At 62.2% G+C, this 57,671-nt stretch carries 49 protein-coding genes, 2 tRNA genes, 1 pseudogene and 1 riboswitch (1 of these 53 running past the window's edge); of the genes and pseudogenes, 25 read left to right on the forward strand and 27 right to left on the reverse strand.

Annotated features, from left to right (window positions below; genetic code table 11):
- Positions 1–134: 134 nt before the first annotated feature.
- From V5B39_RS03825 to V5B39_RS03835, 3 genes are read right to left on the reverse strand one after another with little or no spacing between them, the layout of a single operon-like run.
- Positions 135–581 (reverse strand): hypothetical protein, encoded by a 447-nt coding sequence (locus tag V5B39_RS03825; RefSeq protein ID WP_332341604.1) that lies wholly within the window; start codon positions 579–581, stop codon positions 135–137.
- A gap of 6 nt (positions 582–587) precedes the next feature.
- A complete protein-coding gene (locus V5B39_RS03830; protein WP_332341605.1) occupies positions 588–2,564 on the reverse strand; it encodes an Ig-like domain-containing protein in 1,977 nt (658 codons plus the stop codon).
- Positions 2,565–2,582: 18 nt separating this feature from the next.
- Positions 2,583–3,116, reverse strand: coding sequence for a hypothetical protein (locus V5B39_RS03835; RefSeq protein WP_332341606.1), 534 nt, complete (start codon positions 3,114–3,116; stop codon positions 2,583–2,585).
- A gap of 25 nt (positions 3,117–3,141) precedes the next feature.
- Between V5B39_RS03835 and V5B39_RS03840 the strand changes: the two genes are divergently transcribed.
- Positions 3,142–4,113, forward strand: a complete 972-nt coding sequence (locus tag V5B39_RS03840; RefSeq protein ID WP_332341607.1) for a hypothetical protein — start codon at positions 3,142–3,144, stop codon at positions 4,111–4,113.
- Between the two features lie 204 nt (positions 4,114–4,317).
- On the opposite strand, the gene V5B39_RS03845 is transcribed toward V5B39_RS03840, so the two are convergent.
- Positions 4,318–6,213, reverse strand: coding sequence for a DUF6531 domain-containing protein (locus tag V5B39_RS03845; protein WP_332341608.1), 1,896 nt, complete (start codon positions 6,211–6,213; stop codon positions 4,318–4,320).
- Positions 6,214–6,536: 323 nt separating this feature from the next.
- Between V5B39_RS03845 and V5B39_RS03850 the strand changes: the two genes are divergently transcribed.
- The 3 genes from V5B39_RS03850 to xerD are packed head-to-tail and all read left to right on the forward strand — an operon-like array spanning position 6,537 to position 8,520.
- Positions 6,537–7,109 carry a chalcone isomerase family protein gene (locus V5B39_RS03850; RefSeq protein ID WP_332341609.1) on the forward strand — a complete coding sequence of 191 codons (573 nt, stop codon included), beginning with the start codon at positions 6,537–6,539 and terminating at the stop codon, positions 7,107–7,109.
- 21 nt (positions 7,110–7,130) lie between these two features.
- On the forward strand, positions 7,131–7,619 hold the full coding sequence (locus tag V5B39_RS03855) for a methylated-DNA--[protein]-cysteine S-methyltransferase (RefSeq protein ID WP_332341610.1): 489 nt from the start codon (positions 7,131–7,133) through the stop codon (positions 7,617–7,619).
- Entirely contained in the window at positions 7,606–8,520 is a 915-nt protein-coding gene (xerD, locus tag V5B39_RS03860; RefSeq protein ID WP_332341611.1) for a site-specific tyrosine recombinase XerD, read from the forward strand. Before V5B39_RS03855 ends, xerD begins: the two co-directional genes overlap by 14 nt.
- Before the next feature lie 98 nt (positions 8,521–8,618).
- On the opposite strand, the gene V5B39_RS03865 is transcribed toward xerD, so the two are convergent.
- Both V5B39_RS03865 and rmuC read right to left on the reverse strand, forming a co-directional pair.
- On the reverse strand, positions 8,619–9,425 hold the full coding sequence (locus tag V5B39_RS03865) for a SapC family protein (RefSeq protein ID WP_332341612.1): 807 nt from the start codon (positions 9,423–9,425) through the stop codon (positions 8,619–8,621).
- A 71-nt stretch (positions 9,426–9,496) separates the two neighbouring features.
- Positions 9,497–11,119, reverse strand: coding sequence for a DNA recombination protein RmuC (gene rmuC, locus V5B39_RS03870; protein ID WP_332341613.1), 1,623 nt, complete (start codon positions 11,117–11,119; stop codon positions 9,497–9,499).
- A gap of 192 nt (positions 11,120–11,311) precedes the next feature.
- Between rmuC and V5B39_RS03875 the strand changes: the two genes are divergently transcribed.
- Positions 11,312–11,524 carry a hypothetical protein gene (locus V5B39_RS03875; protein ID WP_332341614.1) on the forward strand — a complete coding sequence of 71 codons (213 nt, stop codon included), beginning with the start codon at positions 11,312–11,314 and terminating at the stop codon, positions 11,522–11,524.
- Positions 11,525–11,743: 219 nt separating this feature from the next.
- Here V5B39_RS03875 and V5B39_RS03880 read toward each other — a convergent pair whose 3' ends face one another.
- Positions 11,744–12,295: a cache domain-containing protein gene (locus tag V5B39_RS03880; RefSeq protein ID WP_332341615.1), complete on the reverse strand. Its 552-nt coding sequence runs from the start codon at positions 12,293–12,295 to the stop codon at positions 11,744–11,746.
- A 292-nt stretch (positions 12,296–12,587) separates the two neighbouring features.
- Complete coding sequence (locus tag V5B39_RS03885; RefSeq protein ID WP_332341616.1) at positions 12,588–13,151, reverse strand: acetate uptake transporter; 564 nt, start codon at positions 13,149–13,151, stop codon at positions 12,588–12,590.
- A gap of 219 nt (positions 13,152–13,370) precedes the next feature.
- Between V5B39_RS03885 and V5B39_RS03890 the strand changes: the two genes are divergently transcribed.
- Positions 13,371–15,365 (forward strand): UvrD-helicase domain-containing protein, encoded by a 1,995-nt coding sequence (locus tag V5B39_RS03890; protein ID WP_332341617.1) that lies wholly within the window; start codon positions 13,371–13,373, stop codon positions 15,363–15,365.
- 43 nt (positions 15,366–15,408) lie between these two features.
- On the opposite strand, the gene V5B39_RS03895 is transcribed toward V5B39_RS03890, so the two are convergent.
- The 4 genes from V5B39_RS03895 to V5B39_RS03910 all read right to left on the reverse strand — a co-directional run bounded on the left by V5B39_RS03895 (position 15,409) and on the right by V5B39_RS03910 (position 17,192).
- The gene (locus V5B39_RS03895) at positions 15,409–15,855 is read right to left on the reverse strand and encodes a c-type cytochrome (protein ID WP_332341618.1); all 447 of its coding nucleotides are present in this window, start codon (positions 15,853–15,855) and stop codon (positions 15,409–15,411) included.
- Between the two features lie 99 nt (positions 15,856–15,954).
- On the reverse strand, positions 15,955–16,788 hold the full coding sequence (locus tag V5B39_RS03900; RefSeq protein WP_332341619.1) for an FkbM family methyltransferase: 834 nt from the start codon (positions 16,786–16,788) through the stop codon (positions 15,955–15,957).
- A 170-nt stretch (positions 16,789–16,958) separates the two neighbouring features.
- Positions 16,959–17,032 (reverse strand) — tRNA-Cys (locus V5B39_RS03905).
- A gap of 84 nt (positions 17,033–17,116) precedes the next feature.
- Positions 17,117–17,192: transfer RNA gene (locus V5B39_RS03910), tRNA-Gly, on the reverse strand.
- 569 nt (positions 17,193–17,761) lie between these two features.
- On the opposite strand from V5B39_RS03910, the gene V5B39_RS03915 reads away from it, so the two are divergent.
- From V5B39_RS03915 to cphA (V5B39_RS03930), 4 genes and pseudogenes are all read left to right on the forward strand, one after another.
- On the forward strand, positions 17,762–20,086 hold the full coding sequence (locus V5B39_RS03915; protein ID WP_332341620.1) for an ABC transporter ATP-binding protein: 2,325 nt from the start codon (positions 17,762–17,764) through the stop codon (positions 20,084–20,086).
- Positions 20,083–20,556, forward strand: a complete 474-nt coding sequence (locus V5B39_RS03920; RefSeq protein WP_332341621.1) for a DUF1854 domain-containing protein — start codon at positions 20,083–20,085, stop codon at positions 20,554–20,556. The genes V5B39_RS03915 and V5B39_RS03920 overlap by 4 nt, the downstream gene beginning before the upstream one ends.
- A 147-nt stretch (positions 20,557–20,703) precedes the next feature.
- Positions 20,704–22,863 (forward strand): annotated as a pseudogene (cphA, locus tag V5B39_RS03925) (cyanophycin synthetase); the annotation flags it as partial.
- Positions 22,864–22,948: 85 nt separating this feature from the next.
- Positions 22,949–25,531, forward strand: coding sequence for a cyanophycin synthetase (cphA, locus tag V5B39_RS03930; protein ID WP_332341623.1), 2,583 nt, complete (start codon positions 22,949–22,951; stop codon positions 25,529–25,531).
- 44 nt (positions 25,532–25,575) lie between these two features.
- On the opposite strand, the gene V5B39_RS03935 is transcribed toward cphA (V5B39_RS03930), so the two are convergent.
- Positions 25,576–27,513 carry a flagellar assembly protein A gene (locus V5B39_RS03935; RefSeq protein ID WP_332341624.1) on the reverse strand — a complete coding sequence of 646 codons (1,938 nt, stop codon included), beginning with the start codon at positions 27,511–27,513 and terminating at the stop codon, positions 25,576–25,578.
- A gap of 257 nt (positions 27,514–27,770) precedes the next feature.
- Positions 27,771–27,857, forward strand: a riboswitch (cyclic di-GMP riboswitch).
- A 153-nt stretch (positions 27,858–28,010) separates the two neighbouring features.
- Here V5B39_RS03935 and V5B39_RS03940 point away from each other — a divergent pair.
- From V5B39_RS03940 to V5B39_RS04005, 14 genes are all read left to right on the forward strand, one after another.
- On the forward strand, positions 28,011–29,192 hold the full coding sequence (locus V5B39_RS03940; RefSeq protein WP_332341625.1) for a methyl-accepting chemotaxis protein: 1,182 nt from the start codon (positions 28,011–28,013) through the stop codon (positions 29,190–29,192).
- A gap of 180 nt (positions 29,193–29,372) precedes the next feature.
- Positions 29,373–29,741: a response regulator gene (locus V5B39_RS03945; RefSeq protein WP_034951132.1), complete on the forward strand. Its 369-nt coding sequence runs from the start codon at positions 29,373–29,375 to the stop codon at positions 29,739–29,741.
- 7 nt (positions 29,742–29,748) lie between these two features.
- On the forward strand, positions 29,749–30,078 hold the full coding sequence (locus tag V5B39_RS03950; RefSeq protein ID WP_332341626.1) for an STAS domain-containing protein: 330 nt from the start codon (positions 29,749–29,751) through the stop codon (positions 30,076–30,078).
- Entirely contained in the window at positions 30,075–32,243 is a 2,169-nt protein-coding gene (locus V5B39_RS03955; protein WP_332341627.1) for a chemotaxis protein CheA, read from the forward strand. The genes V5B39_RS03950 and V5B39_RS03955 overlap by 4 nt, the downstream gene beginning before the upstream one ends.
- Before the next feature lie 90 nt (positions 32,244–32,333).
- Complete coding sequence (locus tag V5B39_RS03960) at positions 32,334–34,214, forward strand: methyl-accepting chemotaxis protein (protein ID WP_332341628.1); 1,881 nt, start codon at positions 32,334–32,336, stop codon at positions 34,212–34,214.
- Between the two features lie 9 nt (positions 34,215–34,223).
- Positions 34,224–34,781 carry a chemotaxis protein CheW gene (locus V5B39_RS03965; protein ID WP_332341629.1) on the forward strand — a complete coding sequence of 186 codons (558 nt, stop codon included), beginning with the start codon at positions 34,224–34,226 and terminating at the stop codon, positions 34,779–34,781.
- Between the two features lie 14 nt (positions 34,782–34,795).
- Entirely contained in the window at positions 34,796–35,863 is a 1,068-nt protein-coding gene (locus tag V5B39_RS03970) for a protein-glutamate methylesterase/protein-glutamine glutaminase (RefSeq protein WP_332341630.1), read from the forward strand.
- Positions 35,864–36,003: 140 nt separating this feature from the next.
- Positions 36,004–36,354: a helix-turn-helix domain-containing protein gene (locus V5B39_RS03975; protein ID WP_332341631.1), complete on the forward strand. Its 351-nt coding sequence runs from the start codon at positions 36,004–36,006 to the stop codon at positions 36,352–36,354.
- A 175-nt stretch (positions 36,355–36,529) separates the two neighbouring features.
- Positions 36,530–37,006 carry a transposase gene (locus V5B39_RS03980; protein WP_332341632.1) on the forward strand — a complete coding sequence of 159 codons (477 nt, stop codon included), beginning with the start codon at positions 36,530–36,532 and terminating at the stop codon, positions 37,004–37,006.
- A 190-nt stretch (positions 37,007–37,196) separates the two neighbouring features.
- Entirely contained in the window at positions 37,197–37,820 is a 624-nt protein-coding gene (locus V5B39_RS03985; protein WP_332341633.1) for a restriction endonuclease, read from the forward strand.
- Entirely contained in the window at positions 37,771–39,024 is a 1,254-nt protein-coding gene (locus V5B39_RS03990; protein WP_434735649.1) for an Eco57I restriction-modification methylase domain-containing protein, read from the forward strand. Before V5B39_RS03985 ends, V5B39_RS03990 begins: the two co-directional genes overlap by 50 nt.
- Positions 39,025–39,204: 180 nt before the next feature.
- On the forward strand, positions 39,205–40,500 hold the full coding sequence (locus tag V5B39_RS03995; RefSeq protein ID WP_332341634.1) for a pseudouridine synthase: 1,296 nt from the start codon (positions 39,205–39,207) through the stop codon (positions 40,498–40,500).
- Positions 40,501–40,514: 14 nt separating this feature from the next.
- Complete coding sequence (locus V5B39_RS04000; RefSeq protein ID WP_332341635.1) at positions 40,515–41,408, forward strand: HDOD domain-containing protein; 894 nt, start codon at positions 40,515–40,517, stop codon at positions 41,406–41,408.
- A 197-nt stretch (positions 41,409–41,605) separates the two neighbouring features.
- Entirely contained in the window at positions 41,606–42,943 is a 1,338-nt protein-coding gene (locus tag V5B39_RS04005) for a fused MFS/spermidine synthase (RefSeq protein ID WP_332341636.1), read from the forward strand.
- Between the two features lie 26 nt (positions 42,944–42,969).
- Here the strand turns inward: V5B39_RS04005 and V5B39_RS04010 are convergent, their stop codons facing one another.
- From V5B39_RS04010 to V5B39_RS04075, 14 genes are all read right to left on the reverse strand, one after another.
- Positions 42,970–44,061 (reverse strand): adenylate/guanylate cyclase domain-containing protein, encoded by a 1,092-nt coding sequence (locus V5B39_RS04010; RefSeq protein WP_332341637.1) that lies wholly within the window; start codon positions 44,059–44,061, stop codon positions 42,970–42,972.
- A 278-nt stretch (positions 44,062–44,339) separates the two neighbouring features.
- Positions 44,340–45,230, reverse strand: coding sequence for a hypothetical protein (locus tag V5B39_RS04015; RefSeq protein WP_332341638.1), 891 nt, complete (start codon positions 45,228–45,230; stop codon positions 44,340–44,342).
- Positions 45,231–45,232: 2 nt separating this feature from the next.
- The gene (locus V5B39_RS04020; protein WP_332341639.1) at positions 45,233–45,874 is read right to left on the reverse strand and encodes a class I SAM-dependent methyltransferase; all 642 of its coding nucleotides are present in this window, start codon (positions 45,872–45,874) and stop codon (positions 45,233–45,235) included.
- A gap of 130 nt (positions 45,875–46,004) precedes the next feature.
- Positions 46,005–47,729 (reverse strand): ABC transporter transmembrane domain-containing protein, encoded by a 1,725-nt coding sequence (locus V5B39_RS04025; protein WP_434735648.1) that lies wholly within the window; start codon positions 47,727–47,729, stop codon positions 46,005–46,007.
- A gap of 95 nt (positions 47,730–47,824) precedes the next feature.
- On the reverse strand, positions 47,825–48,220 hold the full coding sequence (locus V5B39_RS04030; protein ID WP_332341640.1) for an MAPEG family protein: 396 nt from the start codon (positions 48,218–48,220) through the stop codon (positions 47,825–47,827).
- Positions 48,221–48,272: 52 nt separating this feature from the next.
- Positions 48,273–49,001 (reverse strand): RDD family protein, encoded by a 729-nt coding sequence (locus V5B39_RS04035; protein ID WP_332341641.1) that lies wholly within the window; start codon positions 48,999–49,001, stop codon positions 48,273–48,275.
- Entirely contained in the window at positions 49,001–49,786 is a 786-nt protein-coding gene (locus V5B39_RS04040) for a BPSS1780 family membrane protein (protein ID WP_332341642.1), read from the reverse strand. Before V5B39_RS04040 ends, V5B39_RS04035 begins: the two co-directional genes overlap by 1 nt.
- A 102-nt stretch (positions 49,787–49,888) precedes the next feature.
- Positions 49,889–51,199 (reverse strand): DUF58 domain-containing protein, encoded by a 1,311-nt coding sequence (locus V5B39_RS04045; protein WP_332341643.1) that lies wholly within the window; start codon positions 51,197–51,199, stop codon positions 49,889–49,891.
- Between the two features lie 7 nt (positions 51,200–51,206).
- On the reverse strand, positions 51,207–52,196 hold the full coding sequence (locus V5B39_RS04050; RefSeq protein ID WP_332341644.1) for an AAA family ATPase: 990 nt from the start codon (positions 52,194–52,196) through the stop codon (positions 51,207–51,209).
- A 10-nt stretch (positions 52,197–52,206) separates the two neighbouring features.
- Entirely contained in the window at positions 52,207–53,343 is a 1,137-nt protein-coding gene (locus V5B39_RS04055; protein ID WP_332341645.1) for a DUF4350 domain-containing protein, read from the reverse strand.
- Positions 53,340–54,815, reverse strand: coding sequence for a hypothetical protein (locus tag V5B39_RS04060; protein WP_332341646.1), 1,476 nt, complete (start codon positions 54,813–54,815; stop codon positions 53,340–53,342). Before V5B39_RS04060 ends, V5B39_RS04055 begins: the two co-directional genes overlap by 4 nt.
- Positions 54,805–55,791 carry a stage II sporulation protein M gene (locus tag V5B39_RS04065; protein WP_332341647.1) on the reverse strand — a complete coding sequence of 329 codons (987 nt, stop codon included), beginning with the start codon at positions 55,789–55,791 and terminating at the stop codon, positions 54,805–54,807. Before V5B39_RS04065 ends, V5B39_RS04060 begins: the two co-directional genes overlap by 11 nt.
- 14 nt (positions 55,792–55,805) lie before the next feature.
- Complete coding sequence (locus V5B39_RS04070; RefSeq protein WP_332341648.1) at positions 55,806–56,537, reverse strand: S1 family peptidase; 732 nt, start codon at positions 56,535–56,537, stop codon at positions 55,806–55,808.
- A gap of 155 nt (positions 56,538–56,692) precedes the next feature.
- Positions 56,693–56,833 (reverse strand): hypothetical protein, encoded by a 141-nt coding sequence (locus V5B39_RS04075; protein ID WP_332341649.1) that lies wholly within the window; start codon positions 56,831–56,833, stop codon positions 56,693–56,695.
- Between the two features lie 359 nt (positions 56,834–57,192).
- Here V5B39_RS04075 and V5B39_RS04080 point away from each other — a divergent pair, with 359 nt between their 5' ends.
- Positions 57,193–57,671: the start of a hypothetical protein gene (locus V5B39_RS04080; RefSeq protein WP_332341650.1), read on the forward strand. 1,693 nt of this gene lie beyond the right edge of the window; only the first 479 of its 2,172 coding nucleotides appear in the window; it begins with the start codon at positions 57,193–57,195; the stop codon falls past the right edge of the window.

Below are 57,671 nucleotides of genomic sequence, written 5' to 3' on the forward strand. Positions count from 1 at the left end.
AAAGCACATATAGCATTGTTTGTCAAACACAATTATTATAGTTACATGCCTACATCTTTGGCGATTTTCTGATGTTTTACATCAAATCAATGGCTTACTGGAAGGCCTCCGGGAAGGTCCGCCCGAGATCATGTTCACTGCGTCTTGTTGATAGGCAGTATCTGGTGGCCCAATACCTCATTATCACTAACCACGTACAGTGTCTGCCCGGCTCTGATGCGGCCATCAATTCTTGCCTTGATTGTCCGCAGGCAATCGCAGCTTGAATCGAATCCGATACCCCGTCTCTTCGTATTAAGAACCAAGGTGACATGCCCGTACTTTTCCTGCGTAAGCCAAGGTCGTTCAAACTCTGAATCACACGGCAAATAGGTTGTTGCCACAATGAGGTAACGACCAGGACTGCTACTCTCGACCGCTATCGATTCGTTCGCTGAATCTGGATTGCACTTAGCCACTTCTTCGATCGATACTCCCGAATGCAAGGTAAATGTCGTGGATGAATCGTCATTCGCTTTGTCGCAAGCTGACAGAAGAACTGATGACAAAAGACAGGCGAGAAGCTTGATATATAGCTGCATCTCAATCTAATTCCTCACGCGTCCTTCGTGTGTGAAAGTGTGCCATCCACCAGGGGCAGTGACATTAGGAAAGCGATTTAACGGAAAGCCTTCTCCCAAGGGCGGATAGGGGTGCTGAAGGTCGGTTCCCCAAGGAGTGGTCCACGTGCGTTCATCTGGCGCTACTACAATGCCATCCCTTTGCTTGGCTAGCTGCTCAGCAATTGAGTTATCACCCTGGCCGGTTCTGCAAGCATCGAGAACTACCGGCTCCTTGGGAGTGCACCCTAGATCCTGTAGCAGTCTGTTCAACTGTGCTGCATTGTTCCCGCTTACCGCTTGGCTATTTCCATGAGCAATTACCAAGCAGATTCCTGGGATGTCGGGTGCATTAACAGCGGCCCTGTAGTTCGAGTCGTTTGGCTTAAGAAGAATAATTTTCCTCAACCCATTCGGGTCCGAAAAGCTGATCGGGTTGCCATCGACATAGGCATAGGGGTTCAACCCCCCCGCCAACCCAATCGAATCACTCTGCACATACCTCCCGACGCCGGGGTCATAATCCCTGAAGTAGTTGTAGTGCAGCCCGGTTTCCCGATCGAAGTACTGCCCCGGGAAGCGCAGGTTGATCACCGTCGCCCGTCCGTCGCCATCCGGGTCCTCTTCCGGCAATGCCATCCCGAACGGCTCACCGGTCGGCAGGTTGCGCCAGACGACGACGTTGGCTTCGTTGGTCGCCACCCGCGGCGTGCCGAGGTGATCGCCGTGCAGGTAGAGGATGGTCGGCCCGCTACCAGTGACTGTGATCGCTACGGCCGGGCTGCTGCGCGTCGCGCCGAGGTAGTCGGTCGCCTTGGCCGTGAGGCTATAACTCCCGGCCGGCACGGCGTTCCAGACGACACTGTAGGGCGCCTCCGTCGCGCTGCCAATCCGCGTCGTTCCCTGGAAGAACTCGACCTGGGCGATACTGCCGTCGGGGTCGCTGGCCGTCGCGCTGAGCGTGACGGTTGCCGGTGCCGTGAAGCTCTGGTTGGCGAGCGGGCTGGTCAGGCTGACGTTCGGTGCCTGGTTGGCTGCCTGTACTGTCACCGTGCGGGCCGGGCTGGTCGTCACGCCGCCAGCGCTGTCGGTCGCTTGGGCGGTCAGGGGGTAACTGCCGGCCGTCGTCGGCGTCCAGAAGAGGGTGTAGGGACGGGCCGTGCTGCCACCGATCAGGGTCGTTCCCTGATAGAAATCGACCCGTGTGATCGGCGTGTTGACCTCGACGCCGTCAGCGGTTGCACTCACGGAGATGGTCACCGGCAGGGAATAGACGGCGCCATCGGCCGGTGCGGTCAGGCTGACCGTCGGCGGCGTATTGCTGGCGGTGATGGTGAAATTTCCCAGCGAGCGAGTGATCACGCCGCCGGCGCTGTCGGTGACCGTGACGCTGAGGGTGTAGTTGCCGGCCGCCGTCGGCGTCCAGGTGAGCGTGTTGAAAGAGGCATGGTTGCTGCCAATCATCGTGTCGCCATCATACAGGTCGACCCGGGTGATCGGCGTATTGACTTCCCCCCCATTCGCCGCGAGTTTCCACGCCAGGCGAATCGGCAGCGCATAAACGCCGCCGGTCGGACCATACCCCGTCACGCTCGGCGGCGTGTTGCCGCTGTTCACGGTGATCGTCCGCGCGGCGCTGGTGGTGACGCCGCCGCCGCGGTCGGTGGCCCGGGCGGTGAGGCGGTGACTGCCGGCTGGAACGTTGTTCCAGGTGAAGGTGTAGGGACTGGCGGTGAGCGTGGCGAGGACGCTGGCGCCGTCGAGGAACTCGACCTGGGTCAGCGTCGTGCCGGCACGGGCGGTGGCGGTGGCGCTGACGGTGAGGCTCACCGGGGCGAGGTAGCTACCGGCGGTCGGCGCGCTGAGACTCACCGTCGGGGCGGCCTGGGCCAGGCTGATCAGGCCGCTCAGGACGAGCAGCAGGAAGGTGGCGAGGTGCCGCCGGGGTTGGCGAAGGCTGGGCATGATCGTTCTCCCCCTGCCCTATTGAATGATCGCCAGCGGCTGCTCGCCGAGCCAGACGTAGTTTTGGCGGGGGGTGCCGTCGGGCGCGGTTTCGCTGATCAGCCGGCCTGCCTGGTCGTAGTGGTAGAGGGTGTCTTCGGCGCCGGTCTTGCGGAGGCGCTGGCCGAGCGGGTCGAGGCGGTAGATGGTGGTGACGCCGGTCAGGCGGCCGCGCGCGTCGTAGGTGAAGGTCTGGCCGGCACCGTCGGCGGTGGGGCTGCCGTTGGCGTCGTAGGTGTAGGCTTTGGCGTGGCTGCCGGTGATCGCCGTCAGGCGGTGGCTGGTCGGGCTGATGGTGGTGCTGCGGCTGGCGGCGCCACTGGTCTGGCTCAGGCGGTTGCCGGTGGGGTCGTAGTCGTAGCCGTGGGTGACGCTGGGCAGGACGGCCTGGGTCAGCCGGTCGAGGGGGTCGTAGCCGTAGGCTGAGGTTGGTCTGGCTGGCGAGGCGCGAGGCGCTGTCGTAGGCGATCTGCCAGGTCTCTTTGCCGAGGGTGTAGCGGGCCGGCCGGCCATCGGCGTCCTGGCCCCAGGCGAGGAGTTGTCCGGCGCCGTTGGTGAGCTGTTTGAGCCCGCCGGCGGGGTGGTAGGTGATGGCGCTGGCCAGCGTCTTGACGTCGCCGGCGACGGTGAGCTGGACGTCGCGGATTCGTCCCTGGGCGTCGAGGGTGTAGTCGATCTGTTTGCCGCTCGGCGTGGTGAGGCCGACGAGGCGTCCTTGGCGGTAGCGGTATTGGGTGACGAAGGAAACGCCGGCGATCTGGCGGGTTTCCTGTGTCAGGCGTCCGTGCCCGTCGTATTGGCGGTCGATGGCGGTGAGCAGGGCGTCGGCGGCGTCGCGTTGTTCGAGGCGGGTGAGGCGTCCCTGGCCCGTGGCGCCCTGGTCCCAGATGAAGAGGTCGCGGCGATCATCGGCGTAGGTGACGCGGGTGAGGCGGTTGAGCGCGTCGTATTGCCGGTGGGTGGTCTGGCCTTTGGCGTCGGTGTGCGTCCGTTCGTTGCCGGCGGCGTCGAAGGTCTGGCTGCTGGCGCCGCTGTCGGGGGAGTCGAGGCCGCTGGTGTTGCCCAGGCCGTCGATGGTGTAGCGCGTGGCGAGGTTTCTCGGGTCGGTGACGCGGAGGAGGCGGTGCTGTCCGTCGTAGGCGTACTGGGTGAGGCCGCTGGCGGGGTCGGTGACGCGGATCAGGCGGTTGAGGGCGTCGAAGGCCTGCGTGGTGCTGCGGGTGCCGGCACCGTGCGGGGTGGTGAGGGTGGTGAGGTTGCCTTGCGGGTCGTAGGCGTAGTCGGCCTGGAGCTGGTCGAGCGCGCCAAGTTCGCGGGTGAGGCGGCTCAAGGCGTCATGGACGCGCTGGCGGGTCTGGCTGAGGACGTGGGCGGGGTCGCGCCAGTCTTCCTGGACGCGGTTGCCGGCGGCGTCGAGGGTAAAGGTGAGGGTGTTGCCGAGGGCGTCGGCGATCTGCGTGAGGCGGTGGGCGGGGTCGTAGGTGTAGGCGAGGAAGCTGCCGTCGGGTAGCGTGAGGCGGGTGAGCTGGCCAGCCGGGTCGGTGGTGTAAGCGGTGTGTTCGTCGCCGACGGTCTGGCCGGTGAGGCGGCCGCGCGGGTCGTAGGTGAAGGTGGTGACGAGGCCGTTCGGGTCGATCAGGGTGAGCAGCCGGCCGTTCAGGTCGTAGGCGGTGAAGTCGCTACGGTGGCCGAGGGCGTTGGTGACGCTGGCGAGCTAGCCGCGTTTGCCGGGATCGAGGTCGGCGGCGTCGTGGTAGGTGAAAGTGGTCAGGTCGGCGACGTCGGTGCGCGGGCCGTCGGCGGTGAGGACCTGGCCGACGCTGTTGTAGGTCCAGGTCCAGGTGCGCGGGGTGCCGACCAGGGGGGCGGCGAAGCCCTGGCTGCCGTTGGCGTCGGGGGTGGCTTGTTCGCTGCGCGTGAGGAGGTTGCCGGCGGGGTCGTAGGTGAAGGTGGTGCGCTTGAGGGGTTCGGCGAGGCGCAGCGGCAGGCGGTAGCTGGCGTGCCAGTCGGTGCGGACGGTGCGGGCGTCGGGGGTGCCGGAGGCTTCGATGCGTTGAACTTCGAGGTTGCGGCTGTCGTGGGTGTAGGTGCTGAGGTGGCCGTTGAAGTCGGTCTGGCTCGCCAAGTTGCCGTTGGGGTCGTAGGTGAAGCGGCGGGTGAGCCCGGGAACCAGGGGCTGGCTGATCGTCGAGACGCGGTTGGTGCCGAGGAGGTTCTGGAAGGTGTACTGGGTGACGGCGCCGAGGGGGTTCGTGACGGTGCTGCCGGTGATCTTGCCGGCGGCGTCTTTCTGATAGACGACCGTGTGGCGGTCGACGCCGCCGGCGTGTTCGCTGCTCGCGGCGAGCGCGCTGGAGTCGTAGGTCCAGCTGGCGTAGGGGGTGGCGTTTTCGTCGGTGAGGCCGGTGAGCAGCGCGGGCTCGACGTGCCCGCCGACGGTGAGGTGGGTGTAGCGGTAATGGCGCGTGTGGGTGTCGGGATAGGTGACGCTGGCGAGGTTGCCGTCGGCGTAGGTGTAGGTGATTTTTTCAGCGCTGGGGAGGGTGACTTCGGTCAGGAGATTCTGGGCGTTGTAGGTGAAGCTGAGGCGGCGGCCGAAGGGGTCCTGGATCTCGGCGAGCCGGTCGCTGCCGGGAACGTAGCGGTAGGTGAGCGAGAGGCCGCCGCGTTCGACGCGGCTGAGGCGCCGGCCGGCGAGGTCGAAGGTTTCGACGGCGTCGTCGCTGTCGCGGTAGGTCCAGCCGCTGGCGGTCTTTTGCAGTTGGCCGACGATGTCGGCGTCGCTGACCCAGTCGGTGGTGCTGCCGGGCTGGGGATGGAAGTGCAGGATCTGGCCGTCGCCACGCAGCAGGAGGACGAGGTTGGTGCCGGCGGCGGGGTTGAGCAGGACGTCGTGGTTGTGCCGCCAACGGCTGCCCAGGCTGCGTTGGGCAGCACTCTGGGCATGGTAGGGGCTCTGGCTGTGGTAGTCGCGCTCGAAGGTCAAGAGCGAGGCGCCGCCGAAGCGGTAGTCGGTTTCGCGCTGGACTTTGCAGCCCTGGCCGGGGAGGATCGGGTTGGCGAGGCACAGGTCGGGCGTCTTGACCGGCGGTGGTGGTGTGCAGATCGCGGAACCGGGTAGCTTGGCCAGCCCACCGGTGCAGCCGCAAGGGATGGGGAAGTCTTCGCCGGGAGCGATCCCTTTCACGAATTCGTCGGTATAGGTGGCGCTCAGCGGGTGCGCTGCCAGCGAGAAATCGACGGTGGCCACCCCATCGTTGATCGTGCCCCTGAAGCGGTCATCGGCGACCAGGCCCAGGGATCCACAACGGTTGCGAAAGAGACGCGTGGCATTCGTGCCCCGCACCAACACCGTGTCGGGCGTCCCGTAAAAAGGCGTGTCAATCAGCGAAACCGGCACTCCCCCTGAGCAACGAAGGCTCGACCCCCGGTACTCGTACGAGCCATCCGTCAACGCCGCAATGGCGAAATATTCGTTGCCAATGATGCTGACGCCGCTACCGACCGTGCAGGTCGCAGCACCGACCGTCAGTGGCAAGATGGCTGCGCTGAGGAAAACCAAACGAAGCGTGGCACCCCGCGGTCGCCGCAGGCCTGTGCGGTCGTTCATGATTTGTTCTCCCCCTGGCGGGTTCAAGGTGCGACGCCGGTGAAGAAGGTGTCGGCGATCCCTTTCCGGAACTGCGCGCTCCCGTTTTCGGCGGGTGGCGTCCGTGAACAGGAGGCTCATGGCACCGACCGAAGGGAAGGCCGATGAAACCCTGATGATCCGAGGGTTACGCTCAAAGTATGAGTTTTTGCCTTGGGTGTTGTCAACCCTTCATTCCTATCAATTTTAGATAAACTATCCCCTTACTGCACTGCGGCAGCGGGCGGACACCGCGGTGGGCTTGGCCAGACCCGTCAGAGCATGTCACCCAAAGGAGATACGTCATGAAACATTTGCTGGTGGCGGCAGTGACCGCCCTGTTTTTCAACCTTGCCACTGCTGTTGAAGTTGCCGGGGTCAAATTCGATGACAAGACGCGCCTCGGTCCCGGTGAACTGGTGGTCAATGGCGCCGGCCTGCGCAAGAAGGCCGTTTTCAAGGTCTATGCGATGGCCCTCTATCTGCCGGAGAAAAGCGGCGACGCAGCGGCGGTGCTGGCCGCCAAGGGTGGCAAGCGGATTTCGATCAGTCTGCTGCGCGACCTCTCGGCACAGCAGTTCGTCGAAGCACTGCAGGAAGGCGTCGCCAACAACCATTCGGAAGTTGAAATGGCAAACCTCAAGGATCGCCTGAAGCAGTTTTCTGATACCCTGCTGGCCGCGGGAGAACCCAAGACCGGTACCAGCGTGTTCATCGACTGGCTGCCGGAGACGGGCACACGACTCACCGTCAATGGTCAGGTCAAAGGCAAAGACCTCGCCGGCGACGATTTCTATAAGGCGCTGCTGAAAATCTGGCTTGGCAACAAGCCGGTCCAGGATGACCTGAAGCAGGCGCTGCTCGGCAAGGCCTCCTGAGGTCCGATCCAGGACACTGCGATGCGCCCTCGGGTCGATCCGGCCGAACCGGCCTTCCAGGCGGTCATCCGCGCGGCGGTGTTCAGCCTCGGGGTGTGTGGCGACGAGCTAGAAATTCATCGCATCGCCTTTCTTCCGCCAACTGACGAAATGGCCCCTCGGAATCCACTCGCTGAGGAAGTGGCGCGCCAGTTGTACGCCTACCTGGCGGACGCCGAATCCCCTTTCGTCTTGCCCTTGCGCGCCGCGGGTACGCCTTTTCAGCGCCGCGTCTGGCAGCAGATCGCAGCCATTCCGACACACCAGACGCGCAGCTATGGCGAGATCGCCCGGACGCTGCACAGCGCGCCGCGGGCGGTCGGTCAGGCCTGCGCCGCCAACCCCTACCCGGTGGTCGTTCCCTGCCACCGGGTACTGGCGACGGGCGGCAGATTGGGCGGCTTTGCTCATCAGAACGACGGTTTTCTGCTCGATGTGAAGCGCTGGCTGCTGGCACATGAAGGCTGCTGAGGCCGATCCTGGCGACCTTGCCGAGATCGATCGCTTCTGCGACACGCTCTGGCTGGAAGACGGTCTGGCCAGAGCCTCGCTCGACAGCTATCGCAGCGACCTGCTGCAACTGACGATCTGGCTGGCGGAGCAGCAACTCGGCAGCCTGTGCGACGTTGACGAAGCGATCCTGATGCGTTTCATCGCGATGCTGTCGCAAACCCTGCGCGCTTCCTCGCAGGCACGTTACCTGTCGACGCTGCGCCGCTTCTACCGGTACCAGGTGGCGCAGGGCCAGCGCAGCCATGATCCGACGCGGAAGATCGCCATGCCGGTGCAATCCTCGCGGCTGCCGAAAGTGCTCTCCGAAGTCCAGGTCGAGCGCCTGCTCGCTGCCCCCCGGCTCGACACGACGCTCGGGCAGCGTGATCGGGCGATGCTCGAAACGCTCTACGCCACCGGCCTGCGCGTCAGCGAACTGGTCGGCCTCAAGGTGCACGAACTCCATCTCGACATGGGCGTGCTGCGTGTTTTCGGCAAGGGCGGCAAGGAGCGCCTGGTACCGCTGGGTGAACAGGCGTGCGACTGGCTGCGCTGCTATCTGGGCGACGGCCGACCGGCGCTGCTCGCAGGACGCCAGAGCGACGAGGTGTTCGTAACCGGGCGCGGCTCGGCGATGACCCGGCAGGCTTTCTGGCAGTTGATCAAGCGCTACGCCCTGCAAGCCGGAATGGACCCTGCCCGCCTGTCACCGCACGTACTGCGGCACGCCTTTGCCACGCATCTGCTCAATCATGGGGCCGACCTGCGCGTCGTGCAACTGCTGCTGGGCCATGCGGACATCTCGACGACGCAGATCTACACCCATGTCGCTCGCGAACGGCTTAAGATCCTGCACGCCCAACACCATCCGCGCGGCTGATCGGCCTCGGCGGCGCGGCGCAATGCACCACGAAAGCCCGCTTCGCCCCGACGCGTGGGAAGAGGAAATTCGTGCGTCGCTGCGACGCACCTTGCACATTAACGAAGCCCGCTAAAACTGAGCGTCTCGTTTTTGTTCAAGTAGTCCAGAGTCAGTTCCTGGCTGGCAGCAGCAGCCGGCGTATGCGCTGCAGCATGAGAGGCCGCGCTGGCATGGGCTTCAGCCAACTCGCCGAGAACAGGCAACTGCTGCATCGACAGCAATTGGCAATACGCAATGACCAAGGCACCGGCTTGGGCGACTTCCCGAAGGGCTTCAGCCGACAACTGGTTAAGGACGGCTTCGTCAATCTGAAAGAGTCCGCCAACCGGCTGGTCGCCAGCCCTGGTCTTGACAGTAATCGGCCAGGCTTTGATCAGGGCGTGTCTTTTCAGTACCGCACAGGCGTTGACGGTGACCTGCCGACTGTTCTCGATCTGGGTCAGAAAATTGAGGACATCCCGAATCACCGACGAGGGTCTGCCTGCCTCATCGAAAAAGGGTTCTCCCTCGCTGCCATCGACAATGAGTCCTGAATCTTCGTCGATGCACAGCACCTGCTGACCTTCACTCCTGTTGGCAAGGCAAAAAGGATAGCTACGAATGGCAGCGGGAATATACTTTCCCACCCAACTACCGTCGGGTGCGACAAACAGATTCCTGCCTGTTGCCACACCCAGAACAGCCACAGGAATGAAGGCCTCCTTCTGTTCGACAAAGGCAATGGGCAGACTCAACAGCGCACGCGGAAATTCACCTGCCGTCAGTGGAATGATCGCCTCATGGGCAGCGAAAGAATAACCCGTAACACGTCGCCAGCGCTTGTTGGCGTAGCGGTCGGTGGAAATGGGGTGGAAGTTGGGCATTTGCATCCTTGGTGTGAACCGTTTGGGTGGTTTGTAAGGACCATACCCTTGTACTGAAGTTTACCTGAAGTTTAGGCTTTCGGGATGGCCACCGCTACCGCTTCCCCGGTCCCCTCCCCGGCGATTTCGACCAGCGCCGTCGGCAACGCCTTGCTCGGCTTGACACCCAACTGTTTGAGCATTTCCGCCTGGCGGATCAGGTTGCCACGTCCACCGGTGAGTTTGCCGTGCGCCTCGTCATAATCTCTTTGCGCCTGCTTCAGACGGTTGCCAAGCGACTCCAGATCAACCACGAAACCAACCAGCTTGTCGTAAAGCTCCGCGCCGCGCTTGGCGATCTCCTGAGCATTGCGGCTTTGCGCTTCCTGCCGCCAGAGGTGTGCAACGGTGCGCACGACGAACAACAGCGTCGAAGGGCTGACCAGCAGCACGTTTCTCCGCCAGGCATCCATGAACAGCTCGCGATCATGCGTGACGGCCAGCATGAAAGCGGGTTCGATGGGGATGAACATCAATACGAAGTCGAGCGATTTCAGGCCGTAAAGCAGTTGGTAATTCCTGTCCGAGAGGCCTTTGATGTGCGTGCGAACGGAATCGAGGTGGCGTTTGATGGCGGCCTGACGATCGCCCTCGTCCTCGGCTGAAGCGTAGTCTTCATAGGCCGTCAGCGACGCCTTGGCATCCACCACGAGATGGCGGTCCTCGGGCAGATGCAGGACGACGTCGGGCTGTGCGCGCGTGCCGTCTGCGCGGTGATGGCTCTCCTGGACTTCATATTCCTCCCCCTTGCGCAGGCCGGAAGCTTCGAGGACGCGCTCGAGCACCAGTTCTCCCCAGTTGCCCTGTGCCTTGCCCGAGCCCTTGAGCGCCCGCGTCAGGTTCCTGGCGTCCTGACTCAGCGAGTGATTGAGGGCCATCAGATGCCGAACCTGCTCGGCAAGTGCGGTGCGGTCCTTGCCTTCCTGGACATAAACCTCTTCGACTTTGCCCTGGAACTCCTGCAATTTTGTTTTCAGCGGCTCCAGCAACTGGCCGATGTTGGCCTGGTTCTGCTCGGTAAAGCGTTTGGCCTTTTCTTCAAGGATGTCGTTGGCCAGACTCTTGAACTGGTTGGCAAGAACTTCCCTGGCCTGCAGGAGCAGGTTGAGCTTTTCTTCGCCCTGACTGCGCTCGACGTCGAGGCGAGTCGTCAGCTCGGCAAGTTCGCTGTCAAGGCGATTGGCGCGCAGCTCGGCTGCCGCCCGCTGCGCCTTTTCGCTCTGCAATTCGCTGCGGAGCGAACCGACGGTCGCACGTTCGGCCCTGAGTTCTGCATTGACACGGCCGGAGTCCTCGCGCAGGTCGGCCGCCTGCCGGTGCGTTTCCGCGAGGACCCGTTCGACTTCGGCGAGCTTGTGTTCAAGCATCGGCACGCGCAAGGCACGCTCACTGAGCTGGGCACGCTCATTGCACGCGTCATCGAGGGTATCCCGCAACTCGACGGTCTGTGCCTTCAACTCTTGGTGCGCCCTGATGAGCTGCAGGCGCTCGGCATCGAGGGCACGTAGCCGTTCTTTGGCAGTGGCGAGTTCGACTGCACGCTCTGCCTGGCCTTGATCGTCGGCTCCGGATGTTCGCTTGCGGGTGGCCAGCCAGACCATCAGCACGCCGACGAGCAGGCCGATCATCGCCGCAAGTAGGGCAAAACTGTCCATGCAACACTCCTTTCGATGTCGTGGCATAGTCTGCGTTCCCGGCATTTGGCGATCGCGGTGCCAAGGACTGTGCCGATAGTGTCATCGGCTTCCACCGCCCAGACTTTGCTGGAAAAACTCAAGAATCTTCGAATTTTGCCGTTATCATCAATGGTGCATTCCGCACCAGTTTTGCCTCACCGGAGATAGCCTATGTCTGTCAGTTCGATTGGTTCCAGTAACAGCAATTTGTCGTATAGTCCGGCAGTCAAGGCGCAGGCCGAAGCTGCCGAGGCCCAACAGGCAGGGCGCGATGTCAGGAACGATGGGGATGCGGACGATGGCGGCGGCGCCATCAAAGAACCGGCTCCAACGGTCAATCTGAATGGCCAAACCGTCGGGACTCACATCAACACCTCTGCTTGAGTAGTCGTCAACCTGCGGCCCGGATGTTCGAATGGACACCTGGGCCGCATTTTTTGGCGGCAATTCCCATGCTGCGCTGTGCCACTCGAGGTGAACTGTCAGAGCACACAGGGTTCTCCCTGGCATACAGCAGACACGAGGCCCTATCGGCAACGAAGCTGAACGGAAGAGTGGCGACAGCAGAGACCTCGTTCGCCTGGGGCTCTGCTGCTGAAACGCTTACATGGCCGGATACTTTGAGGGGTCGGACATTCTTTCAAGGACCTTGGCAAGTTCCGGAAGGGGGATTCCCTCATCGTAGATGCCGGCACTGACCTGAATTCCAGTGGCGAACGAGACATCTGCGGTCGTGGCATAGGAGATCTTGCGAGACAGGCGTCCGGCGCCGGGTTTCGGCCAACTGTACTCTACCCAGCCACCACGCGATTCGTTGCCGGCCTTGCAGAGTTCCTTGAAGATGTACTTGCCGGCGTTGTCGGTAATCTGGAGGATCGGTTTGCCGACCAGGTCGGGGCGCATGGGATGTGCGATCATCCTGTCCTTGCGGCAATCGTAGACGAACACGTAGCTGTCCTTCCACACCCATTTGCCGTCTTTCTGGTTGAAATCGGCATAGGCTGACGAACCCTTGTCATGCAGGAAGCGGGCGGCTGCGCGCACCTTGCTGACCGTCTCTTCGGCATTGGCCACATCGGCTTCGGTCGGTGCCGCGGCATGGGCAACACCACAGGCCAGCAACGCCATCAATCCAACTGTTTTTGCAAATTTCATCATACGCTTCTCCTTCTGTTCAGAATATGAAACGTTCCTCTTGGTGGAACGTTCCCCTTAATGTGGAAGTCGCATCAGCGACTCACCAATCTCCCCTCCCCTTTGCGAGGGGCGAAGGCGAGGTTTTGCGGAGCACCGCTCCGCGCTGCCGTAGCCGACCCGCGATGCAGCGCGGGCCGTGGGCGGGGTCGGGGAGAGGGAAACGGTCATGACTTTCATGATCGGAAGTGCCTGGAAAAGTCATGACCGTTAGTGGTCAACCGATCGGACCCGGATACCGGGTCCACAAGCCTCAATTGATCCAGGGCTTGCCGACCGGGAGGACGTCACGGCCAAACAGATCGGCATAAATGATATGCGCCATGATGTACCACGCCATCGCTGCGGTCACCATCAGTTCATAGCCGGCTACAACGGTCAGGTCGGGATAACCGAAGTGCGCCAGGTCAAGCAGAATGAAACCGACCAGCAACAGGGTGAAGGTCAGTGCCAGCGCGCTGCTGACACGCATTGAACCGATCCACAGGATCACCGTGAATAGTGTCCAGGCGACCAGGAACCAACCGACGTCGGTCTTGCTGGAGGTGTAGATGTTGTAATGGTTGCCGATCAGGAGCAGCACCAGCGCGATCCAGAAACAACCATAACCGGTAAAGGCGCAATAGCCGAAGTTGTTGCCGGTCTTCATCTCCTGCAGTCCGGCGATCATCTGCGCCAGTCCCCCAAAAATCAGCCCCAGCCAGACGACCGGACCCAAACCCATCCATCCCACGTTATGAAACTGCAACACCATTGTTGTCAGGCCAAAACCAGCCAGACCTACCACAGCCGGATTACCCAGCTTTTGCTCAGCCATGCACTACCCCCTTGATATTCATTTCGAATGCAGCCTGGGAAAGCCCTGACTGCCCATTTAACTGGCTTTCCAGACCCTATCGGATGCTGCCGGCGGTAGTTCGGAAGCCGGCGCGATTCTACAGGCATGCCCCTTGGAATGGCAAATCGGCAGGACGGCAAACGAGTCGCCGCAACCGGCGTGTGCTAGAATCGCCCCCCGCTCCAGCTCCCTTCCGCGATGTCCGCAACCCTTGTCCTCAACCTCCCGCAACGCGAGGCCATCCGCTACCTCGACGGTCCGCTGCTGGTTCTGGCCGGGGCCGGATCGGGAAAGACGCGCGTGATCACCGAAAAGATCGTCTACCTGATCGAGTCCTGCGGCTTCAACCCGGGCAACATCGCCGCGATCACTTTCACCAACAAGGCAGCGCGGGAGATGCAGGAACGGGTTAGCAAACTGCTCGTCGGCAAGCCATCGCGGGGGCTGACGATATCGACCTTCCATGCTCTCGGGGTGCGCATCCTGCGCGAAGAGGCGGGCGTTCTCGGCTACAAACCGAGCTTTTCGATCCTCGATGCGGCCGACTGCTTCGGCATCGTTTCGGATCTCGCCGGCAGCACCGACAAGGTGGCCATTCGCAAGCTGCAGTCGCTGATCTCGAACTGGAAAAACACGCTGGTCTCACCCGATCAGGCGCGCAGGAAAGCCCGGGACGAGAGCGAAATTCTCGCCGCGAACGCTTTCGCGAGCTATTCGGCAACCCTGCGGGCGTACCAGGCCGTCGATTTCGACGACCTGATCGCGCTCCCCGTGGCGCTCTTCGAGAGTCATCCGGCCGTGCGCGACAAGTGGCAAAACCGCCTGCGTTATCTGCTGATCGATGAATACCAGGATACCAACGCCAGCCAATACCAATTGCTCAGGCTGCTGGCCGGGGCACGCGCTGCATTTACAGCGGTCGGCGACGACGATCAGGCGATCTACGGCTGGCGTGGCGCCGACGTCGCCAATCTGCGGGGGCTCCCGCGCGACTACCCGAATCTCAAGCTGATCAAGCTCGAACAGAACTACCGCTCGACGGTACGCATCCTCAAGGTGGCCAACGCTCTGATCTCGCACAATGAAAAACTGTTCGACAAGAAGCTGTGGTCGGAACTGGGTCACGGCGATCCGATCACTGTCAACGTCTGCCAGGACAAGGAAAAGGAGGCCGAGTCGGTGGTCATGAAGCTGCAGGCGCACCGCTTTCAGCATCAGGGCGCATTCCGCGATTATGCGATCCTCTACCGTGGCAACTTCCAGGCCCGTGCCGTCGAGAAATTCCTGCGCCAGCAGCGCATTCCCTACCTCTTGTCGGGTGGTCAGTCCTTTTTCGACAAAGCCGAGATCAAGGACATCACTTCCTATCTGCGCCTGCTTGCCAACCAGGACGACGATCCGGCCTTCCTCCGCGCCGTCAGCACCCCCCGGCGTGGTGTCGGCAGCAGCACCCTGCAGGCGCTCGGCGGCTACGCCGGCGAACGCCGGATTTCACTCTTTGCCGCCGCTTTCGAACAAGGTTTCGTGCCGCGCGTTCAGGCACGCCAGATGGCGCCCCTGCTCGAATTCTGCGAATTCATCAAGCGCCTGCAAGCACGTTCCGGATGCCAGCCGGCGGGACAGGTGATCACCGCTCTGCTCAGCGCGATTGATTACGAAGCCTGGTTGTACGATCAGGATGATGCGCGCACGGCTCAGATCAAATGGGGCAACGTCCAGGAGTTTTCCGACTGGTTGAGTAGAAAGGGCGATGAAGACCAGAAAACGCTGCTGGATCTCGCCCAAACCATCGCACTGATCAACAGGCTCGACGAACAGGACGCCGACGTCGATGCCGTGCGGCTGTCGACCCTGCACGCTGCCAAGGGGCTGGAGTTCAAACACGTTTTCCTGATCGGTATCGAGGAAGGCGTCCTGCCGCACCGCGATGCCGAGGCCGAAAACCGCACCGAAGAAGAGCGCCGCCTGATGTACGTAGGGATCACACGCGCCCAGCGATCACTGCACTTGAGCTATGCCGAGAAGCGCCAGCAGGGCCAGGAAGTGATTCCCTGTCAGGCATCGCGATTCATCGCTGAAATGGGCAGCGATGACCTGCGCTTCTCGGGTGGCAAGAGCGAAACTGCGCCGGACAAGACGGCCAGCGCCGAACGCTTTTCAGCGCTCAAGGCGATGCTGAACAAGGGAAAATAGATTGGCTGTCGTACGCCGGCTTGCTGTGGCGGACAGCCTGACTCTACTTGGCGAGACCGAGCAGGTGCTCGACTGCCGCCTTGACCTCGGCGTCGCTCAAGTCGGGATTGCCGCCCCTGGCCGGCATTGCATTCTTGCCGTTGATGGCACTCGTGACCATCGCTGCCGTACCAGCGCCAATCCGTGCTGCCCAGGCCGCCTTGTCGCCCGCTTTCGGCGCGCCGGCTGCGCCGCTGGCGTGGCAGGCCATGCACACCGAGTGATAGACAGTGGCACCGTCACGCGGCTTGCCGTCGCTCTTCGGCGTAGTGGCTTTCGCCAACTCCAGCTTCGCCACCGGCTGAATACGGCCTTCCGGCTCATCACCAGCGCCCGCCGTGACGCGACCTTTGCCGATCATGGAAAGCGGCCAGATGATGACGATCAGAACGACGGCAACGATGATGGTAATGATCAGAATCGCCCGTGAAGAGTCTTGCTGCTGAGCCATGCCAAATCCTTAATGATCCGAGGGTTGAATGGCAATTGTACCGCTGTTTGACACCCCCAAAAAGATGAAAGATACCGAAGCAGGAACCAGCGTCGTGCCCTAATTGGCAAGCAAGCGTTCGAGATAGGCCGATGCGACGCTGCCACCCGTTTGCTTGTCCAGAGCGCTCAGGATCAGATGCGCCAGATCGTAAGATCCCAGTAGATCATGGGCGAGCATTGCGTATTTTTGCAACTTCAACGCCGGTAACGCGTCCAGCCTCATCCAGTCGCGGACATAGATGGCATCGGACCAGAGAAACTGGCGAAATCCCTGATTGAGGTCATCATTGGCGATCAGCGGCTTGAAGGCGCGCATGCCGAACCCATTAAAGGTGTGGAACTGGAAGCCGTTCTGACGCAGGAAACGATCGACATCGGCGAAAAGCGGCTGGTTTTCATAGAGTTCAAGGAACTCCACTTCCGTCTGTATGACCAACGCCCCGGCAAGAAGACGTTCGGCATTCTGGAATACGGCCAACTCTCCGCCCTGGACGTCGATCTTGAAGAAGTCGACGTCGTCCACCTCCGCAATGTCGTCCAGTCGATGTGTATCCACGACATGTCTCGCTATCGGGGTGACCACTTCAGACAGATTCTGAAATCGCTCAAGCAATGGTGAGTTTGGTGAAAAGAGAGAACCCGTCAGAGTCCAATTGGTTTCATGAAAAACCGACTGTTTACCATCACCAATGAAATAGGGGAAAAATCGGTGAGGGTGGCCAAAGTTTTTGTTGAGCCGCTCACACTCCGCGACATTCGGCTCAAAGCCCATGATCCGCGCCCACCCCGCATCGACAAGTTGCTGATAAGGAGGCGTTTCATTGAGCGCCGCCCCGACGTCAACGATGTTGATCAGAAATGGGTCAGCAAGAAAATCCTTCAGACTCCACATCAGAGTTATCCTTCCAGGAGAACATGCTGCTGCCAGCGATCGGCGACGAAACGCTGCTGGCCGGACCTCCTGCAGACGCAGGCGAAAACCCTGCAAATCTCGCCAAGTTCAGCCCAGTCTCACTTCACCTGGGCCGAAGTGTTTCAGCGAGTTGCCAGACGCGTGATTTATGGAGGCGCGAGCGGGAGTCGAACCCACCTACACGGATTTGCAATCCGGTGCATAACCGCTTTGCTATCGCGCCGCACCTATCTCACGATAGGGTCTTCGGCTGTTATTCGTTTTGCCGGTGAATCCGCAAAGCTCCCATCGGGCTTTGCAGAAGATGTGGAGCGGGAGAAGAGTCTCGAACTCTCGACCTATACCTTGGCAAGGTATCGCTCTACCAACTGAGCTACTCCCGCGTGAAGCGATTGCGCATTATAGAGGCCTATCCCTGGCTGTCAACGCCTTCTGTAGAGAGTTCACACCTATCAGTTTCAGATAAACTATCCCCTGACATCACGTTGAATTCAAGACGACCTTGGGATCTGTCAAACAACGGGCTGAAGAGGTGAAGCGTGGGCTTGCCAGAGCGCTATCGGGGCTGCACAAGCCAAAAAAACTCTTGGAGCAGGTGCGGGCCTGACTGCCGCCGGAGGCCAAGAGGTGCTGTCGGTGGATCGGTTCTATCCCTCGGCCGCCCTGTTACGACACCTTGAATCGCCCGACCCCGTTCGAAAAAACACGCGTGCAAAGCGACCCGGCGCATTGCGCTTCAGGAAACTCCAACGCCGCTGGGTGTCTTGGCTCACACGGGGGTTGCGCCGCCTGAAGCGCTGCCTGCAAAACAACCTCCCTTTGCCCGCCTTTTGTGAAACAGAGTCAGGTGATGGGTGATGAGCCATTCGCCCATTCGCGGCCATGACAGGAATATCACGGGTATACTCCCAGATTCGCTTCGCGCAATCCTCGTCTGGAAACCGGCCAACCCATGAGTTCTGTCGCTTCGCCATCGCTCCTTGAGGCCCCCGCTCTGACTGCCAGCTCGCCAACGACGTTGCCCACCGCCTGGGCAACACCGCTCGATACACAGCTTGCCGACGGTGAGCGCATCCTAGCCTGGCTTGAAATCGACCTCGACACCTGCCTGCGTTTCGCGCGCGGGCTGGTGGTGGTGACCAGCGAGCGCCTGCTGGTGATGCCGCCCGGAGATTCGCGGTGGCAAAGCTGGGCCTACCGGGCGGGACTGTCGCTGTCTCGCCGCGATCATTCCGGGGTGGGAACCCTCGAACTCTGCGACGAAGATTCGCTGTTGGCGCACTGGCGCTACACACTCGGCGCCGACATCGCCGCCGGTCGGCTGGTCGAACACTTCACTCGTCAGCACAGCTTCCGGATTACCGGAATCATGCCGCCTCCCTCGTCCGTGGCGCTCTGCCCGAAGTGCGAAACCCCGCTGCTCGAAGGGCAGGAAGAGTGCCCGGCGTGCAGCAAGGAAATCCATGAACCGCCTTCGACCTGGACACTGTTGCGCCTGGCGCGCTTCGCCAGGCCCTACCGAGGGCAACTGCTGACCGCCTTCGTGCTGTCCCTGCTGACCACTGCGGCAACGCTGGTCGCACCGTACCTGACCATGCCTCTGATGGACAAGGTGCTGATCCCTTACCAGAACGGCCAGCCGATCGACTCCGCCCTGGTCGCATTCTATCTCTCGGGTCTGCTCGGGTCGTCACTGCTCGCCTGGGTGCTCGGCTGGGGACGCACCTATATCCTGGCGCTGGTTTCGGAACGGATCGGCGCCGACCTGCGCACCACCACCTACGAGCATCTGCTGAAGCTTTCTCAGGAGTACTTCGGCGGCAAGCGCACCGGCGACCTGATGGCGCGCATCGGTTCGGAAACCGACCGCATCAACATCTTCATTTCGCTGCACCTGCTGGACTTCGCCACCGATGTGCTGATGATCGCCATGACCACGGTCATTCTGGTGTCGATCGATCCCTGGCTGGCGGCGGTGACGCTGTTGCCGCTGCCGATCATCGGCTGGCTGATCCACGTCGTCCGCGAAAAGCTGCGCACCGGCTTTGAGCGCGTCGACCGCATCTGGGCGGAAGTCACCAACGTGCTCGCCGACACCATTCCCGGCATCCGGGTGGTCAAGGCCTTTGCCCAGGAAAGCCGTGAAGCGGCGCGTTTCCGGTCGGCCAATGCGCACAACCTGGAAGTCAATGACCGAGTCAACAAGGTGTGGTCGCTGTTTTCGCCAACGGTCACCCTGCTCACCGAAATCGGCCTGTTGATCGTCTGGGCTTTCGGCATCTGGCAGATTGCCAAGGATCAGATCACCGTCGGGGTGCTAACCGCCTTCCTCGCCTACATCAGCCGCTTCTACCTGCGCCTCGATTCGATGAGCCGCATCGTTTCGGTGACTCAGAAGGCAGCGGCCGGCGCCAAGCGCATTTTCGACATTCTCGACCATGTCTCCAGCGTTCCCGAACCGGCACATCCGGTGCACCTGCCGCAAATCTCGGGACGTATCGAACTGCGCAGCGTCGGCTTCCGCTACGGGACACGCAGCGTCACCCGCGACATCAATATCGTCATCGAGCCCGGCGAGATGGTCGGCCTGGTCGGACACAGCGGTTCCGGCAAGAGCACACTGGTCAACCTGATCTGCCGTTTTTACGATGTCAGCGAAGGCGCCATTCTGATCGACGGCGTGGACATCCGTTCTGTACCGGTCGCCGAATACCGCAGACACATCGGCCTGGTGCTGCAGGAACCTTTCCTGTTCTTCGGCACGATCGCCGAGAACATCGCCTACGGCAAGCCCGAGGCGACGCGCGCCGAGATCGTCGCGGCCGCTCGCGCCGCACACGCGCATGAATTCATCCTTCGCCTGCCGCACGGTTACGACTCGCTGGTCGGCGAACGCGGGCAGGCGCTCTCCGGCGGCGAAAGGCAGCGCATCTCGATCGCGCGCGCGCTGCTGATCGACCCGCGCATCCTGATCCTCGACGAAGCCACTTCATCGGTGGATACCACCACCGAGAAAGAGATTCAGAAAGCGCTCGACAACCTCGTGCGCGGACGTACGACGATTGCCATCGCACACCGCCTGTCCACCCTGCGCGACGCCAATCGCCTGGTCGTTCTCGACCGTGGCAGCGTCGTCGAGGTCGGCAGCCATGACGAGCTGATGGCTTGCGAGGGCCACTATTACCGCCTCTATCAGGCACAGGCGCGCAATGTCGACACCGAGGACGAACTGCGCCGGATGGAGATCAACGCCAGGGACGAGGAAGAACGCGAATGACCGGAACACAGGCCTATCGGTTGCGCCGTAACGGCTTCGGCAAGCTTGAATTGATTGCTCCGGACGGCGAAATCCATGTCGGGGTCGTGCCGGTGCGTGCCTTTCCGATCAGCGCCCCTGCTGACGGCATCGCCCTGGTCGACCCTTACGGCCATGAACTGGCCTGGATCGACGAGCTCGGCGACCTGCCCGAAGAGCCGCGCAAGCTGGTGGAAACCGAGCTTGCCCAGCGCGAATTCATGCCCGTGATCACGCGCATCGTCAGCGTCGCGAGTTTCGCAACGCCGAGCACCTGGCAGGTCGAAACCGATCGTGGTGCGGCGACGCTGATCCTCAAGGGCGAGGAAGACATTCGCCGCCTCACCCCGCCGGCACTGCTGATCGCCGACAGCCATGGCATTCATTTCCTGATTCCTGACCGTTCTGCGCTCGATTCGCATAGCCGGCGCATTCTCGACCGCTTCCTGTGAAGCAGGCCGCGACGATCGTTTTGCTGCACCGTCAGCCGATTGACGCGAGCCACGTTATTCCGACGATAATCCCGGCCAGGCTGTCCGTTTGCCTTGCGCCTTTTTCGCGCCGACGCGCACCAATTTTCCTGTGCCTGGACTGACGACATGAAAACGAAGGACATCAAGTTTCTCGAGATCCGCTACCTGCGCGGCCCGAACATCTGGACCTACCGTCCGGTCATCGAGGCGCTCGTTGACATCGGCGAACTTGAAGACTTTCCGTCGAATACGATCCCGGGTTTCTACGACCGCCTGACAGCCCTCCTGCCCTCACTGATCGAGCATCGCTGCAGCTACGGCGAGCGCGGCGGCTTTCTGCGGCGTGTCCGGGAAGGCACCTGGCCAGCGCACATCCTCGAACACGTCACCCTCGAACTGCAGAACCTGGCCGGCATGCCCGGCGGTTTCGGCAAGGCGCGCGAGACTTCGGCGCGTGGCGTGTACAAGGTGGTGGTGCGCGCCTGGCACGAGGATGTCACCCGCTCCTGCCTCTATGCAGGACGCGATCTGCTACTGGCGGCGATCAAGGACACGCCTTTCGACGTCGCCGGCACGATCGCACACCTCGCCGACCTGGCCGAGCGCAAGCTGCTCGGGCCGAGCACCGGTTGCATCGTCGAAGCGGCCACCGCCAAGGACCGCCGCATTCCGGCGATCCGTCTGCTGGCCACCGGCAATCTCGTGCAACTCGGCTACGGCGCCCGCAGCCGACGCATCTGGACCGCCGAAACCGACCGCACCAGCGCAATTGCCGAAGGCATCTCGCGCGACAAGGATCTCACCAAGACCCTGATCAAATCCTGCGGCGTGCCGGTCCCCGAAGGGCGCCTGGTCGATAGTCCCGAGGACGCCTGCGAAGCCGCCGCAGAGATTGGTTTTCCGGTGGTCGTCAAGCCGTCGGACGGCAACCACGCGCGCGGCGTGTTCACCAATCTGATGGCCCCGGAAGAAGTCGAGGCTGCCTATGCCGCCGCGGTCGTGGAAGGCAGCGGCGTCATTGTCGAACGCTACGTGCGCGGCTCGGAGCATCGCCTGCTGATCGTCGGCGGCAAGCTTGCCGCCGCCGCCCGCGGTGAGGCCGCCAGGGTCATCGGTGATGGCCGATCAACGATCAACGAACTGATCGACAGCCAGATCAACTCCGACCCGCGCCGCGGCGCCGCCGAGGAATTCGTTCTCGACATCATCGATCTCGCCGACAATCCGGTGGCCCGGCTCGAAGTGTCGCGCCAGGGATTTACCCCTGACGCCATCCCGCCAGCCGGTCGCGAGGTTCTGATCGTGCGTAGCGGCAACCATACCGACGACGTCACCGACCTCGTTCACCCGGAAACCGCGGCCACGGCCTCGCTCGCTGCCCGCATCGTCGGACTCGACATCGCCGGCGTCGACCTGGTCTGCGAAGACATTGCGCGACCGCTCGATGAACAGCGGGGAGCGATTGTCGAGGTCAACGCCGGCCCCGGCCTGCTGATGCATCTCAAACCGGCCATCGGCCAGCCGCGCCCGGTCGGTCGCGCCATCGTCGATGAACTGTTCCCCAACGGCGAAGACGGCCGCATCCCGGTGGTCGGCATCACCGGCAGCTTCGGCAAGACGACCGTCGCCCAGCTGATTGCACGCATGCTCTGCCTGTCCGGAAAACATACCGGTCTGGCCTGCAGTGACGGACTGTTCGTCGATCGGCGCTGTATCGACCAGGGCGACAGCGCAAACTGGGGATCCGCACACCGCATCCTGATGAATCGCTCGGTCGAAGCGGCCGTCTTCGAGAACGGCAGCGACAGCATCCTCAGTGAAGGGCTCGCCTACGACCGCTGTCAGGTCGGCGTGATCACCAATGTCGAAGTCGCCGAACATTGTGGCCGTGACTACATCGAGACCCCCGAGCAGGTATTCACCGTCCTGCGCACGCAGGTCGATCTGGTGCTGCCGGCGGGCGCCGCGGTCCTCAATGCCAGGCAGCCGATGCTGGTCGAGATGGCGCCGCTCTGTGACGGTGACGTGATCTTCTTTGCCATCGACCCCGACCTGCCCGGTCTCATCGAACATCGGGCGCAAGGCAAGAAAGCGGCGTTCGTTCGCAACCGCCAGGTCATTCTGGCCAACGGCCAGAATGAAACCGCAATCGTCAGCCTGCAGAACATTCCGCTGACCGACGGCGGACGTGTCGATTTCCAGATCGAGAACATCCTGGCCGCCAGCGGCGCCGCCTGGGCACTGGGCATCGGATCGGAAATCATTCGTACCGGGCTGGAAACCTTCACCCTGGCCTGAGCCGGCAACCACCCGCAACCGACCGGGCATGGCCTGCCGGCCCGCGGACTGAACCAGAAAGAGGACACTGTTCATGGAAGTATCGCGTATCCGCGCGCTGCGCGGTCCCAACCTCTGGAGCCGGCACACGGCGATTGAAGCGATTGTCTACTGTGCGGAAGAGGAGCGCAGCATCGACCAGATGCCGGGTTTCGAGACCCGTCTGCGCGAACGTTTCCCCGAGCTGGCGATGCTCCGGCCGGCCGGCCATGATGAAGCGATATCGATGGCGCAGGCCCTGGAGTTCGCTGCGCTTGGCCTGCAGGCACACGCCGGTTGTCCGGTGACCTTCAGCCGTAGCACGCAGACCCTGGAAACGGGCATCTATCAGGTCGTCGTCGAATACAGCGAGGAAGCCGTTGGCCGACTGGCGTTCGAACTCGCGCAGGATCTCTGCAAGGCGGCGGTTACGGCCACCCCTTTCGAACTCACTGAAGCGCTCGATCGCTTGCGCGAACTCGACGAGGACGTCCGCCTGGGTCCCAGCACCGGAGCGATCGTTTATGCCGCAATGGCACGCAACATCCCCTACCGTCGCCTGACCGAAGGCAGCATGGTGCAATTTGGCTGGGGTAGCCGGCAGCGACGCATTCAGGCGGCAGAAACCGACCGCACCAGCGCCGTTGCCGAATCAATCGCCCAGGACAAGGAACTCAGCAAGGAGCTGCTGCACGCGGCCGGCGTCCCGGTTCCCGTCGGCCGACCGGTGCTGAGCGCCGAGGACGCCTGGGCGGCCGCCTGCGAGATTGGCGCCCCGGTCGTCGTCAAGCCGCAGGACGGCAACCAGGGCAAGGGCGTCGCGGTCAATCTCAACACCCGCGAACAGATTGAAGCTGCCTACGCGATCGCTTTCGAAGTCAGCGACGAAGTACTCGTTGAACGTTACCTTCCAGGCCACGATTACCGCCTGCTGGTGATTGGAGACAAGTTGATCGCCGCTGCCCGACGCGACCCCCCGCTGGTCATCGGTGACGGTGTACACAACATTCGCCAGTTGGTCGAACGAGTGAACAGTGACCCGCGCCGTGGCGAAGGGCACGCCACCTCACTGACCAAAATCCGCCTCGATGAGGTGGCTCTGGCCCGCCTGGCCGATGCGCGACTGACTCCGGAATCGGTCCCCGCCAGGGGCCAGCGCATCATCCTGCGCAACAACGCGAATCTCTCCACCGGTGGTACGGCAACCGACGTTACCGCCGATGTTCATCCCGAGTTTGCTGCGCAGGCGGTTGCCGCCGCGCAGACCATCGGCCTCGATATTGCCGGCGTCGACGTCGTCTGTGACAGCGTCCTGCGTCCACTCGAAGCCCAGGGCGGCGGCATCGTCGAAATCAACGCCGCACCGGGATTGCGCATGCATCTGCAGCCTTCGTTCGGCAAAGGCCGGCCGGTCGGCGAAGCGATCATCGCCAACATGTTTGCCCCCGGCGACGATGCACGCATTCCTCTGGTTGCCGTCGCGGGGACAAACGGCAAGACCACCACCGTCCGTTTGATCGCCCACATCCTGGGCCAGCCAGGTCTGCGCGTCGGCATGACCACCACCGACGGCGTCTATGTCCAGGGCCGGCGTATCGACACCGGCGACTGCAGCGGCCCCAAGAGCGCCAGGAATGTCCTGCTCCACCCCGACGTCGACGCGGCCGTCCTCGAAACGGCACGTGGCGGAGTGCTGCGCGAGGGACTCGGTTTCGACCGTTGCGATGTCGCAGTGGTCACCAACATCGGCCTTGGCGACCACCTTGGGCTGTCGTATATCAGTACCGTCGAGGATCTGTCGGTCGTCAAGCGGGTGATCGTCCAGAACGTCAGACCGGGGACCGGCGTTGCGGTGCTCAATGCGGCCGATCCCATGGTCGCCCGGATGGCCGATTCGTGCCCGGGCAGCGTCACTTTTTTCGCCTGTGACCGAAATCACCCGCTGATGGCCATGCACCGCGCGCAACGCAAGCGCGTCGTCTATCGTGATGGCAACTCGATCGTCGCTTCCGGTGGCGGTAGCGAACACCGCATCGCCCTGGCCGAGATCCCGCTCACGCAAAACGGCGCCATCGGTTTCCAGGTCGAGAACGCCATGGCAGCGACTGCCGCCGCCTGGGCTCTGGGGCTCGATTGGCCGACGATTCAGCGTGGCCTCGGCAGCTTCATCAACGACGCAAGAACGGCACCGGGGCGCTTCAATCTTTTCAGCTATCGCGGGGCGACGCTGATTGCCGACTACGGCCACAATCCGGACGCCATTCAGGCACTGGTCGAGGCTATCGACAACCTGCCATCACCGCCGGGCAGCAAGCGTTCGGTCGTCATCAGCGGCGCTGGCGACCGGCGCGACGAAGACATTCGCCAGCAGACCGAGATTCTTGGGGATGCTTTCGATCGGGTTCTGCTTTATCAGGACCAGTGCCAACGGGGTCGGGCAGACGGAGAAGTGCTGGCGCTCCTGCGGGACGGTCTGAGAAATGCTCGGCGAACCTCCGAGGTCAGGGAAATCCGCGGCGAGTTCCTGGCCATCGACAGTGCGCTGGCCGAAGTACGGGCAGGCGATCTTTGCCTGATCCTGATCGATCAGATCGAGGAGGCCCTTGAACACCTCAGCAGGCGAATCGCCGAGGGCTAGACTTTCCAATGCGGCAGGCAGGTCACCTGATCATCAGTCGATGATCAACGGTAGACCCAGGAAAAGTCTCCGGTCGAGCCGCTGAAAAGCCGTTTGGTGGCCGCATCGGTTCTCCGTAGGCGCGCTTTCAAGTCCTTGTGTGGCAGATCACTGAGTGGCGGATCGGCCAATCGAACCAACATGGCATTGATTCTCGTCTCCCCTTCAATACGATCGACGGTGCACGCCAGGCCGTGACAGGACTGCTCTCTGGCAGCGACGGTCTCGTTGATTTGTGTTTCCAGGGCATGCCACTCCACGTCCTGTGCCTTGACCAGGTCGGACAGTTGCGAGAGCGTCCGCAAAGTCGGTGCGACCCGTTCCGAGAGCCGGCGCCAACTCAGTTGCTGTTCCGCGTTCAGGGTCAGTTCATGGCGGCGCAGCTTGCCGCCGACCAACAGGTACCGGGTCAGATCCTTCTCGCCACGCAAGGCATCGATTCTGGCTCGGGAATCGGCCATCGCTTTCTCCAGCAGGGCACGCTTCTGTTGCAGGGTGGCGATCCGTGCCTCATAGGACGACAGGTCGGGCAACAGCACCAACAATACGTTTTCGAGTTCCCGGTGCGAACGGGCAAGACCGAGGTGGAGGCTCCTGCCAGCCAGAGCACAGGCCTCCGAGACCTCGACAGTCAATTCGTCGGCAACGATATCGCAGTTTCTCGCCTGCCCGACGACCACCTGACGACCCAGGATCACACAGTTGTCCACGTGCTGCACCCTGATGCAGCCATGCTGCGCAATCAGCGTCGATCCGGAAGCTCGTCCTTCGACGACGATGTCCCCATGATCATTGCTGGCGCGCCCACCGATCAGATTCCGTTTCAGGCAGACGAGACCACCGCTGGAAATGATGTTCCCGAACACATCGGCGTAAGCGGTGATGCTGCGGCACCGGACGATGCGCTTCTCCTGAATCTCGCCATGTTGTTCATACTCCTCGCCGGTCAGCAAGAGGTCGCCGGTCGTGCGTAAACTCACGCCTTCATGGCTGATGATCTTGTCGGTCACAGAGAACTGATTGCTGCGCAGATCGATATTGAGGAAGCCGCAGACCGACGCCAGCAGGTATTCGCCGTCCTTTTCCCGGATGACATGGGTGCCGGGACCAGCCAGCGTCTGCAGATCGAAATCCTTGGGCTGTGATGCCGGCAGCGCAATGCCAGCAATGTCACGCCCATCCACACCCGCCTGGCGCGGGATTTTTTTCACCAGGCGCAGGCCGGCAGCGACCTGTGGGTAACGCGTCTCGAACTGTCGCAGATCGACCCGATCACCAAACAGCCGCCGCGGTGCGTTATTGCGGTGCAACCCAGGGGCCAACTCGACGATTTCGGCATCCTTGCCGGGGACGTATGGCCGGTTGAGAGCGACCACCCGCTGTTCCGGCTTGTCGAGTTCGATGCCTGCACGCACGGCTGCAACGTCGATGCCGAAACGTACGCCCTTCGCCCACGCTGCGGCGATGAATTCATCGATGTCGAGGTAGATGCGTGTTTCGGACGACTGCTGCCCCTTGGCAGAATGCGCAGGGTGATCGCCCTGATCGGCCAGGGCTGGAGCACTCTCGGTATCGCAATACAGCGGTTCGAACAGATAGGACGCTTCGCCAGGGGTTATCTTGCAGGGCTTGTAGAGCGACTGGCGCTCCACCCGGAAAGCCGTGATGTCGGCAGCCAGGAAAACTTCCTCGCTGGCATCGTCGTGACGACCGCTGGGACCGTCGTAAAGCAGGGCCAGGAACTGTGGGTAATCCAGTCCCCGAAAGTAAAGGCCTGATGCAACCACGCGGTTGACGAAGTCGGCAAAAGCCGTCGCCGATTCGAGTCGCGCGCGCCGGACGTACAAGCCATTATCATGCTGAACGACAAATCCCGAGAGTGCGATCTGTCCTTCCTCAAGGTCGGCCAGGTTGCCGATGGCACTTTGCGGTAATGATGGCATGACGGCACTCGCATCCAGGTTGGTGATTGAGACCCTCAGTTCTTGCGCCAGAAGCGTAACAGAAACTGTCGGCCGCGACACCTTGTCTGATGGGTTTGTTGCCCCGCAGTTCCCGGACATTCGTTGCCCATCAGCGTTTGGACGAACCATGCGTTGATCCGGGAGTGGCGTCAGCGACTCATCCCATTTTTTAATGATCCATGGGTACCAGGGCCATATGCCACACACTTTGCCTGTCGGTTGATGTATGATGCCCACGAGTTGAATGGCAAACGGGACGAAAGCCCCGGACGCAAAGCTGCAGGCCCTAACCTGAAGTCCGGGAGGGTGGCTGGGTTGCCCTATGCCGGGACGCCTGTTCCGGCATCCGAGATCTGCCCTGTTCGCGTTTCGCATTCAAAAGTGGTAGCCGAAGACCGGCCCACTCGATTCGAGGCAGGGTGTTCCTGCCTCGATCCGCCGTTACCTGGTGCTCAAGTCGCTCGCAGGAGGATCTCATGCAAGACCGATCATCAAAGATGCTTCCCGTCGGCCCTGCCCCGCTGTTGATTGCCACCGTTGCCGGCGGTCTGCTGATCTGGAAGAGCGAGACACCGCTGGCCGTCGGCCTTTTGTGGACACTGGCTCTGCTGGTGCTTGCCGCAGGCGCCTCGTATTGGGAGCGTCGTGCGATCCGGTTCGCTGTCGACCCGCTTGCCACCGAACCCGCCGGAACCGACGCAGTACCACCGGCCATCGCCCCCTATACGAGGAGCCTGCATCAGGTGGCTGCTGCTTCACTGGTACGCTGGGCCGAACATATTGCCATCGCACGCCGACAAACCGAGAACGCGGGCAACGCATTGACCAGTGACTTCGCGGCCATTCTGAACCAGTTGGGCGTCATGCTCGATACCCGTGACCGTGAAGCAGCAAAAGGCGTGGTCGCGGTGATCGAACGGTCACGCAGCGAATTGGCCGCGATGCTTGACCACCTCAAGGACGCTTTCGACGCCCAGAAGCCGATGCTCCGTGAATTCGAGAGCCTGGCGGAAGTGAGCGCCGATCTCAAGCGCATGGCCGGCGGGGTTGCCGAGATCGCCAAACAGACCAATCTGCTGGCGCTCAACGCGGCGATCGAAGCAGCGCGGGCCGGCGAGACCGGGCGTGGTTTTGCCGTCGTTGCCGATGAGGTGCGCAAGCTATCGGACCAGTCAGGATCACTGGCCCAGCAGATCGGGGACAAGGTCGAGACGGTCAACACGGCAACCGGCGCGGCGCTGCGCTCTGCCGGTCAAATGTCACGCCAGAACGAGTCACTGATGGCCAGTTCGGACGCGACCATGGCCGCTGTACTGGAACGATTCCGCAGCGTCGTGCAAGGACTCAGCGATTCGTCGCAGCACATGGCCGAGGGCAGCCAGAGCGTCCGCGCAAAGGTCGAAGCGGTACTCGTGCATCTGCAATTCCAGGATCGCATGAGCCAGATTCTGAGCGCGGTCTGCCAGGATATCGAGCGTCTTCTGGCGCGCACCCGTGCAGAAGAGGCGCGCATCGCCGGCGGCGAGACGCCGGAACCTTTCGACGTGCAGAAGTGGGTTGCTGAACTCGAACAAACCTACACCACGCTCGAACAGCACGACACGCGGCACCCGGCTGCACAGGGACAGGTGGCGGCAAGTGAAATCACCTTTTTCTAACGGTCATCACCGTTTCCCTCTCCCCCGACCCCTCCCACGGCCCGCGCTGCATCACGGGCCGGCTTCGGCAGCGCGGAGCAGTGCTCCGCGAAACCCTGCCTTCGCCCCCCGCGAGGGGGAGGGGAGATTCGTGAGCCGCTGACGCGACTTTCACATTAACCTGGACAATGGGAGATTGACATGGGCAAGACCATCCTGGTCGTCGACGATTCCGCTTCGATGCGGCAGGTCGTCAGCATGGCGCTCAAGGGCGGCGGCTTTGAGGTGATCGAGGCCTGCGACGGCAAGGACGCGCTGGCCAAACTGATGGGGCAGAAAGTGCATCTGGTGATCAGCGATGTCAATATGCCCAACATGGATGGCATCACCTTTGTCCGGGAAATGAAAAAGAACGCCGCCTACCGCTTCGTTCCGGTGATCATGTTGACCACCGAAGGCAATGAGGAGAAGAAGAAGGCCGGTCAGGAGGCCGGCGCCAAGGCCTGGGTGGTCAAGCCCTTCCAACCCCAGCAGATGCTGGCGGCGGTTTCCAGATTGTTGATGATGTGAGGCGACGATGAGCCTCGTCATCGAGCGCAGCGGAAAAACGGCGCGGCTGACCCTGGACGGAGAACTGACCATCTATGAAGTCGCCGCAATCAAGGCCGAACTGACGGAGGTCATGCACGGTATCGACGAAATCGAGATCGACCTGGGCGGCATTGCCGAGATCGATACGGCCGGTCTGCAACTGATGCTGATCGCCAAACGCAATCCGGGCAAGTGCGTGCGCTTCGTCAATCATCCGCCGTGCGTTCTGCGCCTGATCGATCTGGCCAATCTCGGCGGCATGCTGGGTGATCCCCTGTTCATTTCGGCGACGGAATCGGCGAGGAACATGCCATGAGCGACGCCGCCAAAGACCTCGCGCAGGCACTCGGAACCTTCATGGAAGAGGCCCGGGAACTCCTCGCCGAGATGGAGGCAATCCTGCTGCGTGCAGAGGACGGCAGCAGCCTGGAAGACGACCTGAATGCCCTTTTTCGCTGCGCGCATACCATCAAGGGCTCCGGCGGCCTGTTCGGTCTTGACGAGGTGGTGCGTTTCGCACACGTCGTCGAGAATGTCCTCGATCGCCTGCGCAACGGCAAACTGCAATTCGACAGCGATCTGATCAGTCTGCTGCTCGCCTGCCAGGACCATATCGCCCACCTGATTGCCGCAATCGCCGAAAACACCGAGGTTCCGGTCGCCCGTAGCGACCAATTGCTGTCCCGCCTGCAGGCCGTTCTCGGAACTGGCAACGGTGCTGTCGTGGCGACGCCCGCAGCCGAGGCGCATTCATCCGGAACTGCAACCAGTGCTGGCGGCGGTGGCGCGATGGGCTCGGATCACTGGCATATCTCGCTGCGCCCAGGCAGGCAGGTGTTGCAGGATGGCATGGACCCGCTGGCCTTCATCAATTACCTCTCCCAGTATGGCAAACTGCTGCATGTTGAAACGGTTGTCGACGCCGTACCGGAGTTTGCCGCCGCAGACCCCGAGATCTGCTATCTGGGCTTTGAAGTGGCCCTGGCGAGCGGTGCCAGCAAGGCAGAGATCGAAGGCGTCTTCGATTTCATCCGGGAGGGCTCGCAGATCGTCATCGTGCCGCCACAGAGCCAGATTTCGGCCTACCTCGCGCTGATCGAATCCCACCATCAGGATGCCGAGCGCATCGGCGAGATGCTCGTGGCCTGCGGTTCGGTGACCGCCAACGAACTGGCAGTAGCGCTGGCGATGCAGAAACATCAGGAACCCCATGCCCGTATCGGCGAGATCCTGGTCGAACAGGGAGCAGTGCCGCCACAGGTCGTCGAAGCCGCCGCCGACCAGCAGAAGCGCTTCGAGGAAAAGCGCAGCAGCGAAGCCCGGATCGTCAAGGTTCCTTCCGATCGACTGGATGCCCTGATCGACCGGGTCGGCGAATTGGTCATCGCCGGCGTCGGGACCCATCTGCAGATCAGTCGCATCCAGCGGCCCGACATTCAGGAATCGGCGGAAGTGCTGCTGTCGCTCGTCCAGGACATCCGCGACATGACCCTGCGCTTGCGCATGGTCGCCATCGGCGAGGTTTTCTCCCGCTTTCCGCGCGTCGTTCGCGACGTTTCCAGGGAACTTGGCAAGGATATCGAGTTGCGTGTCCGGGGCGCCGAATCCGAACTCGACAAGTCGATGGTCGACAAGATCGGCGACCCGTTGATGCACCTGGTGCGCAACTCGATCGACCATGGCATCGAGCCGGCCGAAACGCGCATGGCACATGGCAAGCCGGCACGCGGTACGGTCGAACTGCGTGCCTATCACGAGTCCGGCAGCATCAATATCGAGGTCAGTGACGATGGCGGCGGCCTCGATCGTGATCGCATCCTGAAGAAAGCGATCGAGAATGGCATGGTCGCTCCGGATGCCCATCTTTCCGATCAGGAGGTCTATCGGCTGATTCTCGCACCGGGGTTTTCGACGGCAGCAACCGTGACCAAGCTCTCTGGCCGCGGCGTCGGGATGGATGTCGTGCGCAGCAATATCGAAGCCTTGCGCGGCACGCTCGACATCGAGTCGGTTCCAGGACAGGGCACGACCATGCGCCTTTGTCTGCCGCTGACGCTGGCGATCATCGACGGCTTTCACGTCGGTGTCGGCAGTTCGCACTTCATCATCCCGCTCGACTTGGTCGTCGAGTGCATCGAACTACCGCCGGATGTCGGCGATCGGGGCTACCTCGAACTGCGCGAACAGGCACTGCCCTTCGTTCGCCTGCGCGAACTCTTCGATGAACAGGGGCCACGGCACCCTCGGCCGCGCGTCATTGTCGTCCGTTACGGCAACCGGCAGGCGGGTCTGGTCGTCGATCGCATCCATGGCAAGTGCCAGACGGTGATCAAGCCGCTCGGTCCCTTGTTTGCCGAAGCACCAGCGGTGTCGGGCTGCACGATCATCGGCAACGGCGAGGTCGGCATGATCCTCGACGTGCAGGCACTGGTACGGCATTGCGCAGGCGCTGCTGGCCACGGCAAGCATGCAAAGAATTGATCGACGGCACCAGCACGGCGCGTTGCAGGCGGCAGCAAATGCCTGCGGGCATCCTTTTTTGTTCAATCATTCAGAATGTCGAGGTGGAAGATGAACTGGTTACGGTCGATGAAGGTCAGCACACGCAACCTGCTCTGGGGAGGTCTGACGGCGATTGGCCTGTTGCTCTTCTGCACGGTGTCGCTGGTCTCGATCCACGACAACATGCTCGAAGACCGCAAGCAACGGATCAAGAGCCTGGTCGAGGCGGGGATCGGGGTTCTTGGTCATTATCATCAACTGTCGACCACCGGCAAACTCACCGACAAGGACGCCAAGACCGCCGCCCTCGATGCCCTGCGCTACATGCGCTACGAAGGGGGCAACTACCTGTTCGGCTTCGACCCTGAAGGAAACTATTACCTGAGCCCGGCCAGTCCCGACTTCGAGGGCACCAACAAGATCGACCTCAAGGATGCTAATGGCAAATACCTGATCCGGGAACTGATCAGCGTCGCCAAGGCTGGAGGCGGTTATGTCGCATACGACTTCCCCAAACCGGGCACACAGACCGCTTCGCCCAAGATCGGTCATGCGGTGCTGTTTGCACCATGGAATCTGGTGATCGGCACCGGCATCTACATCGACGACGTCGATGTCGTCTTCCGCCGCGTCCTGATCCAGTTGGTATCGATCTCGCTGGCCTTGCTGGCGGTATTGACGGCCATGGGTTGGGCAATCTCGCGTTCGATTTCGGGTCCGCTCAATACGGTCGTCGACGTGTCCGGCCGCATGGCGGCAGGCGACTTCGACTTCAAGCTCGACACCACCGGGCGGGATGAAGCCGGGGCAGTCTTTCGTGCCGTGATGATGGTCAAGGAGGCGGTGCACGCGATGATCGGCGATGCCGGCGCGCTGTCGACCGCAGCGGCGAACGGCCGGCTGGAGACGCGGGTCGATGCGGCCAGGCACCAGGGCGAATATCGCAACATCATCGAAGGTCTGAACCGCACGATGGACGCAGTGGTAGACCCGATCAACGATGTCAAGCGGGTCATGGCGGCGGTTGAACAGGGCGATCTCGGCCAGAGCATCGACGCTCACTATCAGGGCGACTTCGGCGCCCTGCAGACGAGCGTGAATAATACGCTGGCCAAATTGTCAGCGACGATTGCGCAGGTGAACACCTCGGCTGGCGAGCTCTCGAACGCCTCGACGCAGGTATCGGCCACCTCGCAGCTTCTTTCGCAAGCGACGTCGGAACAGGCGGCAAGCCTCGAACAGACGACCGCAGCGATGGAGCAGATGTCGGCGTCGATTGCGCAGAACACCGACAACGCCAAGACCACCGACTCGATCGCGCGCCAATCGGCGGCAGACGCGCTGGCTGGCGGCGAAGCGGTTCGTTCGACGGTCGCGGCGATGAAATCGATCGCCGGCAAGATCTCGATCATCGACGACATTGCCTACCGCACCGATCTGCTGGCGCTGAATGCGGCGATCGAAGCGGCACGAGCCGGCGAACACGGCAAGGGTTTTGCCGTCGTCGCGGCCGAGGTCAGGAAACTCGCCGAACGCAGTCAGATCGCCGCACAGGAGATTGGCGAACTGGCGAGCAGCAGCGTCGAAACCGCCGAACGTGCCGGCAGCCTGTTCGAAACCATGCTGCCGTCGATTCGCAAGACCGCTGATCTGGTGGGCGAGATCACCGCCGCATCGGAAGAACAGACGACCGGTGCCGACCAGATCAGTCAGGCGATGGCGCAGTTGAATACCGTGACCCAGCAGAACGCCGCAACCGCAGAGGAACTCTCGGCCACGGCCGAGGAGATGAACGCCCAGGCCGAAAACCTCAACGAGTTGATGGCGCAGTTCACGCTTGCCGGCAACGACCTGGCCATGCCGATGCGCCCGGTCAGACCCGCCAGACCGGGCAAGGCGAAACGCGATTCTGCGGCAAATCACCCGCTGAAAGATTACGAACGATTCTGAGGGCGCGCCATGAGCACAGAACTGTTGGCAGCCAGCCGGCAGCACGTAGCCGACAGGGCCGCCGGTTCAGATGTCGGCGACACTTTGGCGCTATATCTCGCGTTCCGCCTGGTTGATGACGTATATGCCATCGATATCCTGCGCATCCGGGAAATCATCGAGTACAGCGTGCCCACCGGCGTGCCGATGATGCCGCGCTCGGTCCGTGGGGTCATCAACCTGCGCGGCGCGGTGGTGCCGGTGATCGACCTTGCGGTTCGCTTCGGTCGCACGGCTACCGGCGTAGGAAAGCGTACCTGCATCGTCATCGTCGAAACCGAACACGCGGGGGCACTCTACACCCTGGGATTGATCGTCGACGGCGTCAACGCAGTCATGGAGATTTCAGCCAAGAGCATCGAACCCGCCCCCGCCTTCGGTACACGCGTCAATGCCGACTTCATCGCCGGGATGGCGCGCGTCAATGGCCGCTTCGTGATCATTCTCGACATCACGCGCGTCCTGTCGATCGACGACATGGTGTCGATCACCCCGCCTGCGATGATTGAAAACCTAAAACCCCTCTGAAACGTGAGGCAGTGATGGCACGAGAAATCAAGGTCATGATCGTCGATGACTCGGCCGTGGTACGCCGGGTGATGAGCACCATCCTGGAACGCGATCCCGGTATCCGCGTCATCGCGACGGCCCACGATCCGATCTTCGCGATCGAAAAAATGCGCCGTGACTGGCCTGACGTGCTGACGCTCGACATCGAAATGCCGCGTATGGACGGCATCACCTTTCTTGGCCAACTGATGGCAGAACGACCAACGCCAGTGGTGATCTGCTCATCGCTGACCACCGCCGGGGCAGAAACGACCCTGCAGGCCCTGGCAGCCGGAGCCGTCGCGATCATCAGCAAGCCCGGCCTCGGCGTCGGGAGTTTTCTTGAGGATTCGAGCGACAACCTGATCGCGGCCGTCAAGGCCGCCGCGCGTGCCAACATGAAAGCCGTGCAGCGTGGCGTCCGCACGGCGGTGCGCAGTAGTCCGGTAACGCCGCGTCTGGCGATGGCGCAAACGACCGAGCGCCTGGTCGCCATCGGCACCTCCACCGGTGGGACGGTCGCCCTGGAAGCCCTGCTGACCGAACTGCCGCGCGTCTCGCCGGGAATCGTCATCGTCCAGCACATGCCGGAGATGTTTACCGCCGCTTTTGCCGCGCGCCTCGATGGCCTCTGTGAAATCTCGGTGCAGGAAGCGAAGAACGGGCAACGCGTCCTGCCCGGTCAGGCCCTAATTGCGCCCGGCGGCAAACACATGCAACTGGCGCGCAGCGGCGCACAATACCTGGTCGAGGTAAAGGATGGACCGCCGGTCAATCGCCACCGCCCGTCGGTCGATGTGCTGTTTCGATCGGTTGCCAAGTATGCCGGTAAAAATGCCATGGGTGTGATCATGACCGGCATGGGCGATGACGGCGCGCGCGGACTGAAGGAGATGCACGATGCCGGGGCTTATACGCTGGCCCAGGACGAAGCGACCTGTATCGTTTACGGCATGCCGAGGGAAGCGGTCAAACTGGGCGCAGTCGATCGCAGCTTGCCGCTTGCTGCGCTGGCAACGGCGATCATGAGCGGCCCCCGCCCGCGTCGCGATCTGGAATGACCGGGTTGTAGGAGGTGATCCACTTCTGACGTAGACTAAGCGTTAGCGCCTACTACTTCAGCATAGGGAGTAAGCGCTTCCTGATAAGTTTTCCGCCTTATGCGTTTATACTGGCGTCCCCCAACACTGGATTTTTCCCGATGTCCCGCAAAGCCAAGACGCTGACCCTGACGGCAGAGGAACGCCAGCAACTGACGCAGATAGACGAGCGCGGTAGCGACTGGCGCGAGCGCCGGCGAGCACGAACCGTGCTTCTCCTGGATGGGGGCGGGTCGGTTGGCGAAGTGGCGGCGCAGCAGAAGATTCACAAAGAGACGGTCGCTTGCCACAGGGACGCGTGGCTGGCTCGAAGATTTGACGGGTTGCGCGACCTACCGCGCAGCGGCGCCCCTCACAAGCGATCGGAAACGCATCCACAGGTGCTCTGCACTTGGGCAAAGGAGGAGGCGTGTACGGCTTCGCAGTGGAGAAGCCGTCTGTCAGAGGAATAGGGCTTACAGGGATCGGTATGGCGGGTGCAGAGCACTTTGAAGGAGAAGGGCTACCTCTGGAAGAGGACGCGGCATAGTCTAAAAAAAGCGGGATGAAGCCAAATTCCGGAAAGCCCAGGAAGAAATAGCGGAATGAGTTGAAAAATCAAAGAGTGGGGAAATCACACGGGCCTATATGGACGAGACTGGCTTTGCACAGACCCAGCCCAATCGGAGCGCCTGGACCGAGACAGGAGAAGTGCACCTCATGACGGCTGAGCGCGGAAAGCGCCTGAATGGGCTGGGCGCGTTGATCTCGACCGGGGTGTTGTTCACCGCCAAGTTCTGGGAAACCACGACCGCCGCTCTGTTTGCTGGCTTCCTCGGCCTCCTTCTGGAAAACGTCGGCAAACCCCTGACCGTCATTCCGGACAAGGCCTCCATCCACAAGGCGAAGGCCATTCAGCCTCTGCTGGCTCTCCTGAAGAAGAAGGGTCTCACGCTTCACTTCCTGCCGCCTTACCGTCCGGAACTGAACCGCATCGAGAAGCTCTGGCACAAGATGAAGTACGAGTGGATGGCGTTCAAAGACCGCAGCGCCGCAACGCTTGAGGCTGACGTCGATGCCATTCTGGACGGCTTCGGCTCCAAATATCGGATGACTTTTTGCTAAGCGCTTATACTCCAAAGAACTACAATTTCACTGAGTTGGAAAGGTGGTTGCTCTCGATGCAACATTGGATTGCTTGGCAAAAACAATGCTGGGATTCTCATCAACGTACAGCCCAAAAAAGAGCTCCAGCAGACTCCGCTGACGCTCCGCCGCTGAGCTAATCGTTAGCCCTTACAACCACTCGGAGCCTATGGTGATCCCACAGCAACTTACCGAAATTCGGGACTTTCTTGCATCCAATGGTGTTCAACTATCCAAGCAATTCCAGGATGGGCGAATCAATGCCTCAATAAACGAGGACGAAGTCATCAAAGCCATCCAGTCGAAGTTCCACATCGATCTTCCCCCTCCCCGGCATTGGTACGACTTTGCAATTCCGAAGGGAAATGAGCAGATTCCAGTCAATATCAAGATTACCTCCACCTCAACCGCCGACAACGTGCAATGCAAGCTAGGGATGTACTACGCACTCACGGGGATTTGGCCGACTTTCGCAAATGAGACACCATGGAGGGACTATTTCGCACTGCTCAAGCGCGGGTTGAGTACCAGTACCGACAAGGATTACTACTTTCTTGTTGTAAGCAAGACAAACCTTCGCGACATATTTTGCACAAGCCTCAAACAGATCCAAACTCTTGTCGCAAATGGGAACAATCTTCCGTTCCAGTGTAACTGGGGCAACAACCGCAATCTGAAATCGAGGACACATGATGGAGCAATTAAGTTTCTTCTCGGAAAATTCCGTGAATCAATCCAACTACGTGCCAATATCCTCGACGAATTCGAGGAGCACCTCGGCGACGTCATTTGACGTTGAGACACTTGGGCAGGTATTTACTCCTCCCGCGGTTGTCGACGCGATGCTGGCGCTTCGTCAGAACAAAGGCCGAGTGCTGGAGCCGTCCTGCGGAAATGGGGCGTTCTCTGGAAGAGTCCCTGGCTGCGTCGCAATTGAACTTGACCGGAATCATGCTCCGTTAGGTAGCCTAAACATAGATTTCTTTGCTTTTCCAGACTCGGAGAAGTTCGAGACAGTTATAGGCAATCCTCCTTACGTCCGTTACCAAGACATCCCACCCGAAACCAGGCGCCTTATTAATTCAGAGCTATTCGATCTGCGCTCAAACCTTTACCTATTTTTCATCGAAAAGGCAGTACGTCATCTGACTCCTAACGGAGAGCTCATATTCATCACGCCACGTGATTTTATGAAGACAACTTCCAGTGTCCGTATGAACAAGTGGTTGTATGCGCACGGCACAATTACCCATGCGATTGAACTGGGAGACGCGCGAATTTTTGCCGGCGCAGTGCCAAACTGCCTGATCTGGCGGTACGAGAAAGGGAGTGTTAATCGAACTACGTTGTACGCGGAGATCGGGAACAGGGACGATCTAGAGTTGTCGCTCAGGAAGCCTAAATGGGAAGAAAGACATTTTGTCGAAGCTTCTGGTCACTTGATGTTCTCCCGCGACCTACATGCCTTGCACATGAAGGACATTGCAAGCGTGAAGGTTGGCGCTGTTTCCGGTGCCGATGACATTTACGCCGACGATCAATTCGGCACTTTGGATTTTGTCTGTTCCGCGACAGCGAAAACTGGACGCACTCGCAGGATGATTTGGATAGGAAAGAACGATGCCCCCCTTGAGTGTCTTCTTCGGCACAAGGGGCGACTCATTTCAAGAGGAATTCGACCTTTTGATGAATCAAACTGGTGGCATTGGGGTCGTGGATACCCGATCACAGATGCCCCAAGGGTCTATGTGAATGGGAAAACCCGAAATTCTCAGCCATTCTTCCTGCATGAGTGCCATAACTTCGACGGGTCAATTCTGGCTGTGTTTCCTCATAACAAGGATATTGACCTTGGCGCTTTTCGAGACGCTCTAAACGCTGTCACATGGGATGAGTTGGGATTTGTCTGTGACGGGCGATTTCTATTCTCGCAACGTAGTCTTGAGAACGCGCCGTTGCCAAACTCATTCGCGAAGTTCCTTCCTCGCCAACGGTAAGGGCTCTTAAGTCACTCTATCTAAGTGCCTGATTTTCTTCGCACCACGCGAAGTGACTTCGGGGCGATTTTCGGCCGCCGGCCCGATTACTTCGCTAACCCATCAGTGCAGGGGACGCTGCGCGATAAAGCCGCGCAGCGTCCTTGACCTTGAACGGTCGAACCCACGGAAAGCCACGCCATGCCCCGCTCCACTCTGAAGCTGCCCAACAAGAAGCCTGCTGCTGTCGTCGGCGACGCACGGGCAGCCATACGCAAACCGATTCGTGGCAGCTCCAAGACGGCAAAGCACCACACTGCGCGGCGTGCCGACAGCCAATCGACCACACCGGTTGCGCCAGGCGGCCAGCCCGGCCAAGGAACCAACCGCCCGGCACGTTTCCGCAGCGACCTTTCGAGAGAAGCGGCTCGCCCGATCGAGCAGCTTGCCGTCGCCCTCCCGACGAGGCAAGAAAGCGCAGAGCCCGCCTCGGAACCTCGCAGCATCGCGACCGACAGCCAGCCAGCCGGCCCGACCCGGCCTGGCCAACCGGCGAAGAAGACCTATCCGCCCCGTGGCATTGCCCGCAGTACCGGCGCGCGTGCCTTTCCTCCGGCACCGCAACATGCCAGCCGCGACGCCTTGCGACCGGCACTCGGCGAGAGCGGCCCGCCGGTCGTTGCCGCACAAGCAGCGCGCGCGCAACGAGCGGAGGTGCCCACTGCGACGCCGGCAGAGCCCCCTGGCACAACGCACGGCCTGGCCAAAGAGTCGCCGCGGCTGGCAAAACGGGTCAGCGAAATCGCCGCGTGCTCCCGCCGCGAAGCCGATGAATGGATCGAGAACGGCTGGGTCAGCGTCGATGGCGAGCTCATCACCCGCCTCGGTGCACGCGTCAATCCCAAAGCAAGGATCGAGATCAAGGATGCCGCCAGCAAGCACTCCAGCGAAAGCGTCACCATCCTGTTCAACAAGCCGAGCCACCCGGTCGCTGCCGGGTCCGCAGGCGAGCGCGATGATGCCGTTGCTCTGATCCGTTCCGACAACCACTGGGCAGAAGACCGCACCACCCTCCGCTTCCAGACCAGGCATCTGCGCGGCCTGGCGCTGGCCGGCAAACTCGATGCCGACGAGGGCGGCCTGCTGGTGTTCACCCAGGAAGGCCGTATCGCGCGCCGCCTGACAGGGGGTGATGCCAGACTCGAGAAGGAATACCATGTCCGCGTCGAGGGCGAGTTGTCGGCGGATGGCCTGGAGCGGCTCAGGCATGGCCTGTCGCTGGACAGGGTCAGGCTGCTGCATGCACAGGTCTCGTGGCTGAGCGAACAACAACTGCGTTTCGTTCTGCACGAGAGCAGAAAGCGGCAGATTCAGGGCATGTGCGAGCAGGTCGGATTGCGCGCTACCGAGACCAAACGCGTGCGTATCGGCAGCGTTTCGCTCGGCAAGCTGGCGGTCGGGCAATGGCGCTACCTGCGCGCCGACGAGCGCTTCTGAAAAAGGCCCAGCTAATGCCCGATCATCCCTTGCCACAGGATCTCGAAGGCTGGCTGGCATTCATCAGCAAAGCCGAATTGCCCATCCTGCGCCAGACGGCGCGCCACCTCGACAAAGCGCGACAGCAAGCCGACCAGATCAGCGGTCGCGACATCACTGACATCGTGCTGCAGGATCCCCTGTTGGCCATCCGCGTGCTGGCCTACATTCAGGAGGTCAGCCACGGCCGCCTGCACAGCGACATCACGAATATCGCCAGCGCGGTGATGATGCTGGGCATCGATCCGTTCTTCCGGAAGTTCGAGCAGCCGCTGACCCTCGAAACGATGCTGCGCGGTCAGCGGCAAGCCCTGCTGGGCGTCCTGCAGGTGATCCTGCGCATGCAACGCGCGGCGCGCTATGCACATGACTGGGCCTTTGCGCGGCATGACATGAACGTCGAGGAAGTCGCCCTCGCAGCGCTGCTGCACGACCTCGCAGAAAGTCTGCTGTGGTGTTTTGCTCCGGATCGGGCGATCGAGATTCGCTCCCGACTGCAGGCCGACCACCGGCTGAACGACCGCGATGTCGAGCGGGAAGTGCTCGGGATGACGGTGGCCGATCTGCAACTGGCGCTCTGCCGGGCCTGGCATCTGCCCGAGCTGCTGACTACCCTGATGGACAGCGGTGATGCCGGTCTGTCCAGGGTTCAGAACGTGCAACTGGCGGTCAACCTCGCCCGCCACTCGACCGATGGCTGGAATCATCCGGCGATCCCGGACGACCTCAACGCCATCCAGAATCTGTTGCATATCAGCCGCGAAACGCTCCTCAACCGCCTGCAACTGCCGACGGAAGTACTGCCCAGGTTCCTCGGCGAGAGCCTGGCCAGTTCAGAAAAAGGCGCCTCGGACAAACGCTTCTTCTGACCGGCTTCAACGGTCGAGCGGGCAGTGCGGGCGACCGGCGGCAGTCGAAGTCAGCCGGTCATTTGTCCAGGCATCGGGAATCCCTCCGACGATTCGTCAGCTTGCGGCTCATTGCGCAGCAAGACTGCGAGGTGATGGCCGGCAACGGGCGCCGCTGCGGTATAGTGCCGGCCTTGCCCCGCTCGGCGACATGCCCCATGCCACGTTTCTTTGCCATTATCTTCATCGAAGGGTTCTGCTCGCTTGGCGCCGAGGTCATCGCGCTGCGTCAGATCATCCCGCACCTGGGCAGTTCGATCGTCGTCACCGCACCGACCATCGCGTTCTTTCTGCTCGCGCTGGCGCTCGGCTACCATGCCGGCGCAAAAGTCGCCGAGGACTATCTTGAAGTCGTCGCCAGGAACTTCCTGATCGCGGCCTTGCTGATCGGCGTCGGTCTGGCGGGAGTCGGCGTCGACCTGATCTTCGCTTCGCTGCCGCCACCCGAAATCGCCTATCTCGCGCTCGTCACCGGCGTACTCTGCCCGATCGCCTGGCTGCTCGGGCAGACCGTGCCGATCCTCAGCAACCTGCTGCAGCACCAACGCGTCGGCGAAGCCAGTGGCCAGGCGCTGTACTACTCGACACTCGGTTCTTTCCTGGGTTCGTTGTCGCTGTCGCTACTGGTCATGCAATGGCTTGGCGTTTCCGCAGCCGTCGCGCTCTGCGCGCTGTTGCTGGTCGTTGGCTACGCGCTGCTGCGTGCTCGCAGTTGGACGACGGCGATCGCCGGCATCACCGTCGTTGCGCTGGTGCTGATCACCAACGCCTGGCTGCGCCCACAGATCGAGACCGCCTACGCCAGCTATCTGGTGATGCCGGTTCAGTACAATGGCGCGATCAACGGGCGCGCCCTGAAAAACAATAGCTCATTCGCCTCATTGATCGACGAGGCCGAACCGCCGCACTATGCCCGCTATATCCGGCATATCCGCAGCTTTCTGCTCGACGACATGGGCTTCCGAGACCGCCGGATACTGGTTCTCGGCGCCGGCGGTTTCACGCTCTCGCACCGTGAGACGAGCAACCACTACACCTATGTCGACATCGATCCGGCGGTGCGCACCATTGCCGAGACCCATTTCCTCCGCGAGACGGCAAACGGCGAGTTCATCGCCGATGATGCCCGCCGCTTCGTGGTTCGTACCGGGCAGCGCTTTGCGGCGGTGCTGCTCGATGTCTATGGCTCGCATACCTCGATCCCTGGCCACCTCGTCACCCGTGAATTCTGGCAGGCGACGCGCCGGGTGCTCGAAGCCGACGGCGTGTTGATTGCCAACCTGATTCTCGACAGCGCCCTCGCCACGCCCTATTCGCGCAACCTGCTGGCGACCATCGAGAGCATCTACGGCCGCTGCGCCGTCGAAGTGCTGCAGAAGCAACAGCAGCTTGCCAATGTGGTCGTCATCTGCCGCAACGGCGAACCGCCGGAGCCGGTTAGCCTCTTCGTCGACGAACGCAACCGCGCCGATTTCGACTTCGCGCGTTCGCGCTGAGCGGCTGTTGCGTGCCTATCACGAACTCAAGACTGGTCGGCGAACACCAGGAGTTGAACGAAAAGCTGAATCTTCATGTTCGCCTCCGGCGGGAGTGAGGTGAACTCGGAACCCATGCGAACAATCCCGTTTGCAGGCTTGCGGTTCAGAATCTTGGCGTAAACGTCACGTGCCTGATAGGCGACTATCGGCAAGTCAAGGCTGAGTTTGATTTCGCAATAAATGGGCAGTTGGCATTCCAGTTCGAGCAGAGCGCCGTGGTAGCCAAGATCGAGAATCGTGCCTGGGCGTATTTCGGGAAAGACGATGCCGTTTTCGATGATCTGGTAGCCGAACGGCAGCTTGACCTGGATACGGTGAGAACGACGTTTCTCCTTACGTGGGACATGGAACCCCAGCGAAGGAATGCCAATCAGTTCGCGCAGGCTGACGGGTACCGGCTTCCCCTTGAGATAGATGTCGATCGGAGCGCTGGTGTCGACGAACTCCTTGCAGCGCTCATAGGTGCCCTGACTGATCAGGACCTGACCGCGCAAACTGAGCGCCTCGATGCGCGCAGCCAGATTGACTTCGTTGCCAATCACGGTGTACTCATGATAGAGGTCTGATCCCAGCGTACCCGCAAGCACCTCGCCGGTGTTGATGCCGATGCCCATGTACAGTTCCGGCCATCCCTGATCCCTGTGCGCCAGGTTGAGAGCATCCATCGTGATCTGCATTTCGACAGCGCAGGTCAGTGCTCGTTGAACATCATCGGGGCGCTGCACTGGCGCGCCGAACAGCGCCATGATCGAATCCCCCATGAATTTGTCTATGGTTCCCTGGTACTTGAAAATGATCTCGCTCATCCTGACGAGGCAGGGATTGAGAATCTTGATGACCTTACCCGCCGGTTGATTTGCAGCCATTGCCGTAAACCCGCGCAGGTCGGCGAACAGGATGGTGACCTCGCGCTTCAGGAACTCCTGCCCGAGGGGCAAAGGAAGCGAGCGCGTGTCGAGTTCATGAAGCAAGGTTTCGACCTCTGCCTGGGCCGAGCCGCTGAGCTTCTTTCCGGTATCGCGCACAATGATGCCGTGCAGACGTTGCAGCACACGCTGCACTGAACTAAGTCTCATATCTTGAGGAGAATACGATGCGTCAGGCACGCATCGTCCCTTTGCAGAGGGTCATGCTCGCGCAGGCACATCATGTTTGGTCCATGTCCAACATGAGGCATTATGACATACAAATCGATGTCGAGGCAATCAATATTGACGTGGCAGGAGATGTCCGATGGTATGAGACTGCAATGAGGCAGCGTATCCCTTGCAAAAGGATCGGGCAATAGGGAACCGGCGGCGAGCCCGGAAGCAGCCCATTCATCCGGCAAGCCGTTCTCCGGCGCTGCTGGCGTTTATCTGGAAGGGATGGGCAGGCGCTCGACTTCAAGAACCCGACCGCGGCCCTGCTCGGCGAGCAGCAGGTGACCCGGTGCCAGCGGCAGAACGGTTTGCCCGGAACGCAGACCGCTCAGGACAGTCTGCAACGATCCGCTCCTGTCGAGCAGCAGCAGGCGTGCCCGATGCGTGGCATCTTCGGTGATCCACAATCCCTCATCGTTGCACATCAGAAAACCCGGCGCGTTGAGCTGTTCGAGGACCAGCACGTCAGCCCCCTCTGCCTGCCAGCGTTTGACCCAGCGTTTTCCCTTTTCGGTGTAGAACAACTGCCCGTCGGGACAAATTGCGACGCCCTCCGCTTCGCTGAGGCCGCTGCGCAAGACGGTCAACGCCCTGGTGAGCGGGTCGAAGCGCAACAGGCGCCCGTCACCCGGCCGATCTTCGATGGCGTACAGAGACTGGCCATCAGTGGCCAGACCTTCGACGCTTCGACCCTGGAACAGGGTTTCCATTTGACCGTCATGCCGCCAGAGCACCGGCAGATCGCCCCCTTCCTGACTGATCGCGATGCCGTCGCGAAATGCCACCAGCCCGTCGGGCTTGGACAGCCCGACCACTGCCTGGGTCAGGCTGCCATCGGCTGCACGGCTGAACAGAATGCCGCGCCCATTGCCGAGTTCCTTGCTGATGTACAAGGCCCCCTGCCGGTCTTTTGCCAGGGCGCTGACATGCGGAATCCCGTCGAGGTAGACCCGAAACGACCAGCCATTCGCTGCCGTCACCGGGGCGAAATGCTGCCAGCCAAAGAGGCCGCCGACCAGCACGGCCAGCAGCGCCGTCAGCCACAGACCCTGTGTCCTGCGCGACGACGAAAACAGCGTGGCAGTCAGTCCATTCGCAGACATCTCTACGTGCAGCGTTCAAACAGGGCGACATGCAGGGTGTGCAGCAAGGGGCTGCGAGCGAGATTTCGGACCAGTCTGAATCCTTGGTGGTTAAAGTACTGTTCGACTTCCGCCAGCGGCGTCGCGTATTTTTCCGACGCCCGGCCACCGATCCTGAAACGCAGGCGGCGCTTCAGAGAGGTGACCGAGAACGGACTGAAATACGACAGGACGACCGATTTCCCCGAGACGCGACACAATTCGGAGATTGCTTGCTGGCGTATCGCCGGGTTCGGGAAATGATGGAACAGCCGAAAACAGAGGCTCGTGTCGAACTCGGCGTTGGCGTAGGTCAGCGCCTCGATATCCTGTTTGTCGACCGGACAATCGAGGCCGCTTGCATGCACGAACTGACGCGTGATTGCCAGCATGGCGTCAGAGTAATCGGCACAGTGCATCTGATAGCCCTTTCTTGCCAGATGCACGCTGACCCGCCCACCTCCGCACGGCAGATCGAGAACCCGGTGGTTTTTCGGAACCAGGCCAAAAACTCGGTCGATCAGTGCCATTTCGGCAGCGTGCTGTCTGGGCGGGCGATCCTGGTACGCCAGCGCGTTGGGAGTGTCGTATTTGATCCGGCCACGATAGTCGACAACTAATTGCATGCGTTTTCCTCTCCGGGCATATGCCCCGAGACCGATCGGGGCGTGTTCTTGCCATGAGATCCTGCATGCCCAGGCTGAAGTGAGCCTTAAACTACACTGGCCGATGCGCACCGCAGCGCCGCCAGTCTCTTCAAGTACCGAACTGCAGTGCCGCCAGGCGAGCGTACAAGCCGTGGCGCTCGACCAGCGACGCGTGCGTGCCGGCCTCGATGACCCGTCCCTGGTCGAGAACGATGATCCGGTCGGCACGTTGCACGGTGGCCAGGCGATGAGCAATGACGATCGTCGTTCGCCCGGCCATCGCAGCTTCGAGTGCGGCCTGCACAATGCGCTCGCTTTCGGCGTCGAGGCTGCTGGTCGCTTCGTCGAGCAACAATAGCGGTGCGTTCTTCAATATCGCACGCGCAATGGCGATGCGCTGGCGCTGGCCACCGGACAGGCGGACACCGCGCTCGCCGACGAAAGTGGCGTAGCCATCGGGCAATCGCTGCACGAATTCATCGACGAAGGCCGCGCGCGCAGCGGCACCCGTTTCCTCATCGGAGGCGTCAGGTTTTCCGTAGCGGATGTTGTCGGCAATGCTGCCCGAGAAGATCACTGCCTCCTGGGGCACCACCGCAATGCGCGCACGCAACTCGGCCAGGCGCACCCGCCGCAGGTCGATGCCATCGATCCGAACCGATCCTTGACCGACTTCGTAAAAACGTTGCAGCAACTGGAAGAGGGTCGTCTTGCCGGCGCCCGACGATCCGACCAGCGCCACGGTCTGTCCGGCCTCGATGGTGAAATCGATCCCTTGCAGCACCTCTTGCGCCGGGCGTGACGGATAGGCGAAGCGTACCCGGCAAAAGCTCACCTGCAGGCCTGCCGTTGCTGCCGGCAAGGCGATGGGCTGTGCCGGCTCGGCAATCGGCGAGCACGCGCCGAGCAGTTCCATCAACCTTTCAGTGGCTCCCGAAGCGCGCAGCAGATCACCCCAAACCTCGGCCAGCACGGCCACGCTGCCGGCGACGACCATGACATAGAGCGCCGTCTGGCTCAGCTGGCCAGCACTGATCTCGCCGGCGAGTACCGCCTGGACGCCGTCGTAGAGGCCGTAGAGCAGCGAAGCAAAGACACCGACGATGACGAAGGCGGTGAGCGCCGAGCGCGTGCCGCTACGGCGGATCGAGGTGGCAAAGGCCTGTTCGTTGGCGGCCGCAAAGCGTATCGTCTCGGCACGCTCCTGAGTATAGCTCTGGACCACCGGAATGGCATTGAGGATCTCGCCGGCAATACCGCTGGTATCGGCAATGCGGTCCTGGCTGGCGCGCGAGAGCTTGCGCACGCGACGGGCGATGAGCACTGCCGGCAACACCACCAGCACGATGATCGCCACCACCGTCAGCATCAGCCGCGGCGTCGTGGTGACCAGCATGGCCAGCCCGCCGGCCAGCAACACCAGGTTGCGCAGACCCATGCTGATGCTCGAACCGACGGCGCTGTGAATCACCGTCGTGTCGGTGGTCAGCCGCGACAGCACTTCGCCGGTCTTCAAGGTCTCGAAGAACTGCGGACTCTGCCGCAGCACATGCGCGTAGACCGCCTGCCGCAAATCGGTGGTCACCCGCTCGCCGATCCAGCTCACCATGTAGAAACGTGCAGCGGTCGCCAGCCCGAGTATCCCCGCAACGGCGAACAACGAGATGAAATGGTCGCGGATGGCCGGCAGTCGATCATCGGGCGACCAGCCAGCCGGCGCTGCGAGACCGCCGTCGACCAGCAATTTCACGGCGTAGGGCAGCGCCAGCGTCGCGCCGGCGGCGAGCAGCAGGAACAGCAAGGCCAGCGCGACCTGCCCGCGATAGCGGGCCACGTAGGGCAGCAGCGCGCGCAGCGGCCGCAGTTTTCGTGCTGGTCGCAGTGGCTGCGCGCCGTCGTCGGTTGAAGGGGGCCAGGAAGTTTCGTGGTTCAGGCGAGCAGTCCACGCAGCACACCCCAGGCGCCACCGAGGGCCAGGGTGCCGAAGGCAAGCATCGAAACCAGGAAACCCTTGCCGCGCGTCTTCGGATCGCAGGCATAGGCCCAGGCATACCAGACCCGGCCCAGCAGCCAGACGCCTCCGATCCCGGTCGCCCAGAGGCTCGACAGGAAGATCGCGAACACCCAAAGTACCGGCAGGAAGGCTACCGTGTTCTCGAGGGTATTCATCTGGATTCGGTAAGCGATCTCGAACTGTCGGTGCCCGCTGATCGCCGGCGCGTGGATCTGGTACTTGATCCGGCACCGGCCGACGTAGGCCGCGCAGGCGAACAACAGCAGCGCAGTGGCGAGAGTGATCAGCGCCGGTCCTGGATAAGCATTCATGGGGTCGCTCCGTATGGCAGAGTAGGCAGAGACAGTCGCAGGCCAGGAAGATTCAGGATGCCCGACTCCCGAGCAGGAAATTGCCGATCCGCAGCAGGCGCCGCCGTGCCGCCTCGCCGCCGAGACCGGTACACAGCGGCCCGGCGGCGATGGCCAGCTCGGCCGCCCGCTCGGGGGTCAGCAGCTCGGCGCGCTGGCTGTACTCGATGATCGCCAGTTGTTCTTCGCGGGTCAGGACAAAGGGGGGAGCTTCACTGCCGACCCCGCTCCCGAGCGGGCTATCGGCGCCGACCGGCCGGTGCGCGCTTTCGTCGACATGCACTACCAGAGTCCCGGCAGCCAGGTCGCCCAGACGTTTCCCCTCCGCGTTGAGCAGGCTGGTGATGAAACCAGTGGCGTACATCAACGGCAGCATATCGACGCTGCGCAGCGTATTACGGATGAAAGCGGCGCTCCAGCCGACAGGTCGACCATCGTCATGGACGACCGCCAGGCCACAGGCCTTTTTGCCCGGCGTCTGACCGTGCCGATACACTTCGAAAATGATCGGATACCACCACTCGAGCAGGAATGCGCCGAGCAACAGCAGACCAGCGCCGAAATTGCCGATCTGTGCGGCAGCCATCGCCAGCAGCAGCCAGAGTCCCAAGCGAAGCAGAAAATCGAGAAACCAGGCGCGCGCCCGCGCGACCGGCCCAGCCACCCGCAACTCGATCTCGCAGCCTTCGGGCGTGGCGATGCGGCGGAGACTGTCCAGCGGGTCGGCAGGCGCACCGGTCATCAATGTTCGGCGAAGAACAGATCCCGGTAGGCCGCGTACAGCGAAGCGTAGAGCACCGGCAGCAGCACCAGCCAGCCGAGCAGTAGCGGCAGGCTGGCCAGCACTGCGGCGACCAGCACCAACAGGACATAGACCAGGAACGACGGGAAATTGCGTAGCGCGACGAGGACTCCGGTCTTGATCGCCTGATACGCGGATAGCTCGTGAAAGAGCAGCAACGGCGGCGCCAGCCAGACGGCCATGGCCAACGGCGCGAAGACCAGGATCATGGCCAGAAAGGAAACCACAATGGCCCACGCGGCGGTGTTCCCGGTGCCGTCGAGACCGATCGTCGCCAGCGCGGCGATTCCGGTGACGGTGGCGATGATGCCGACCGCGACGGCGACCACCAACAGCGCCAGCAGGTAGAGCAGCCCGACCATCAGCAAGCCTCCCGGCTGACGCGCAAAGCCGGCAAACAGGTGTTCGAAGCGAATCCCCTCGCCCTCTTCCATGGCCCGACAGCCGATGCTGATGCCACCGATGAATACCGGAATCAGCAGGTTGGCGGCGATGTTCAGGAGCGGAACCATCCCGGCGATCAGCATCACCGCCATGAAGGCGACGGCGATGCCAATCCAGGTGCCCGGTGCCGTGCGGAACATCTCCCAGCCGCGCGACAGCCACTGCAGGCCGCTCCCGGCCGATACCAGCCGGCCCTCGGGAATGAACGTGCCAAAGCTGCTTTCACTGTAGTCATATAGCCGCGCAGAAGGTGGCCTGAACGGATTGTCGTCGATCTGCATGGCGGCCCCCCTGCCGTCAAAATAGTGGAGTGACTCGTGGAGTGACGTTTCATCGCGATCGGGGCAGGCGGTTGCCTGGCAGCAACGATCGCACGGCGCATACTAGCACGCGCCGGAACGCTTTCTGGCCCAGTAGTGATTGATCAGCGCCACCGGCAGTTGGCGCACAGCGACGTCGAGAACCTCGACGCCACTGTGACGTAACAGCGCCACCTGCCGCCGCCTCGTCTGCAGGTATTCCATGCCGGCAGCGCGTGTCAGCGCGGCGTCGAAATCATTGACCGGCGCTTCGAGCAACTCGTCGAGTACCGCTTCGCGCAGGCTGGCAATGCTCACCGCATGACGGCGCCGCAACTGCCCGACGGCCGGCAGCAGCGTATCATCATCCTCGTCGCGCAGGTTGGTAACCAGAATCACCAACGCCCGTTTGCACAGGCGCTGGCTGAGGGTTTCGCTGGCGCGCAGGTAATCGGGCACCTGCAGTGACGGCTGCAGGTCGTAAACGGTATTCATCATCGCCTGCAGGGTCGCCAATGACTTGCGCGGCGGCAGCACGCGCGGCGTGGCGTGGCCAAAGGTGGCCAGTCCAACGGCGTCGCCCTGGCGCAGGGCAACCCAGGCGAGCAGCAGCAGGGCGTTGAGGGTGTGGTCGAAATGCGAAAGCTCGCCGTCGCGAGCACGCATCCGGACCCCGCAATCGAGCAGAAAGACGATCTGCTGGTCGCGTTCGTCGGTGTATGCCCGCGAGATCAGGCGGCCGACGCGGGAGCTGGCCTTCCAGTCGATCTGCCGCGGCGCATCGTCCTGACAGTAATCGCGCAACTGCTGGAACTCCATCCCCTCACCACGCCGCCGACGCTGCAGGATACCGATCTGCGACAGGCGGTGGTCGGTCGCCAGCAGCGTGTAATGCGCGATGCGCGCGAAATTCGGGAAGACCCGCACCACGTCCTGCTCGGCGATGCTCTCCTGCAGCAACCACAGGCGCAGCGGCGACGAGCAGCGCAGGCTGACACCGTCGAACACCTGCCGGCCGCGCTCGCTCACCGAAACCCGATAGACGACGCGCAGGCCGCGCTCGGCGGTGATCGTGAAGCGCAGCGGCAGGCCCTCGCTAAGGAAAGCCGCCGGGTGCCCGTCGATCAGCCAGCCGCTCGCCTGCCCGGAATCACAGCGAAGGCGCAGGCCGACGTTCTGCCAGGTCCCGACCGGCATGGCATGCGACAGATCGCGCTGCACGGCGATGCGGCCGCGACGGCGCCAGGCGCTCAGCGCGTCGGCAGCGGCCAGGCCAAACAATGTTGCCGCAGCCACCTGCCAAAGGAACAGCAGGTTCGGCACGGCGGCGACCACCAGACCCAGCCACAACCATAGCCCGGCAGCGAGCAGCAGTCTGCGGTCAGGCAGCAGCATGGGACCGTCAGGCCCGCGGCGCCGGCACGCGTTCGAGCAGCGCGCACAGCACATCATCGGCGCTGAGTCCTTCGATTTCGGTCTCGGCGGCCGGCGTCACGCGGTGGCGCAGCGCCGGCAGCGCCACCGCCTTGATGTCGTCGGGCGTGGCGAAACCCCGCCCGGCCATCAGTGCTCGCGCCCGCGCTGCCCGCACCAGCGCGATCGGGCCGCGCGGACCGGCGCCACTGGCCAGCCCCGGCGTTTCGCGACTGGCGCGAACGATGGCCACGGCATAGGCGACGACACGCTCGTCGACGACGACATGCGCCGTCCATTGCTGCAGCCCGACCACCGTTGCCGGCTGGATCAGCGTGGCCACGGTTTCGACGTCGAGGTCGCCACCGGTCTTCGCTCTCGTCACCTGCCGGGTCAATGCCACCTCTTCTTCTTCACTCGGGTAATCGATGCGAATCTTGAACAGAAAACGGTCGAGCTGCGCTTCCGGCAAGGGGTAAGTGCCCTCCTGTTCGATCGGATTCTGGGTCGCCAGGACCATGAACGGGCGAGGCAAGGGTGAACTGTTCCCTTCCAGCGTGACCTGTTTCTCCTGCATCGCTTCGAGCAGTGCCGACTGCGTTTTGGCGGGCGCCCGGTTGATCTCGTCGGCGAGCAAGAGATGCGTGAACACCGGCCCCTGGCGGGTGACGAAGCGGGCGGTGGCCGCATCGAACAGCGTGTGACCGACCACATCGGAGGGCATCAGGTCGGGAGTGAACTGGATGCGTCGGGTCTGACCGCCGAAGGTTCTGGCCAGGACTTTCACCAGCAGCGTCTTGCCGAGGCCGGGAACGCCCTCGATGAGCACATGTGCATCGGCCAGCAAACCGATCAGCACTTCGTCGATGACCGCCTGCTGGCCAATCACCGCCTTGGCCATTTCGGCGCGCAGCGCGCTCAGCAGTTGTCGTGCCTGTTGCAGTTTTTCTGCCGGCAGAACCGGCGCGGGAGTATTCATGGCAAGGCTCTCAGAGCTGACGTTCGAGGTCGCGCAGGGTGCGCAGGGCATCGGTAAAGGCGTGCGGGGTCTCGACCCGGCCATCGAGGGCGGCGGCGATGCGCGCCGCTGGCAAGCCGGAGCGTGCTGCCAGTGCGCTGACCTGTAGCGTGGTCGAACATGCAGCGATGCCCGGCTGGCGCAGCGCGAGGCGGCTGCGAAAATGCTCGCGCGTGGGGACCAGCAGCGTCGCCAGCGCACCCGACCGCCACAGGTAGCGAGCGACAGCCGCCAGGTGTTCGCGCAGTTCGCGGCGCGCCGGCGGCATCTCCGGCTGTACGCTCCCGAAGCGCGGAACGATGCGCCATAGCCAGAGGACGAGCAGCGTTGCCGCGGCGATGCACGCAGCCCCGGCATTCTCCAGCAGCCAGTCGAACAGGGTCGGCATCTGTAGCCGCGACAGCAGCAGAACCTGTGGCTGCGGCGAGCGGTCATGCGCGCTGAGCAGCGTCCAGTAGAGTTCGGCATGGTCCATCGCGCCGATGCGCTGGTTGCTCCATTGCGAGTCAAGCTCGCTGGCGATCGTCAGGTGCCCGCGACCGAGGTTGAAATGCAGGATCTGTTTGCCACCTCCCTCTGTACGCTCGCCAGTCGACCAGTCCGGTTGCCGCCCGCCGGCCTCGAGGCCTGGCCATCTGGCGTCGACCCGCAGTGGTCGGAGCGCGCCCGGCGGCGTCACTTCAAGCACGTGCTGCCGCTCGCGCGGCGCTTCCGGCGGCGGCTCGAGGTGCCGCACCCCGAAGTGGTCGAGGAGCGGATCGGCGACGCCAGGACGCTCGGCAACGGCGATCAGATAGCCGCCGTCCTCGACCCAGGCGAGCAGGCGATGCAAGCGCTCGGGCGGAAGCCGATGTGCGCGCTGGCGATCGAGAAACAGCGTACCGCCCGCCGGCAGCCGATCGATGATGCGCGCGTCCGGTCGCCGTGTCAGTTGGCCACCCATGCGCGCGGTGAACCGTTCGAGTGCCAGATAAGGATTACGCCGGGCTTCGGCCTGTGGCGCTTCGCGGTAGGTGACCGGCACCCGTTCGAGATGGCTGATCAGCCAGCCGGTGGATAGCGCCAGCATGACGAAGGCACCGATCGATGCCATGCGGCGGTGTGTCATGACCGTGCCGCCGGCTTGCCGAACAGGAGATCCCAGCCCGCCAGCAGTTCTTCGACCTGCTCGACTGGAATTGACAGGCGACCATAGGCTGCCATCTGCCAGGTCTCGACGATCGCCTTGAAACGGCGGTCGAGCGCATCGGGGAGACGCCCGGCGATGCGGTGCAGGCAGTCGTTTTCGGTGTCTCCAGAGGCAAAGTCGATTTGCCGCTGCTGCATCAGGGCGACCAGCGCACCACGGTAGAGCAGGCTCAGGGCCTCGACAGTGTCGCCCCGATCCAGCGCCGCATGTGCCGCCGCCGCCACGTCTGCCGGCAGGGAATCGGGACGCAGGTCGAGACCGAACAGGAACTCCGGTGCCATCGGTGCAGTGCGCACGCGCAATCCAGCCTGCCGATAGCGCAGCACCAGAAATATCGCCGCCGCCAGAGCAAGACCGGCGAAGATCCAGAGCAGGCTCCTGAGCAACTGGGCAAGGATCTCGATGGCTTGCAAGAACCCCGTGATCCAGTCGCCCGGATGGTCATCGAGCGGGTCGGCAGGCGAACTCGACTGCCGCCAGCGCCAACGCCAGTCGTCCTTGACCTGACCGAAAACCGGATCGGCGAGCACTGCGTCGATCGCCTGCCTGGCCATACTGGGTGGCCTTTCTTCGGCATGTGCCGGCGTCGCCGGGGACACCGCCAGGGCGAAAAAAATCACCAGCAGCGATGTCGCGACGGCCCTCGGAGACTGTCGCTCGGCAAGACGTCGGAATGCAAGTTCGATGTCCCAGCCTTCGAGTTCGCTGCGCCGGTTCAGGTAGAGCGAAAACCCCGAGGCGACATAGAGCGGCTCGACTACCGTTTCAGCGAGCATGAACATCAGATTGCCGGCGAAATACCCGACCGTCGATCGGTCGCCGCCGAACCATTGCCAGGGCGACAGATCCTGCCCATCTCCCGGCACCAGCGCGAGCAGCACGAGCACGATCGAAACCAGAAGAATCGTTGACATGTTGGCGCAAAAGAAAGTCAGCCAGACGGCCTGGCCCCGGCAGCGTCTCGACAACAGCCGGAAACGCACCTGCGCGCCTGCGCCGGTTTGTTGCTCGAGTTGCCATACCGGCAACAGCAGTGAGCGCGCCAGGCTGCAGCGGCGCAGCGTCAGGCCGGAGAAAACGCCCGGCCCGCGCAACAGCCGCGGCAGTTCGCGCAGCAGATCGCGCACACGGCACTCGTCGCCAAAAACCGAACGGCTGAAGACGAACAGCAGCACCCGGTCGAACAGCGGCTTCAGCCACCAAAGCACGAGTATCGCGTATTCAGGCCACGGCCACATGACCAACAGAATGACCATGCCGGCCGGCCAGTAGGTCGCGAACCAGGCACGGTAGACCCGCGCGGCCCAGTGGCGCAACAGCGCACGCCCGAGATCCAGCGCCTCCCAGGGGCTGCGCCGGCGCAGCCTGACGGCGATCTGCTCAAGTCGCACGGGATCGGCGTCCGGCCAGCAGCAGATAGGCGCTGATGAGCAGCCAGAAAGCGCCGCCAACCGCGATCTTGATCGCCAGCGGAACGCCACGCAGAGGCGACCAGAAAGCCTCGATGAACGCGGCCAGGAAGGTCAATGCCGCAGCTCCATAGAGCAGCTTCACCGCGACGCGGCCGTTCTCCTGCAGGGCTGCCAGGCGCGTCCGGCGCCCTGGCGCCAGCAGCGCCATCCCGAGTTTGAGTCCGGCAGCGCCGGCGAGCGCCGCACCGGTCAATTCACAAGCGCTGTGCCCGGCGACAAAGCCCCAGAACGTGTCGACCAGGCCGACCTGCGTCAGATGGCCGGCAATCGCCCCGATGTAGAAGCCGTTGTAGAGCAGGTAGAAGACCGAGCCCAGACCGAAGGCGATGCCACCGGCAAAGGACTGAAAATCGATGCGCACATTGTTGGCAATGTAGAAAGCCCACATTGCCCATTCACTCGACGCCGCGCGTGGACGGCCCAGGTGCGGGGCCGCCGGCGAGTACATCTCCTCGATCTCTCTGACGGTATCCGGTGAGAGCAGCAGGAAAGCCGCATCGGGCCAGACCTGAATGGCCAGCAGCATCGCCAGCATTGGCCCCAGCAGGAGCAGCATCGCGGCGACAACGACCCGCCATTCACTGCGCACCAGCAACGGCAGATCGCCGGCGAAGAAACGGCGCAAGGCATTGCCTTCGGGCCTGGCGGCCCCATAGATGCGCTGATGGACGGCCAGCACGCGCCGTTGCAGCTCCTCGGCCAGCGCTGCCGAGTAATTCCGGTCGCGCACCAGCGCCAGGTCATGGCACAGGCGGCGGAAGCGCTGCGGCAAGCTGACAGGGTCGATCGCAAGCCCCTCCGGCATGGCAGCGACCGGCCGCTTCGCCGGAGCCAGCCAACGCTCCCAGGCTTGCCATTCCGCCTGCCGGCGAGCGATGTATTGGCGTTCCTTCATCAGGCAGCACGCAATCAGTGAGCGGTCAGCGTCATCAGGATGTCGGCGTACCAGGCGCAATTGAGACCCAGCGCTTCATCAAGCTTGCGGTCGCGGCTGCCGACGTCGAGCCGCGCCGAATGGATGCCGAGCAGCAGCCACGGCAGATCGCCACGCGCCGAGTCCTGACCATAGGTGCGCATGACCACAGCCGCGCCGCTGGTGCCACGGTGAGTGCGCGCATCGGTCAGGAAGTACCCTTCACCCTTGAAGCGCAGGCCGAATGACGACGACAGCACCGCTTGCCGCACCACCGGCATGTGGTGCAGGGTGTCATGGAAGCCGAGCGGAAAACCGACCACCAGCAGCGAGCTGCCGACCTCGACGGCGTCGCCGCGGCCGGGCAGATGCCCTGGCGTGAAGGCGCGATAGAGCGTCGCGGCCGGCAGGGCGCTGCGGTCGATCTCGATCACCGCCACGTCGATGTCCCCAGCCGTATCCAGGCCCTGCCGCCAGAGGCTTTTTCCCCCGTTGTACAGCGGAATCGAAAATCCCGTTGATTCGGCCAGGTTGTTCGGGTCGATATGCAGCTCGATCTCGATGCGGCTGGGAAAATGCCGGCTCGGCTCGTCGAGCAGGACATGCCGGCTGGTCACCAGAAACAGCCGCGGGCCACGTGCGAAGAAAAAACCACTCGCGTTGGTCAGTAGCCGCTGCTGCCCGAAAGTGCAGATGCGCGCAGCGGTGAGCAGAATCGTGTCAAGCATGGAACATGAAACCTGGCATCGGGAAAAGAAACAGGGGGTTGCCTGCGGGGATGCCGGTCTTGCCGCCATCCATGCAGGACATGAGGGGTCGGGTTATGCTGCGCTAACCCGATTTACGCGCCTGCACGCCACGCGTGACGCGCCTTCGGCGAGGCCTACTTCTGGTTCTCGCCTTCCGGGCTGACCGGCGCAGCATCCTGCTTCGGAGCATCGCCAAGTACCGTTTTCAGCGGGCAGATCGAAAACGCCGGGCATTTTTTGCAACCGGCAACCATGGCGATCGGGCACAAAGTCATGGCGACTCTCCTTCAGGGTGGGAACCGTTCCTAGCATACAACGCTTTAAGTCGCGCAGGTCGGGTTGACACAGCCATCAGGGGCTCCCCGAATTCGCAAGTGCGCGTGATGTTTTTTTGGGCCATCATTTTTCCTGACCTGCTTCCTGTTCCCCGGCATTCGTTGCGCAAGACAGGGATGGATTGCAATACTGTTGCGAGGGGGATGGTCGTCGTTCGTGTGCCCTGCGCCACCTGGCTATGCTATGTTCTGCTGACCGATTCTGAACAACAGAAGTGTTCGCTGCCGAGAGAGGTCCGTCTATGAAAAGGCGATTTGATTGGATTGGGCAGGCATGTTCATCGAAGGCCTGTTGGACGGTGTTGCGGGGGCGTTCGCTGCTGGCAGTGGCGACCTGTCTGCTGACCCTTGCAGCATCGCACGCTGCCGACCGGCCTGTTTCGCCATGGGGAATCAGTTGTGGAGACGGGCGGGTCGATGTCGTTCTGGATGACTTCGATACGCCGTGGGACCATTGCTGTACGGCCGATGGGTCGATTCCCGTGCCGACGTTGCGTATGGTTGCGGGCTGCAACGGCACGGCCCTGGCCGTGGATTACGACCTGCGCAATGTCGCCCCTGCCGGCAGCCGGAATGCCGGGCAAAGCTGGATCGTGTTGCAGAGGACCCTGGCTCAGGCGCGCGATCTCAGCCGATACACCCACCTGCGGCTGGCGATGCGCGGCTCCAACCTGCGCGCGCATGACACGGTCGAAGTGAAGCTCAAGGACGCGAGCGGCCTGGTTGCTGTCGCCCTGAAAAGCATGACCGACCTGCCGGTGTGGAGAACCCTCTACCT

Source organism: Accumulibacter sp. (genome assembly GCF_036625275.1).
Taxonomy (GTDB): Bacteria; Pseudomonadota; Gammaproteobacteria; order Burkholderiales; family Rhodocyclaceae; genus Accumulibacter.

What these genes read in the sequence shown, in the direction of transcription:
- V5B39_RS03825 (WP_332341604.1), bottom strand. Translation starts at nt 581, where the DNA reads ATGCAGCTATATATCAAGCTTCTCGCCTGTCTTTTGTCATCAGTTCTT.
- V5B39_RS03830 (WP_332341605.1), bottom strand. Translation starts at nt 2,564, where the DNA reads ATGCCCAGCCTTCGCCAACCCCGGCGGCACCTCGCCACCTTCCTGCTG.
- V5B39_RS03835 (WP_332341606.1), bottom strand. Translation starts at nt 3,116, where the DNA reads ATGGCCGGCCGGCCCGCTACACCCTCGGCAAAGAGACCTGGCAGATCG.
- V5B39_RS03845 (WP_332341608.1), bottom strand. Translation starts at nt 6,213, where the DNA reads ATGAACGACCGCACAGGCCTGCGGCGACCGCGGGGTGCCACGCTTCGT.
- V5B39_RS03850 (WP_332341609.1), top strand. Translation starts at nt 6,537, where the DNA reads ATGAAACATTTGCTGGTGGCGGCAGTGACCGCCCTGTTTTTCAACCTT.
- V5B39_RS03855 (WP_332341610.1), top strand. Translation starts at nt 7,131, where the DNA reads ATGCGCCCTCGGGTCGATCCGGCCGAACCGGCCTTCCAGGCGGTCATC.
- xerD (WP_332341611.1), top strand. Translation starts at nt 7,606, where the DNA reads ATGAAGGCTGCTGAGGCCGATCCTGGCGACCTTGCCGAGATCGATCGC.
- V5B39_RS03865 (WP_332341612.1), bottom strand. Translation starts at nt 9,425, where the DNA reads ATGCCCAACTTCCACCCCATTTCCACCGACCGCTACGCCAACAAGCGC.
- rmuC (WP_332341613.1), bottom strand. Translation starts at nt 11,119, where the DNA reads ATGGACAGTTTTGCCCTACTTGCGGCGATGATCGGCCTGCTCGTCGGC.
- V5B39_RS03875 (WP_332341614.1), top strand. Translation starts at nt 11,312, where the DNA reads ATGTCTGTCAGTTCGATTGGTTCCAGTAACAGCAATTTGTCGTATAGT.
- V5B39_RS03880 (WP_332341615.1), bottom strand. Translation starts at nt 12,295, where the DNA reads ATGAAATTTGCAAAAACAGTTGGATTGATGGCGTTGCTGGCCTGTGGT.
- V5B39_RS03885 (WP_332341616.1), bottom strand. Translation starts at nt 13,151, where the DNA reads ATGGCTGAGCAAAAGCTGGGTAATCCGGCTGTGGTAGGTCTGGCTGGT.
- V5B39_RS03890 (WP_332341617.1), top strand. Translation starts at nt 13,371, where the DNA reads ATGTCCGCAACCCTTGTCCTCAACCTCCCGCAACGCGAGGCCATCCGC.
- V5B39_RS03895 (WP_332341618.1), bottom strand. Translation starts at nt 15,855, where the DNA reads ATGGCTCAGCAGCAAGACTCTTCACGGGCGATTCTGATCATTACCATC.
- V5B39_RS03900 (WP_332341619.1), bottom strand. Translation starts at nt 16,788, where the DNA reads ATGTGGAGTCTGAAGGATTTTCTTGCTGACCCATTTCTGATCAACATC.
- V5B39_RS03915 (WP_332341620.1), top strand. Translation starts at nt 17,762, where the DNA reads ATGAGTTCTGTCGCTTCGCCATCGCTCCTTGAGGCCCCCGCTCTGACT.
- V5B39_RS03920 (WP_332341621.1), top strand. Translation starts at nt 20,083, where the DNA reads ATGACCGGAACACAGGCCTATCGGTTGCGCCGTAACGGCTTCGGCAAG.
- cphA (WP_332341623.1), top strand. Translation starts at nt 22,949, where the DNA reads ATGGAAGTATCGCGTATCCGCGCGCTGCGCGGTCCCAACCTCTGGAGC.
- V5B39_RS03935 (WP_332341624.1), bottom strand. Translation starts at nt 27,513, where the DNA reads ATGCCATCATTACCGCAAAGTGCCATCGGCAACCTGGCCGACCTTGAG.
- V5B39_RS03940 (WP_332341625.1), top strand. Translation starts at nt 28,011, where the DNA reads ATGCAAGACCGATCATCAAAGATGCTTCCCGTCGGCCCTGCCCCGCTG.
- V5B39_RS03945 (WP_034951132.1), top strand. Translation starts at nt 29,373, where the DNA reads ATGGGCAAGACCATCCTGGTCGTCGACGATTCCGCTTCGATGCGGCAG.
- V5B39_RS03950 (WP_332341626.1), top strand. Translation starts at nt 29,749, where the DNA reads ATGAGCCTCGTCATCGAGCGCAGCGGAAAAACGGCGCGGCTGACCCTG.
- V5B39_RS03955 (WP_332341627.1), top strand. Translation starts at nt 30,075, where the DNA reads ATGAGCGACGCCGCCAAAGACCTCGCGCAGGCACTCGGAACCTTCATG.
- V5B39_RS03960 (WP_332341628.1), top strand. Translation starts at nt 32,334, where the DNA reads ATGAACTGGTTACGGTCGATGAAGGTCAGCACACGCAACCTGCTCTGG.
- V5B39_RS03965 (WP_332341629.1), top strand. Translation starts at nt 34,224, where the DNA reads ATGAGCACAGAACTGTTGGCAGCCAGCCGGCAGCACGTAGCCGACAGG.
- V5B39_RS03970 (WP_332341630.1), top strand. Translation starts at nt 34,796, where the DNA reads ATGGCACGAGAAATCAAGGTCATGATCGTCGATGACTCGGCCGTGGTA.
- V5B39_RS03975 (WP_332341631.1), top strand. Translation starts at nt 36,004, where the DNA reads ATGTCCCGCAAAGCCAAGACGCTGACCCTGACGGCAGAGGAACGCCAG.
- V5B39_RS03980 (WP_332341632.1), top strand. Translation starts at nt 36,530, where the DNA reads ATGGACGAGACTGGCTTTGCACAGACCCAGCCCAATCGGAGCGCCTGG.
- V5B39_RS03985 (WP_332341633.1), top strand. Translation starts at nt 37,197, where the DNA reads ATGGTGATCCCACAGCAACTTACCGAAATTCGGGACTTTCTTGCATCC.
- V5B39_RS03995 (WP_332341634.1), top strand. Translation starts at nt 39,205, where the DNA reads ATGCCCCGCTCCACTCTGAAGCTGCCCAACAAGAAGCCTGCTGCTGTC.
- V5B39_RS04000 (WP_332341635.1), top strand. Translation starts at nt 40,515, where the DNA reads ATGCCCGATCATCCCTTGCCACAGGATCTCGAAGGCTGGCTGGCATTC.
- V5B39_RS04005 (WP_332341636.1), top strand. Translation starts at nt 41,606, where the DNA reads ATGCCACGTTTCTTTGCCATTATCTTCATCGAAGGGTTCTGCTCGCTT.
- V5B39_RS04010 (WP_332341637.1), bottom strand. Translation starts at nt 44,061, where the DNA reads ATGAGACTTAGTTCAGTGCAGCGTGTGCTGCAACGTCTGCACGGCATC.
- V5B39_RS04015 (WP_332341638.1), bottom strand. Translation starts at nt 45,230, where the DNA reads ATGTCTGCGAATGGACTGACTGCCACGCTGTTTTCGTCGTCGCGCAGG.
- V5B39_RS04020 (WP_332341639.1), bottom strand. Translation starts at nt 45,874, where the DNA reads ATGCAATTAGTTGTCGACTATCGTGGCCGGATCAAATACGACACTCCC.
- V5B39_RS04030 (WP_332341640.1), bottom strand. Translation starts at nt 48,220, where the DNA reads ATGAATGCTTATCCAGGACCGGCGCTGATCACTCTCGCCACTGCGCTG.
- V5B39_RS04035 (WP_332341641.1), bottom strand. Translation starts at nt 49,001, where the DNA reads ATGACCGGTGCGCCTGCCGACCCGCTGGACAGTCTCCGCCGCATCGCC.
- V5B39_RS04040 (WP_332341642.1), bottom strand. Translation starts at nt 49,786, where the DNA reads ATGCAGATCGACGACAATCCGTTCAGGCCACCTTCTGCGCGGCTATAT.
- V5B39_RS04045 (WP_332341643.1), bottom strand. Translation starts at nt 51,199, where the DNA reads ATGCTGCTGCCTGACCGCAGACTGCTGCTCGCTGCCGGGCTATGGTTG.
- V5B39_RS04050 (WP_332341644.1), bottom strand. Translation starts at nt 52,196, where the DNA reads ATGAATACTCCCGCGCCGGTTCTGCCGGCAGAAAAACTGCAACAGGCA.
- V5B39_RS04055 (WP_332341645.1), bottom strand. Translation starts at nt 53,343, where the DNA reads ATGACACACCGCCGCATGGCATCGATCGGTGCCTTCGTCATGCTGGCG.
- V5B39_RS04065 (WP_332341647.1), bottom strand. Translation starts at nt 55,791, where the DNA reads ATGAAGGAACGCCAATACATCGCTCGCCGGCAGGCGGAATGGCAAGCC.
- V5B39_RS04070 (WP_332341648.1), bottom strand. Translation starts at nt 56,537, where the DNA reads ATGCTTGACACGATTCTGCTCACCGCTGCGCGCATCTGCACTTTCGGG.
- V5B39_RS04075 (WP_332341649.1), bottom strand. Translation starts at nt 56,833, where the DNA reads ATGACTTTGTGCCCGATCGCCATGGTTGCCGGTTGCAAAAAATGCCCG.